60 protein-coding genes and 1 pseudogene (2 of these 61 running past the window's edge) are annotated in these 57,671 nt (G+C 31.9%); 60 read left to right on the plus strand and 1 reads right to left on the minus strand.

The genetic code is table 11. From position 1 onward, the window contains the following. The 22 genes and pseudogenes from JOC47_RS08420 to nhaC all read left to right on the plus strand — a co-directional run. Positions 1-103: the 3' end of a type VI secretion system Vgr family protein gene (locus JOC47_RS08420; RefSeq protein ID WP_204701629.1), read on the plus strand. 1,301 nt of this gene lie to the left of the window's left edge; only the last 103 of its 1,404 coding nucleotides appear in the window; its start codon lies off the left edge, out of view; its stop codon occupies positions 101-103. 210 nt (positions 104-313) lie between these two features. Further along, positions 314-508, plus strand: coding sequence for a nucleotidyltransferase family protein (locus JOC47_RS08425; protein WP_204701630.1), 195 nt, complete (start codon positions 314-316; stop codon positions 506-508). 659 nt (positions 509-1,167) lie between these two features. Further along, a complete protein-coding gene (locus JOC47_RS08430) occupies positions 1,168-1,947 on the plus strand; it encodes an IclR family transcriptional regulator (protein WP_204701631.1) in 780 nt (259 codons plus the stop codon). A gap of 398 nt (positions 1,948-2,345) precedes the next feature. Then, on the plus strand, positions 2,346-3,398 hold the full coding sequence (locus JOC47_RS08435; protein ID WP_204701632.1) for a TRAP transporter substrate-binding protein: 1,053 nt from the start codon (positions 2,346-2,348) through the stop codon (positions 3,396-3,398). A gap of 63 nt (positions 3,399-3,461) precedes the next feature. Continuing rightward, complete coding sequence (locus tag JOC47_RS08440) at positions 3,462-3,959, plus strand: TRAP transporter small permease (RefSeq protein WP_204701633.1); 498 nt, start codon at positions 3,462-3,464, stop codon at positions 3,957-3,959. Positions 3,960-3,976: 17 nt separating this feature from the next. Next, on the plus strand, positions 3,977-5,266 hold the full coding sequence (locus JOC47_RS08445) for a TRAP transporter large permease (RefSeq protein ID WP_204701634.1): 1,290 nt from the start codon (positions 3,977-3,979) through the stop codon (positions 5,264-5,266). Positions 5,267-5,285: 19 nt separating this feature from the next. Beyond that, complete coding sequence (locus JOC47_RS08450; RefSeq protein WP_204701635.1) at positions 5,286-6,182, plus strand: dihydrodipicolinate synthase family protein; 897 nt, start codon at positions 5,286-5,288, stop codon at positions 6,180-6,182. 13 nt (positions 6,183-6,195) lie between these two features. Next, positions 6,196-7,632, plus strand: coding sequence for a ribose 5-phosphate isomerase B (gene rpiB / locus JOC47_RS08455; RefSeq protein WP_204701636.1), 1,437 nt, complete (start codon positions 6,196-6,198; stop codon positions 7,630-7,632). A gap of 61 nt (positions 7,633-7,693) precedes the next feature. Then, positions 7,694-8,644: a PfkB family carbohydrate kinase gene (locus tag JOC47_RS08460; RefSeq protein ID WP_204701637.1), complete on the plus strand. Its 951-nt coding sequence runs from the start codon at positions 7,694-7,696 to the stop codon at positions 8,642-8,644. A 16-nt stretch (positions 8,645-8,660) separates the two neighbouring features. After that, positions 8,661-9,308: a bifunctional 4-hydroxy-2-oxoglutarate aldolase/2-dehydro-3-deoxy-phosphogluconate aldolase gene (locus JOC47_RS08465; protein WP_204701638.1), complete on the plus strand. Its 648-nt coding sequence runs from the start codon at positions 8,661-8,663 to the stop codon at positions 9,306-9,308. 39 nt (positions 9,309-9,347) lie between these two features. Further along, positions 9,348-9,797, plus strand: a complete 450-nt coding sequence (locus JOC47_RS08470; RefSeq protein WP_204701639.1) for a NanQ anomerase/TabA/YiaL family protein — start codon at positions 9,348-9,350, stop codon at positions 9,795-9,797. 26 nt (positions 9,798-9,823) lie between these two features. Then, positions 9,824-10,972 carry a galactonate dehydratase gene (gene dgoD, locus JOC47_RS08475; RefSeq protein ID WP_204701640.1) on the plus strand — a complete coding sequence of 383 codons (1,149 nt, stop codon included), beginning with the start codon at positions 9,824-9,826 and terminating at the stop codon, positions 10,970-10,972. Positions 10,973-10,996: 24 nt separating this feature from the next. After that, complete coding sequence (gene ilvD / locus JOC47_RS08480) at positions 10,997-12,718, plus strand: dihydroxy-acid dehydratase (RefSeq protein ID WP_204701641.1); 1,722 nt, start codon at positions 10,997-10,999, stop codon at positions 12,716-12,718. Positions 12,719-13,093: 375 nt separating this feature from the next. Continuing rightward, positions 13,094-13,357 (plus strand): stage V sporulation protein S, encoded by a 264-nt coding sequence (locus JOC47_RS08485; protein WP_204701642.1) that lies wholly within the window; start codon positions 13,094-13,096, stop codon positions 13,355-13,357. A gap of 203 nt (positions 13,358-13,560) precedes the next feature. Beyond that, positions 13,561-14,157 (plus strand): ATP-binding response regulator, encoded by a 597-nt coding sequence (locus JOC47_RS08490; RefSeq protein WP_338035339.1) that lies wholly within the window; start codon positions 13,561-13,563, stop codon positions 14,155-14,157. A gap of 85 nt (positions 14,158-14,242) precedes the next feature. Then, complete coding sequence (locus JOC47_RS15725; protein ID WP_275579399.1) at positions 14,243-14,368, plus strand: hypothetical protein; 126 nt, start codon at positions 14,243-14,245, stop codon at positions 14,366-14,368. Positions 14,369-15,123: 755 nt separating this feature from the next. Continuing rightward, on the plus strand, positions 15,124-15,756 hold the full coding sequence (locus tag JOC47_RS08495; RefSeq protein WP_204701644.1) for an EAL and HDOD domain-containing protein: 633 nt from the start codon (positions 15,124-15,126) through the stop codon (positions 15,754-15,756). A gap of 15 nt (positions 15,757-15,771) precedes the next feature. Next, a pseudogene (locus JOC47_RS08500) lies at positions 15,772-16,338 on the plus strand (EAL and HDOD domain-containing protein); the annotation flags it as partial. 99 nt (positions 16,339-16,437) lie between these two features. Further along, positions 16,438-16,740 carry a hypothetical protein gene (locus tag JOC47_RS08505; RefSeq protein WP_204701645.1) on the plus strand — a complete coding sequence of 101 codons (303 nt, stop codon included), beginning with the start codon at positions 16,438-16,440 and terminating at the stop codon, positions 16,738-16,740. A gap of 328 nt (positions 16,741-17,068) precedes the next feature. After that, a complete protein-coding gene (locus tag JOC47_RS08510) occupies positions 17,069-17,446 on the plus strand; it encodes a hypothetical protein (protein WP_204701646.1) in 378 nt (125 codons plus the stop codon). Positions 17,447-17,470: 24 nt separating this feature from the next. Beyond that, complete coding sequence (locus JOC47_RS08515; protein WP_204701647.1) at positions 17,471-17,746, plus strand: hypothetical protein; 276 nt, start codon at positions 17,471-17,473, stop codon at positions 17,744-17,746. 242 nt (positions 17,747-17,988) lie between these two features. After that, on the plus strand, positions 17,989-19,368 hold the full coding sequence (nhaC, locus tag JOC47_RS08520) for a Na+/H+ antiporter NhaC (RefSeq protein WP_204701648.1): 1,380 nt from the start codon (positions 17,989-17,991) through the stop codon (positions 19,366-19,368). Between the two features lie 30 nt (positions 19,369-19,398). Here the strand turns inward: nhaC and JOC47_RS08525 are convergent, their stop codons facing one another. Beyond that, positions 19,399-20,739 carry a methyl-accepting chemotaxis protein gene (locus JOC47_RS08525; protein ID WP_204701649.1) on the minus strand — a complete coding sequence of 447 codons (1,341 nt, stop codon included), beginning with the start codon at positions 20,737-20,739 and terminating at the stop codon, positions 19,399-19,401. A gap of 228 nt (positions 20,740-20,967) precedes the next feature. On the opposite strand from JOC47_RS08525, the gene JOC47_RS08530 reads away from it, so the two are divergent. The 38 genes from JOC47_RS08530 to JOC47_RS08715 form a co-directional block, all read left to right on the plus strand. Continuing rightward, positions 20,968-21,132 carry a Spo0E family sporulation regulatory protein-aspartic acid phosphatase gene (locus JOC47_RS08530; RefSeq protein WP_204701650.1) on the plus strand — a complete coding sequence of 55 codons (165 nt, stop codon included), beginning with the start codon at positions 20,968-20,970 and terminating at the stop codon, positions 21,130-21,132. A gap of 198 nt (positions 21,133-21,330) precedes the next feature. Beyond that, entirely contained in the window at positions 21,331-21,894 is a 564-nt protein-coding gene (locus JOC47_RS08535; RefSeq protein WP_204701651.1) for an exonuclease domain-containing protein, read from the plus strand. A 33-nt stretch (positions 21,895-21,927) separates the two neighbouring features. Further along, a complete protein-coding gene (locus JOC47_RS08540) occupies positions 21,928-22,953 on the plus strand; it encodes a BamA/TamA family outer membrane protein (RefSeq protein WP_204701652.1) in 1,026 nt (341 codons plus the stop codon). A gap of 40 nt (positions 22,954-22,993) precedes the next feature. Beyond that, positions 22,994-23,197 carry a uracil-DNA glycosylase gene (locus JOC47_RS08545; protein WP_338035338.1) on the plus strand — a complete coding sequence of 68 codons (204 nt, stop codon included), beginning with the start codon at positions 22,994-22,996 and terminating at the stop codon, positions 23,195-23,197. Between the two features lie 237 nt (positions 23,198-23,434). After that, complete coding sequence (gene gspE / locus JOC47_RS08550) at positions 23,435-25,123, plus strand: type II secretion system ATPase GspE (RefSeq protein WP_204701654.1); 1,689 nt, start codon at positions 23,435-23,437, stop codon at positions 25,121-25,123. Positions 25,124-25,135: 12 nt separating this feature from the next. Further along, entirely contained in the window at positions 25,136-26,182 is a 1,047-nt protein-coding gene (locus JOC47_RS08555) for a type IV pilus twitching motility protein PilT (protein WP_204701655.1), read from the plus strand. Positions 26,183-26,199: 17 nt separating this feature from the next. After that, a complete protein-coding gene (locus JOC47_RS08560; protein WP_204701656.1) occupies positions 26,200-27,411 on the plus strand; it encodes a type II secretion system F family protein in 1,212 nt (403 codons plus the stop codon). Positions 27,412-27,950: 539 nt separating this feature from the next. Next, positions 27,951-28,367 carry a type IV pilin protein gene (locus tag JOC47_RS08565; RefSeq protein ID WP_204701657.1) on the plus strand — a complete coding sequence of 139 codons (417 nt, stop codon included), beginning with the start codon at positions 27,951-27,953 and terminating at the stop codon, positions 28,365-28,367. A gap of 64 nt (positions 28,368-28,431) precedes the next feature. After that, a complete protein-coding gene (locus JOC47_RS08570; RefSeq protein WP_239551004.1) occupies positions 28,432-29,178 on the plus strand; it encodes a prepilin peptidase in 747 nt (248 codons plus the stop codon). A gap of 97 nt (positions 29,179-29,275) precedes the next feature. Continuing rightward, positions 29,276-29,719: a type IV pilus modification PilV family protein gene (locus JOC47_RS08575; RefSeq protein ID WP_204701658.1), complete on the plus strand. Its 444-nt coding sequence runs from the start codon at positions 29,276-29,278 to the stop codon at positions 29,717-29,719. A gap of 4 nt (positions 29,720-29,723) precedes the next feature. Next, positions 29,724-30,278, plus strand: coding sequence for a PilW family protein (locus tag JOC47_RS08580; RefSeq protein WP_204701659.1), 555 nt, complete (start codon positions 29,724-29,726; stop codon positions 30,276-30,278). 17 nt (positions 30,279-30,295) lie between these two features. Further along, positions 30,296-31,429 carry a pilus assembly PilX N-terminal domain-containing protein gene (locus tag JOC47_RS08585; protein ID WP_204701660.1) on the plus strand — a complete coding sequence of 378 codons (1,134 nt, stop codon included), beginning with the start codon at positions 30,296-30,298 and terminating at the stop codon, positions 31,427-31,429. A gap of 23 nt (positions 31,430-31,452) precedes the next feature. Next, a complete protein-coding gene (gene pilM / locus JOC47_RS08590; protein ID WP_204701661.1) occupies positions 31,453-32,511 on the plus strand; it encodes a type IV pilus assembly protein PilM in 1,059 nt (352 codons plus the stop codon). Beyond that, the gene (locus JOC47_RS08595) at positions 32,504-33,073 is read left to right on the plus strand and encodes a PilN domain-containing protein (protein ID WP_204701662.1); all 570 of its coding nucleotides are present in this window, start codon (positions 32,504-32,506) and stop codon (positions 33,071-33,073) included. Before pilM ends, JOC47_RS08595 begins: the two co-directional genes overlap by 8 nt. A gap of 1 nt (position 33,074) precedes the next feature. Continuing rightward, a complete protein-coding gene (locus JOC47_RS08600) occupies positions 33,075-33,644 on the plus strand; it encodes a type IV pilus inner membrane component PilO (RefSeq protein ID WP_204701663.1) in 570 nt (189 codons plus the stop codon). A gap of 1 nt (position 33,645) precedes the next feature. Beyond that, entirely contained in the window at positions 33,646-34,284 is a 639-nt protein-coding gene (locus tag JOC47_RS08605) for a hypothetical protein (RefSeq protein ID WP_204701664.1), read from the plus strand. Further along, positions 34,271-35,887, plus strand: a complete 1,617-nt coding sequence (locus JOC47_RS08610) for a secretin GspD/PilQ domain-containing protein (RefSeq protein ID WP_204701665.1) — start codon at positions 34,271-34,273, stop codon at positions 35,885-35,887. Before JOC47_RS08605 ends, JOC47_RS08610 begins: the two co-directional genes overlap by 14 nt. Positions 35,888-36,028: 141 nt before the next feature. Continuing rightward, complete coding sequence (locus JOC47_RS08615; RefSeq protein WP_204701666.1) at positions 36,029-37,315, plus strand: S8 family peptidase; 1,287 nt, start codon at positions 36,029-36,031, stop codon at positions 37,313-37,315. Beyond that, positions 37,287-37,856 carry a hypothetical protein gene (locus JOC47_RS08620; RefSeq protein ID WP_204701667.1) on the plus strand — a complete coding sequence of 190 codons (570 nt, stop codon included), beginning with the start codon at positions 37,287-37,289 and terminating at the stop codon, positions 37,854-37,856. Before JOC47_RS08615 ends, JOC47_RS08620 begins: the two co-directional genes overlap by 29 nt. A gap of 269 nt (positions 37,857-38,125) precedes the next feature. Continuing rightward, entirely contained in the window at positions 38,126-38,392 is a 267-nt protein-coding gene (locus tag JOC47_RS08625; RefSeq protein ID WP_204701668.1) for a phosphocarrier protein HPr, read from the plus strand. Between the two features lie 17 nt (positions 38,393-38,409). After that, positions 38,410-40,110: a phosphoenolpyruvate--protein phosphotransferase gene (ptsP, locus tag JOC47_RS08630; RefSeq protein WP_204701669.1), complete on the plus strand. Its 1,701-nt coding sequence runs from the start codon at positions 38,410-38,412 to the stop codon at positions 40,108-40,110. Positions 40,111-40,139: 29 nt separating this feature from the next. Continuing rightward, positions 40,140-41,339: a methyl-accepting chemotaxis protein gene (locus JOC47_RS08635; protein WP_204701670.1), complete on the plus strand. Its 1,200-nt coding sequence runs from the start codon at positions 40,140-40,142 to the stop codon at positions 41,337-41,339. Positions 41,340-41,861: 522 nt separating this feature from the next. Then, the gene (locus JOC47_RS08640) at positions 41,862-42,248 is read left to right on the plus strand and encodes a transcriptional regulator GutM (RefSeq protein ID WP_204701671.1); all 387 of its coding nucleotides are present in this window, start codon (positions 41,862-41,864) and stop codon (positions 42,246-42,248) included. Between the two features lie 141 nt (positions 42,249-42,389). Further along, entirely contained in the window at positions 42,390-42,962 is a 573-nt protein-coding gene (srlA, locus tag JOC47_RS08645) for a PTS glucitol/sorbitol transporter subunit IIC (protein ID WP_204701672.1), read from the plus strand. 29 nt (positions 42,963-42,991) lie between these two features. Continuing rightward, positions 42,992-43,999, plus strand: a complete 1,008-nt coding sequence (srlE, locus tag JOC47_RS08650; protein ID WP_204701673.1) for a PTS glucitol/sorbitol transporter subunit IIB — start codon at positions 42,992-42,994, stop codon at positions 43,997-43,999. 159 nt (positions 44,000-44,158) lie between these two features. After that, a complete protein-coding gene (locus tag JOC47_RS08655) occupies positions 44,159-44,527 on the plus strand; it encodes a PTS glucitol/sorbitol transporter subunit IIA (RefSeq protein WP_204701674.1) in 369 nt (122 codons plus the stop codon). Between the two features lie 62 nt (positions 44,528-44,589). Beyond that, on the plus strand, positions 44,590-45,414 hold the full coding sequence (locus JOC47_RS08660; RefSeq protein ID WP_204701675.1) for an SDR family oxidoreductase: 825 nt from the start codon (positions 44,590-44,592) through the stop codon (positions 45,412-45,414). A 141-nt stretch (positions 45,415-45,555) separates the two neighbouring features. Next, positions 45,556-46,521, plus strand: a complete 966-nt coding sequence (locus JOC47_RS08665; RefSeq protein ID WP_204701676.1) for a sugar-binding domain-containing protein — start codon at positions 45,556-45,558, stop codon at positions 46,519-46,521. 40 nt (positions 46,522-46,561) lie between these two features. Beyond that, positions 46,562-47,554 carry a KpsF/GutQ family sugar-phosphate isomerase gene (locus JOC47_RS08670; protein WP_204701677.1) on the plus strand — a complete coding sequence of 331 codons (993 nt, stop codon included), beginning with the start codon at positions 46,562-46,564 and terminating at the stop codon, positions 47,552-47,554. Between the two features lie 21 nt (positions 47,555-47,575). After that, positions 47,576-48,247 carry a transaldolase family protein gene (locus JOC47_RS08675; RefSeq protein WP_204701678.1) on the plus strand — a complete coding sequence of 224 codons (672 nt, stop codon included), beginning with the start codon at positions 47,576-47,578 and terminating at the stop codon, positions 48,245-48,247. Positions 48,248-48,376: 129 nt separating this feature from the next. Continuing rightward, entirely contained in the window at positions 48,377-49,816 is a 1,440-nt protein-coding gene (locus JOC47_RS08680; protein WP_204701679.1) for a glucose-6-phosphate isomerase, read from the plus strand. A gap of 416 nt (positions 49,817-50,232) precedes the next feature. Beyond that, positions 50,233-51,258, plus strand: coding sequence for an N-acetylmuramoyl-L-alanine amidase (locus JOC47_RS08685; protein WP_204701680.1), 1,026 nt, complete (start codon positions 50,233-50,235; stop codon positions 51,256-51,258). An 87-nt stretch (positions 51,259-51,345) separates the two neighbouring features. Continuing rightward, positions 51,346-53,547, plus strand: a complete 2,202-nt coding sequence (locus JOC47_RS08690; protein WP_204701681.1) for an N-acetylmuramoyl-L-alanine amidase — start codon at positions 51,346-51,348, stop codon at positions 53,545-53,547. Beyond that, positions 53,547-54,050 carry a GerMN domain-containing protein gene (locus JOC47_RS08695; protein ID WP_204701682.1) on the plus strand — a complete coding sequence of 168 codons (504 nt, stop codon included), beginning with the start codon at positions 53,547-53,549 and terminating at the stop codon, positions 54,048-54,050. Before JOC47_RS08690 ends, JOC47_RS08695 begins: the two co-directional genes overlap by 1 nt. Before the next feature lie 245 nt (positions 54,051-54,295). Next, a complete protein-coding gene (gene murI / locus JOC47_RS08700) occupies positions 54,296-55,120 on the plus strand; it encodes a glutamate racemase (protein ID WP_204701683.1) in 825 nt (274 codons plus the stop codon). Between the two features lie 143 nt (positions 55,121-55,263). After that, positions 55,264-56,241, plus strand: a complete 978-nt coding sequence (locus tag JOC47_RS08705; protein ID WP_204701684.1) for a TAXI family TRAP transporter solute-binding subunit — start codon at positions 55,264-55,266, stop codon at positions 56,239-56,241. 134 nt (positions 56,242-56,375) lie between these two features. After that, entirely contained in the window at positions 56,376-56,885 is a 510-nt protein-coding gene (locus JOC47_RS08710; RefSeq protein ID WP_204701685.1) for a DUF1850 domain-containing protein, read from the plus strand. Beyond that, positions 56,864-57,671: the 5' portion of a TRAP transporter permease gene (locus JOC47_RS08715; RefSeq protein ID WP_204701686.1), read on the plus strand. 1,136 nt of this gene lie beyond the right edge of the window; the window shows 808 of its 1,944 coding nt (coding positions 1-808); it begins with the start codon at positions 56,864-56,866; its stop codon lies off the right edge, out of view. Before JOC47_RS08710 ends, JOC47_RS08715 begins: the two co-directional genes overlap by 22 nt.

Raw genomic sequence — 57,671 nt, forward strand, 5'->3', positions numbered from 1 at the left:
CAAACTAGATGCTAAAAAAGCAATTGAAATGAAATGCAAAGGCAGTAAAATAAAGTTAGATGGTAAAGTAAATGTGCAGGGTAGTGAAGTGACTATTAATTAGTTTACTTAAAAGGTATTTGAAGAGAGTAAATTTTAGTTGAAGTAAATTAAACTCCATTTGCTATAAAAAAAGTTAAGTTATTATTATTCCAAATAATTTAAGCAAATGGAGTTATCAAAATTTATAATTAAATTTATTTTTTGAATATTGAATTACTTTTAAAATCGAATTAAATAAGATATAATAATTAATATAGAGTGGTGACTAATTATGGATTTGACCACCTATGAAAATGAAATCCAGAAAATTTGTGAGGAAGAAGATGTTTCGGTAATGGGAGTGTTTGGATCAGTAGCAAGAGGAGAAGAAAGAAGAGATAGTGATATTGATATTATTATTGAATACAATCATGATGATAAAAGTTTATTTGACTTAATTAGATTTGGAAGTCAATGCATTTTTTAAACAAATGTAAATTTAAGCTTAATATTAATAAGAATATAGATATTCGTGAATTGGACAAAACAATTAAGGAAGCAATATTAATTTTAGCACCTGTATATATAAAATATATTATTAGTAATGATTACAAATTACTATTGATATTTTTTGTAAACAAAGATATAATGTAAATACAATGATTATAAGAGTATAAAACTATAAGAAAGGGTGATTTGATTATGTTTAAATCTGTATCTAATTTAATTAAAAAAGGTGTTGGAGGAATTATTAAGCTAGCAGATAGTGAAATGAAAGCAAGAAAAAAATCAGATTCTAATCATTTAGTATAAGCAAATAAGAAGATAGTAATATATATTTTTAAATTTAAGAATATACAGAATATAAAAAGGAGGATTCCCTTTAGAATCCTCCTTTTTATATTGTTTAAGATTTAAATTGAATGTCATTATATTTAATTGGGTAAAGATAAAAATAAGTCATTTATAATGTAAATCAAGTAGAGAATTGTTAATGTTATTTTCATTTGATATACTTAGTTATGCATGAATTTATTTTTGGGAGGATCTTTAATTTATTTGCAGGAATTTTAAGAAAAATATTTAATTAATTGAATAACGAAACTTAGTTTTATTATAAAAAACAAAAGTGGAAGGGGAATTATTATGAGAAACAAACCAAACAATTTAGTTAAATCTGTAAATCGGTCAGTTAATATATTAGAAGAGTTGTCAAAATATGAAGATGGATTGGGGGTAACAGAACTAAGTAATAGATTAGATGTTCACAAAAGTTCAGTGCATAGGTTGTTATCAACTTTATTGTATAGGGGTTTGGTTGAACAGAATGAAGAAAATGGCAAGTATGAATTAGGATTAAAAATATTTGAATTAGGAAGTAGAATATTTAATGAGCTAGAAGTTCGAGAATATGCAAAACCATATTTAGAACAGTTAGTTAAAAAAACTAATGAAACAGTTCATTTAGTTACTTTAGACCAAGGAGAAGTTTTATATCTTGATAAGGTGAGTAGTCCAGAAACTATTACTATGGCTTCACAAATTGGTGCTAGAGCTCCAATTCATTCTACAGCAGTTGGTAAAGCAATAGCTGCTCATTTAGAAGAAAAAAGAGTAGAAGAAATAATTAGCAAGAAGGGGATGCCTAAGCGTACTGAAAATACTATTACTGAACTTGAAGAATTCAAAGAAAATTTGGGATTAATTAGGGAAAGAGGATATGCTATAGATGAAATAGAAAATGAAGCAGGAATTAGATGTATAGCAGCGCCAATTTTTGATTATGATGGCAAAGTAGTAGCTGCAGTTAGTATTTCAGGTCCAACTATAAGGGTTACTCAAGACCGAATTTCTAATTTAGCGAATCAAGTTACAGAAACGGGATTACAAATTTCTTATCGATTGGGTTATAATCCTAATCAATAAATTAATAGTTTAACCTTAAATTTAATATTAATTATTTCTGAGATAATTTTATTCAAAGTTTGACACTTAATCTATATTACCTTATAATATAATTACAGTGAATATGAAACGAAGTTTTTTAATAAGAAACAACAAGTTAATTAATTTTATAAGTTCATTATTTAAATTATAACATAGTTTTATAATTTAATATATTTTTCTTCATAAGGAGGTGAGGTGAGTAGCACCTAAAAAATTTTAATTATTTTGCGAAACTAAGTTTTATAATACAAAACTATATAATATAAGCTTATAATTTTACAAGCCTACTATAACCTATATTTTAAATTCTGATATGGGTGAAGTAGGTTTTTATTATTTTAGAAAACTATATTTCACAAACCTAAGGGGGAATCAAAATGTTTAATAAGAAATTTGCATCAATTGCTTTAGTTTTAGTTTTAGTGGCAGGTTCAATTTTAGCTATTACTGGTGAGGCTGAAGCTATATTTGGTATATTTGGTGGCGATGAAAAGAAAGAAAAGACATATACAATTCGAGCTGGTATTGGACTGAATGATAAATCTGCTCAGTATAAGGCATTAGAAAAATGGAAGCAGATGGTTGAAAAAAGAAGTGATGGGCGCATCAAAATGGAATTATATCATTCTAGCCAACTTGGAGATGATCGTGAAATGATGGAAGCTTTACAATTAGGAACTCAAGAGGTAACTTGTCCGTCCACTGCTCCAATTGGTGAATTTGTAGAAGGTTTTAAAGTATTTGATTTACCATTTTTATTCCCAAATAATGAAGCAGCAGATTATGTATTAGATAGTAAGATTGGTCAAAACTTACTTAAAAAACTAGAGGATGAAGGCATGATTGGTTTAGCTTATTGGGAAAATGGGTTCCGTCACTTAACTAATAGTAAAAGACCGGTTAAAACTCCTGAAGATATTAAAGGATTAAAAGTAAGAACTATGGAGAATCCAATGCATTTAGCTGCATGGAGAGAAATGGGAGCTAATCCAACTCCAATGGCTTTTGGTGAGTTATTCTCTGCTATGCAGCAAGGAGTTGTAGATGGTCAGGAAAATCCATGGGGAACAATTTATCTGCAGAACTTTTATGAAGTTCAGGATTATGTAACGAATACTGGTCACGTTTATTCTCCATTTGTACTAATGGTTTCTGAGAAATTTTATGATAAGTTGCCAAGCGATCTACAAACGATGCTTAGAAAAACAGCTAAAGAAGTTAAAGAATATCAAAGAAGAATAAATCGAGAAATGAATGCTGAATATAGAAAGAAATTAAAAGAAAAGATGAATGTAACTATATTATCTTCTGAACAAAAAAGTGCATTTAAAAAGGCAGTACAACCTGTTTATGATGAATATAAAGAAGAAATCGGTGCTGACTTAGTTGATTCAGTATTACAAAAGGTAGAAGAATACCAACAACAATAGTTAATTAAAAAATAAAAAGGAGAGGATTTTTTCCTCTCCTTTTTAATAAAGGAGGTGGAGAAAATGCTTAAAAAAATTTATAAATTATATAAATACTTTGTGATGGCTATTACTGTGGCTGTGATGGTGATTGTTAATATTAATGTATTTTATCGTTATGTTTTAAATCATTCTTTAGGTTGGGCTTCTGAATTATCACGATATATTTTTATTTGGGTAACCTTTTTAGGAGCAGCATTAGCTTATGATAAGAATGAACATGTAGGATTAAGTTTTATAATAAATATGTTACCTGAAAAAATAAGGCCTATAGTTGAATTAATAGGAGATATATTAATTTTAATTGTTTTAGGAGTTTTATTCAAAACAGGAATTACCGTTTTTAATGTCACTAATAATACCTCTCCAGCTTTAGGATTGAGATTAGGTAATGTTTATTCAGTTGTTCCTTTTAGTATGTTAGTAATGATTGCTATAAATTTAGGAAAAATAAAGCAGAGAATTAATAATATATTAAAAAATTTTAGATCTGATAATAAAGATAAAAAAATTAATGGGTGAGAGGAGGCGTATCTACATTGCTATGGTTGTTTTTAGGCACTTTATTTTTCTTCGTGTTTTTAGGTATTCCTGTTGCTTTTAGCTTAGGATTATCTAATTTGATAATTATGTCTGCTATGGATTTTGATTTTATAATTTTAGCTAAAAAAATGATATCTGGAATTAATAATTTTCCCCTATTGGCAATTCCATTTTTTATGTTTGTAGGAAAAGTAATGAACACAGGGGGGATAGCTAAAAGACTAGTAAGGTTTGCAGATTCTTTAGTTGGTTTTATTACTGGGGGATTAGGACACGTTAATATTTTAGCTAGTATGTTCTTTGGTGGTATTTCTGGTTCAGCGATTGCTGATACTGCAGCAATTGGTGGATTGCTAATTCCACCTATGGTAGAAGAAGATTATCCTCCTAAATATTCAGGAGCAATTACTGCTTCTTCAGCTGTAATAGGAATTATTATTCCCCCTAGTATTCCTTTTATTTTGTATGGGATTACAACTAATACTTCAATTGCTGGATTATTTATGGGTGGAATAATTCCAGGAATTATTGTGGGAACTGCTTTAATGTTTACTACTTATGTTACGACTAAGAAGAATAATTATGGTAATGCAGAAGCTACTGCTAATAAAAGTTTTAGTATTGAAGAATTAATTTCTAGCTTCAAAGAAGCAAGTTTAGCTTTATTGTTGCCATTATTAATTGTAGGAGGGATTTTGGGAGGAATATTTACTGCTACAGAAGCAGGAGCAATCGCAGTTGTTTTGGCTTTGATTTTAGCAATGGGAGTTTATAAAGAAATTGAATTTAATGATTTGCCAGATTTGTTATTAGAAACAGCTAAGGTTACAGCAACTGTATTATTTTTATGTGGAATGGCAATGGTAACAGCTTGGTTATTAACAACTGCTAGAGTTCCTTATCAATTAGCTAATTTAATTACTAGTATTGCTAATAATCAAATAGCAATTATGTTAATGATCAATGTATTATTATTAACAGTAGGTTGTGTTATGGATTTAACTCCAGCTTTATTAATTTTAGCTCCGATTCTATTACCTGTAGTAAAGCAACTTGGAATTAGTCCAATTTATTTTGGGGTTATTATGTGTATTAATTTAGGAATTGGTTTGATAACTCCACCAGTAGGGACAGTACTTTATGTTGCATGTGGCGTAGCTGATGTGAAAATGGAAGAACTAGTTAAATCTATATTACCATTTTTAATTACTTTATTAGCTATATTAATTTTATTAATTGTTTTCCCACAATTAGTAATGTTTATTCCTAATTTAGTAATGGGATAAATTGGGAAGGAGGATTATTATGAGAAAATTAGAGGGGGTAATTCCCCCAATGGTCACTTTATTTAATAATAATAAAGAAATTGATTGGACTGCTAATCGTAATTTAGTGAATTATTTAATTAAGAAAGGAATAGATGGAATATTTGTTTTAGGAAGTTTGGGTGAATTTACTCATTTGACTGTAACGGAGCGTAAAAAGTATATAAAGTTTATTGTAGAGGAAGTTAATAATAGAGTTCCTGTTTTAGTAGGGGTGGGCCATACTTCTACTGATATAGCAATTGAGTTAAGTAAAGATGCTCAGAATGTAGGAGCAGATTATTTAGTAGTAGTAACTCCTTATTATTGGGAATTAGATGATGAAGCTATTATAAATCACTATCAAAAAGTTGCTGAAGCAACTGATCTACCAATCATTATTTATAATTATCCAGATTTAACAGGTATAAATATGGGAATAAATGTGATTAAAAAAATTGTTGCAAGAAATGATAATGTAGTGGGAATTAAAGATACTATAGATAGTTTAACTCATATTCATAAATTAATTAATAAAATTAAAACTAGAGAAGATGATTTTAGTGTATTAGTAGGCTTAGATAATTATTTCCTATCTGGTTTAATTGCAGGAGCAGATGGAATGATTGGTGGGAGTGCTAATTTTATCCCTAGGTTAGGAAAAGAAATTTTTGAGAATTTTCAGTCTGGAAAATTAGAAGAGGCAGCTAAAAAACAACAAAAAATTAATATATTAAGTAATATTTATAGTCTAGCTAATCCTCCAATTTCTATAGTAAAAGAAGCTATTAATTTAAAAACTCCTTTAAATGTGTCTAATATAGTTCGAAGCCCAGCACTAAAAAGGGATTTGTTTGCTAAGAATAAATTAGAAGAGTTATTATTAGAAAATAAATGAAGGGTGTAAATTTATGATTGCAATAGGTGCAGACCATGCTGGATTTAAATTAAAGGAATTAATAAAAGATTATTTTGATCGAAAACAAATTGTTTATCAAGATTTTGGTACTTTTGATGATGAAAGGGTGGATAGTGTTGATATTGCCAAAACTGTTTGTGAAAAAATAAGAAATGAAGATTACAATAAAGGGATTTTGATTTGTGGTACAGGGATTGGCATGTCAATTACTGCTAATAAGATTCCTGGTATTCGTGCAGCGTTAGTAGAGAATGTATATTCTGCTAGAACAAGTAAAAGACATAATGATGCTAATGTTATTTGTATTGGAGCTAGGGTTTCTGGTTTTTCTTTAGTAAAAGAAATGATAAATTGCTGGCTGCAGGCAGATTTTGATGCACAAACAAGACGAATTCGCAGAAAGAATAAGATTCAATCTCTTGAACAGGAATATAATAAGGAGGAGTTCATAATGTCTAAATTTAAAGTGATGGTTACGGATTATGAATATGAAACTTTAGAGTATGAAGAAAAAATATTAAAAGAGATTGATGCTGAATTTCTGAAGGCTCAAGCTAGAACTCAAGAAGAAGTTATAGAAGCAGCGCCAAAAGATGTAGATGGTTTATTAGTGCAGTATGCTCAAATTGGAGAAGAAGTATTTAAAGCTTTACCACAGTTAAAAGTTGTAGCTAGATATGGAATAGGGGTAGATACAGTAGATTTAGAAGCAGCAACTGATCATGGAGTAAATGTTGTTAACGTTGCAGAATATTGTCAAGATGAAGTATCTGATCAAGCTCTGTCTTTACTATTAGCTTGTGCTAGAAAAACAGTATTATTGAATAATGACGTTAAGAGTGGGAATTGGGATTTCAGTATTGCAAAGCCAATTTATCGTTTGCGAGATAGAACTTTAGGAATTGTTGGTTTTGGTAAAATCCCACGTAAATTAGCAGATAAGGCTACAGCTTTAGGATTAGAATTATTAGTTCATGACCCTTTTGTAGAAAAAGAAGTAACAGAAAAATATGATGTAGAATTAGTTGAATTAGATAAATTAATGAAAAAGTCAGATTTTATATCAATTCATGTACCTTTAAATGAGAACACAAAACATATGATTAGTACTAAAGAATTTGAGTTAATGAAAGAATCATCCTTTATTATTAATACCGCTAGAGGAGCAGTAATAGATGAGGAGGCATTAATTGCAGCTTTAAAAGATAATGAGTTAGCTGGAGCTGCTTTAGATGTAACAGAGCAAGAGCCAATTACAAAGGATAACCCATTGTTAGAAATGGATAATGTAATTATAACTCCACATGTTGGCTGGTATTCGGAGGATGCACAAATTGAATTACAGACTAGAGCTGCTGAAGGGGTTGCTGACGTGTTGATGGGGAATAAACCTAAATATTTAGTAAATCAAGAGGTATTAGAAAAATAGATTAGTAGAATTACAGAAAAATTATAACTTTAGATAACTAATAAAACCAAGGAGGGATATTGTGTTAGATGTAGTTACTTTTGGTGAAACGATGGTAATGATGAATCCAGTAGAATCTGGAAATCTAAAATATATTTATGATTATAAGAAGCAGTTAGGAGGGGCCGAAAGTAATTTTGCTATTAGTTTATCTAGATTAGGGCACCAAGTAGGTTGGTTTAGTAAGTTGGGCAAAGACCCGCATGGTGAATATATTAAATCTTTTATTCAAGGTGAAGGAGTAGATACCTCTCAAGTTAAATTCACTTCTCAGGCACCAACCGGCTTATTTTTTAAAGAAAGAAAGGAACTGGGCGAAAGCAATGTTTATTATTACAGACATAATTCAGCAGCTAGTAAGATGAAGCCAGAAGATTTATCAGAGGAATATATTAGTCAGGCTAAATATTTACATTTAACAGGAATTACACCAGCATTAAGTGATTCTTGTTATAAAACGATTTTGGAAGCAATTAATATAGCTAAAGAAAATAATGTTAATATTTCTTTCGATCCTAATCTACGTTTAAAACTATGGAGTAAAGAAAAAATGAATGAAGTAATGCTAGATTTATTTGAAAAAGTAGATATTGTATTACCTGGTATCGAAGAAGGAGAAATTTTATTAGGTACAGATAACCCCACTGAAATAGCTGATGAAATTTTAGATTTAGGTGCTGAAATTGTGGTAGTTAAATTAGGAGCAGAAGGGGCTTTAGTTGCTAATAAGAATAATAAAGAGAAAGTAGCAGGCTACAACGTCGAAAAAGTTGTAGATCCAATCGGAGCAGGAGATGGTTTTGCAGCTGGATTTATTTCGGCTCAATTAAGAGGAAAAGATTTAGTAGAATCTACTAAATTAGCAAATGCAGTAGGAGCATTTGCTACTACAGTTATTGGAGACGTAGAGGGTTTGCCTACTAGAGAAGAGGTCGAAATATTTACTGGAAAAAAAGATGTTATTAATAGGTAATAAAAGGGGGGGTAAAATGAGAAAAGAACGGACTTTAAAAAAAATAACTGATAGCGGAGTGGTAGCAGTAATTAGAGGTATGGAAGCTGATAAAGTAGTTAATGTAGTTGATGCATTATTAGAAGGAGGAGTAAAAGCTTTAGAAATAACTTTGAATACAGATGGGGCTATAGATTTAATTGAAGAAATAACAAATAGAGTAGAGGACACAGAAGCTATTGTGGGAGCGGGAACAGTATTAGATGGTGAGACAGCTAGAGCTGCTATTTTAGCTGGAGCTGAATTTGTATTTGCTCCTAATTTAAATCAAGATGTAATCGAAGTTTGTAATCGTTATGGCAAATTAGTTATTCCAGGAGTTATGACGCCAACTGAAATTGTTAATGCTTATGAATCTGGAGCGGATTTAGTAAAAGTATTTCCAGCAGGAGTTATGTCTCCTGAATATATAAAAAGTATTAAAGGTCCTTTAGACCATATTCCTATGATGCCTACAGGAGGGGTTAGTTTAGATAATGCAGAAGACTTTATTAAAGCTGGAGTAGAAGCCCTTGGAGTTGGAGGAGCACTAATGAATGAAGCAGCTATAAAAAATAAAAATTATGAAGTTATAACTGAAAAAGCTAAACAATTAACTAAAGTTGTAGAAGATGCTAGAAAATAATTATCTAAAGAGATATAGATTTAAAAGGAGCGGATTAATATGATTACTGATAGTTTAAGTAATGCTTCATGTTATTACGAGATTAATGAAAGATTGGAAAAAGCATTTGAATTTCTAGAAGAGAATGATTTTTCAAAGTGGAAAGATGGAAAATATGAAATAGATAATGATGATATATTTGCTATAGTAGACTCTTATCAAACTAAACCTCAAGAAGAGGGGGTATGGGAGGCACATCGTGAATATATTGATATTCAATATATTAGCGAGGGAACGGAGTTAATAGGTTATTCTAATATAGATACAATGAATCTTAATGAATATGATAAAAATAATGATTTCTTAACATTTGAAGGTGCTGGAGATTTTTTTAGAGTTAAACCAGGGAATTTTGTAGTTTTCATGCCACAAGATGTCCATATGCCTGCTATTAATATTAATGATAGTCAAAATGTAAAAAAAGTAATTATTAAAGTTAAAATTAATTAGTTAGAAATTTAAAAGTGGTGATAAATATGAAAATTACTAATCTAGAAACTTTTATTCTTCCTCCACGCTGGTTATTTTTAAAGATAGAAACGGATGAAGGTATTAGTGGTTGGGGAGAACCAATAGTTGAGGGAAGAGCTAAAACAGTAGAAACTGCTGTGGAAGAATTAAGTGATTATTTACTTGACCAGGATCCATTGAGAATAGAAGATCATTGGCAGGTTTTATACCGAGGGGGTTTTTATCGTGGCGGGCCAATTTTAATGAGTGCTATTGCGGGAATTGATCAAGCCCTATGGGATATTAAAGGTAAATATTATGATGCTTCTATTCATGAACTGTTGGGTGGAGCTTGTCGAGATTCAATTAAAGTTTATTCTTGGATTGGTGGTAATAGACCGAGTAATGTGGGGGAAGAAGCTAAAAAAAGAGCTGAATCAGGGTTTACTGCTATAAAGATGAATGCAACGCAAGAATTACAATATATTGATTCTAATAAAAAGTTAGAAGCAGTAGTAAATAGAGTTGCTGCAGTGCGAGAGACAGTAGGAAAAGATTTTGGTATTGGAATTGATTTTCATGGGCGAGTTCACAAAGCAATGGCTAAAACATTAGCTAAAGAATTAGAAGCTTATAATCCAATGTTTATTGAAGAACCTGTATTACCTCAAAATAATGATGCCCTAGAGGAAATTTCTAAGCAGAGTAAAATTCCTATTGCTACTGGCGAAAGAATGTTTTCCCGTTGGGATTTTAAAGATCTATTGGCTTCTGGTTATGTAGATGTTATTCAACCAGATCTCTCTCATGCTGGAGGTATTACAGAATGTAAAAAAATAGCTTCTATGGCTGAGGCTTATGATGTTGCAGTAGCTTTTCACTGTCCTTTGGGGCCAATTGCTTTGGCATCTTGTTTACAAGTAGATGCAACAGCACACAATGCTTATATTCAAGAGCAAAGTTTAGGTATACATTATAATCAAGATAGTGATATATTAGATTATTTAGTTGATCCATCTGTATTTGATTATCAAGATGGATATGTAGATATTCCCCAAGGTCCGGGCTTAGGAATTGAAATTGATGAAAAACAGGTACGAAAAAAATCAGAGCAAGGACATAATTGGAAGAATCCAGTTTGGAGACATGATGATGGCACAGTGGCAGAATGGTAACAAGATATAAAAAGGGGTGAAAATATGTTAAAGAGCCAAAAATTGAGAAAAGTAGGAGTTGAAATAGACCCTTTAAGAATGGGAGCAGGTTGGGATAGAGAAGATTTATCTAAACCGCAAATTTTAGTAGATAGCACTTATGGAGAAAGTCATCCAGGTAGTTTTCATCTAGATAGAGTAGTTGATGAAATAGCTCATGGGGTAGAGAATGTAGGTGCTAGACCAGCTCAGTTTACAGTAACTGATATCTGTGATGGAATTGCTCAAGGTCATGATGGAATGAACTATTCTTTAGTTTCTCGAGAAACTATTGCTAATATGGTTGAAATTCATGCGTTAGGTCATCCTTATGATGGAGTTATATTTAGTTCTTCTTGCGATAAAGCTATTCCCGCTCATTTAATGGCGGCAGCGAGAGTAGATATGCCAACTATTCATGTGCCGGGAGGAACAATGAGTCCAGGGGAAGATGGTTTGACTTTAGAACAGATAGGTACTTATGCTGCCAAATTAGAGCGAGGAGAAATTACGGAGGAAGAATTTCAAGAGTACCAGAGGGAAGCTTGTCCAAATTGTGGTTCTTGTCAATTTATGGGGACTGCTAATACTATGCAAGTGGTTTCCGAAGCTTTAGGTTTAGCTTTACCTGGCTCAGCTTTGGCCCCAACAAAAGATGAGGTACTTGATAATTTAGCAAAACGGGCAGGAGAAGGAATTTTGAATTTAGTCGAAGAAGATATTAGACCAAGTGATATTTTAACTAAAAAATCATTTGAGAATGCAATTATGCTTCATGCAGCAATTGCTGGCTCTACAAATGTTTTATTACATATCCCAGCTATAGCTTATGAAGCAGGTATTGAAATTGAAGCAGAATTGTTTGATGAAATTCATAATCGGACTCCTTATTTGGCTAATGTAATACCAAGTGGGGAACATGCTTGTGAGGCTTTATGGTATGCTGGAGGTGTTCCAGCATTGATGGAAGAAATAAAAGACTTATTACATTTAGACCAAATGACAGTAACAGGTAAAACTATAGGAGAAAATTTAGAAGAATTAAGGAAAAAAGGATTTATTGAAAATTGTCGTTCTAAATTTAAAGAGAATTATTCGGTGGAAATAAGAGATGTCTTAAAGAGTAGAGAAAATCCTATTTCTGAGGCAGGTGCAGTAGCAATTTTAAAGGGGAATCTAGCTCCAGAAGGTGCTGTGGTTAAACATTCTGCAGTAGCTCAGGAAATGCATGATCATGTTGGTCCAGCTCGTGTTTTTGATTGTGAAGAAAATGCAAGAGATGCAATTATGAATCAAGATATTGAACCAGGTGATGTTATCTTCATTCGTTATGAAGGGCCAAAAGGAACGGGAATGCCTGAAATGTTTTATACCACAGAGGCAATTGCATCTGACCCTGAGTTAGTGTCTACTACTGCTTTGATTACGGACGGACGTTATTCTGGAGCTACTAGAGGACCAGCAATTGGTCATGTTTCCCCTGAGGCTGCTAATGGTGGACCAATTGCTTTAGTAAAAGAGGGGGATTTAATTAAAATTAATATTCCAGAACGTAAATTAGAAATTGTAGGAATCAATGGAAAGAAGAAATCAGCTGATGAAATTAAAGAAGTATTGGAAACTAGAAAAGAAGAATGGAAGAAGCCAGATGTAGGAGCAGAAAAAGGAGTTTTATCTCAGTATGCTAAGTTAGCTACTTCTCCAATGAAAGGTGGTTACATGAAGTAACTTTAATCCATTCCATTTTTTAACTGCGGCATTTGCCGCAGTTCTTTTTGTGTGCTTTGTAATCTATGCGTATAGTAGGTGTAAGTCCTATCTATTCTGGAAGAATGGATAATATGGTTGAGATATTGGGGCACTTACAGACGAAACTGGTGGGCTTCCCGCCGGTTTTTTTAATTTAATAAAGAAATGGTAGGAGATTGGTTTGTCGTCATCTTTACACTGAGATTGTTGCTTCCTATTTATTTTAGGGGAACTATTTTTTGTAAAATGCTATATTTTCAATATATTAGAAATAGGGCAGGAACTTGTATTAGTATATAGAAGAATAAAATTAGAAGGAAAAGTTTTAAATTACTCAAATGAGGAGGAAAATATATGGAATTATTAAAGGTAGCATCAAAATCAGATCCTAAAGCTGTAGCAGGAGCTTTAGCTGGAGTAATAAGAGAAGAAGGAACAGTAGAATTACAAGCAGTAGGTGCTGGAGCTTTAAATCAAGCTGTAAAAGCAATAGCTATTGCACGAGGTTATGTTGCTCCTAGTGGTGTGGATTTATATTGTATTCCTGGTTTTGCGGATATTGAAATTGAAGGAGAAGAACGGACAGCTATTAAATTAATTATCAAATCAAGAGATTAAAATTGTAGTGATTACTTTAGCAGATGATATTTTAATATTAGATAAGCTAGAATTAATTTATTATCCCTCTGCTGATTGAGGAAAAGAGGTGTTATTATGGGGGAAATAGAAGAGTTGAGAGAAGAAAATAAAAGATTAAAGGAAAAAATAAAATCCTTGCAAGAAGAAAATGATTTAGTAAAGAGAAAGTCATAGATACTGGAATTCCTCCTGAAGAGCAAGAATATGTTTTCGGATCTTTTAATCAGCAATCTAGTACAACTGAGCAGGGGACAGGCTTAGGGTTAGCAATTACTAAGCGATTAACTGAAATGATGAATGGTAAAATTAATTTAGAGAGTGAAGTAGGAGAGGGTAGTATATTTGAAATAGAGTTTAATAGGGTTGAATATGAGCAGAAACGAGAAACAGATTCTAAAGATAAATCAATTGATCAAGAGGTAGAATTTAATTCTGCTCAGATTTTAGTTGTTGATGATATTGCTTCTAATAGAAAATTACTAACCTCTATTTTAAAAGAAGAAAATTTAGAATCAGTAACTGCTTCTAATGGAGCAGAAGCGATAGAGTTGGCTAAAGAGCAGAAGTTTGATTTGATTTTAATGGATTTAAAGATGCCTGAAGTTGATGGATATCAAGCTTTAACCCAAATCAAAGAAGAAGGATTAAATCAATCTACTCCAGTGTTAGTTTTGACTGCTTCAGTAACTAAAGAAGAAATTAAAGAGGTTAATGATGTTGAATTTGATGCCTTTTTATCTAAGCCAATCAAAAGGGAGGTTGAAGCAGTTGCAAAATAATAATGTAAAATTATTCAAATCAAGGTAAAAAACTTTTTAATTTGTTGCCTAAATATAGGGTAACCTATATTTAGGAGGTGATAGAATGAAATATTTTAAAAGCTATAAAAAATCAATCCCAAATATTAAAAAGGAGGGTGGTGAAAATCCTGCTTATAGCAAAGACTATGTATATTCTAGATACAGGAAAAGGTTGTTGGAAATCGCTTAATAATTATAACCTGATAAAAAGAATCAATTTTCAAATAGCTTATATAGGGCAAAGCACCACGTAGAGAAAGGACTTTGCCTAGAATGTAAATTTAGGGACAGGTAACACTTGTATCTTTCTAGCACCTTGATATTTTAGATATTAAGGGCAGTAGTGAAGATTATAATCAAGCGATTATACCTAACACAATCTAATCCTGTATGATTGTGGTCTATGTATATTTTTGCATAGATTTTTATAAGCAGGATTTATTTGAATTATTAAGGAACTATTTATCTACTGAAAGAAGAGAAGAATGACTATTAGATTTACAAATTTTGATATTATTTAAAAATGAAAATTGATTTTAGTTTAAGCCCATTATTAATAATGGGCTTAATTATTTTTTTTGAATATTTTAATTGAATATTTCAATTAAAAGTTAAAAAATAGATAGTTAACTAAATTGAGAAATAAATTAATATATAATATATTTTGACTTAATTTGTAAAAAAATAAAGGAAATTAAGATTTTTTAAGGAAATAATAAAATAGAATCGTTAATCAAATATCAAAAAATACTTAATTATTATGTTGTAGATCATAATGAGCGAATTATGAAGTTGACAAAAAAGTTTTCTGAAAGATTTAATTTATCAGTTAAAGATAAAGGAAGAATATTTAAAAATTTATTTACCCCTAAAGTAGTAAATATGTTTCAAAAAGTTGAAAATAATTAAATAATATTATATTTAATTTTGGTAGGAGGGATAAAATTGGAATCTTATGTAGCAAGACAACCTATTTTCGATCAAAATAAAGAAGTATATGCGTATGAATTATTATATAGAGGTGCAGGTGATAATATTAACAAGGATTTTGATGGTGATGATGCTACTTCTGAAGTTTTAACTAACACTTTCAGCAATATCGGGATTGAAACTATTACCAAAGGAAAAAAAGCTTTTATAAATTTCACGTCTAATTTATTGGAAAAAGAAATACATAGTTTGTTTGATGATGATATTTTAGTAGTAGAAATATTAGAAGATGTAAAAATCACTAAAGAAGTTGTTAAAACTTGTTGTAATATGAAAAAAGAAGATTATATTATAGCGTTAGATGATTTTGTTTTTGATTCTAGTTATAGGCCATTATTAAAAATTGCTGACATTATAAAAGTTGATTTTTTAATCACCTCTAAACAAGAAAGAAAAGATATTGTTGATTTAGCAAATAATTATAATATTAAACTATTAGCAGAAAAAGTAGAAACTAAAAAAGAATTTAAAGAAGCAAAAAAGATGGGGTATAATTATTTTCAAGGTTATTTTTTCGAAAAGCCAGAGATATTAGAAGGAAAAGATTTACCAGTTTATCCGACTAATTATTTTCAAGGTTTAAATTAATTAAATAAAGATACACCTGATTTTGATAAAATAGCTAAAATAATTAAGCAAGATATGTCCCTTTCTTATAAATTATTGAGTATTATAAATTCAGCTGCTTTTAGTTTTAGTCAAGAAATAGAGTCAATTAAACATGCAATAGTACTTTTAGGAATTGAAGAGGTGAAGAAATGGTTTGATTTAGTAGTTGTTAAAGAGTTAGCTGATGATAAACCTAAAGAAATTATTAGACAATCGTTAATTCGAGCTCGGATGTCTGAACTTTTAGGTCAAAAATCAAATTGTGGGCTGGAAAATTCAAAGTTATTTATGATGGGGTTATTTTCTATGATTGATGTTTTGATGGGTAGAAATTTAGAAGAGGTATTAAGTGAATTACCACTTGCTAAAGATATTAAAGATGCTTTATTAGGAAAGAAAGTTGTTTTGAATAACTTCTATCAATTAGTTATTTCTTATGAAGAGGGAGAATGGGAAAAAGTTAATCTTTTTATTGATAAATTAGGTTTAAATAAAGAATTAGTTAGTGATGCCTTTTTAGAGGCAATAGATTGGACAGAAGAAATATTAAAATCCACATAAGAATTGTTATAAATGGCTTAAATATACAAAGACTAATTGACAAATTTAAAATATAGAGTCCCTTTAGATTTTTAAATTTCTTCGGAGGAGGAGATAAAAGTGAATCAGTGTCCCTTATATCCCAAGTGTCCATTATCAGATGAAATATTATCAACAGAAAATATTAAATTGATTAGAGAATATCTTGATATTCCTGGCGTGTTAACAAAAGAGGGGTTAACTAAATCATATAAAGATAAATATTGTGATGGAAATCATTCAAAATGTGCTCGATTTCAAGTTGCAAAAAATTTAGGTTTGGCATCTGTTCCAGATGATTTATTACCTCATCAAAATAATAAAGCTCAAAAAATAATAAAAAGGCAAAGTAAAAAATATTTTTATTGCTTAATGGAAGAATAGAATCTGATATATCACGATTCCAATCTTCTTTCCTATACCATTTTTATATTTTGAACTGGTGGATTTTCCGCCGTTTTTTTTATTTTTTGACTATTTTTTTTATATTGAGAGGGCATCTGAGAATAAATAATTAAAGTAGTTATAATAAAAAAGGGGGCGCAAAACTAATAATTTAATAAAAAGAGGCGAATTTTATGTTTGAAAAAACAGATTTTTTATTTTGGTTTAATTTGTAAAAAAATAAAGGATTATTGTGTTTTTTAGCGAATTTACATAATTAGAATTTAAATTCTGTCTTTATTATTTCATGATTATAGGGGTGATAAATGTGAATGAAGAATATTCCCAGATATTATTTGCAGAGGTGTTTAATGAATTAACTACTCCACTATTGGTTTTAAATGAAGATTTTGAAGTTACAGCATCTAATAGTCAATTTAAAGAGGAATATAAATATGATAGCCAAACTGTAGTTGATTTCACTAATTCAATATCTGCTAAAGATAGAACAAGAGTTCATAATGAGTTAGTACTCTTATTTAATACTCCTAAAAACAAGTCTTATTTGACTGATGTTACGATTAAGAAATTCAATTATAATGTTAGAGTCGATATTGAGATTAAACTATTAACCAAAACAGGCGAAGTATTAGTTATTATTGATGAAGGGATATTAGGAGATAGCAATACTCATATACCTCTATAATTAAAATCATGAGGGGTGATTTTTATGTCCATGTGCCCACTTTATTATAGGTGTCCTTTAGCAGATGAAATATTATTGGCTGATAATGTGGAATTAATAAAAGAGTATCTTAAAACTCCGGGAGTATTAACTAGTGAGGGATTAAGTGAATGCTATGAGAGTAAATATTGTAAATCTAATTATAGAGAATGTGCTCGATTTAATGTAATTAAAGAAGTAGGTTTTGATCACTTACCTGAAGATTTATTGCCTCATCAAGAAATGAGATCCAATGAAATAATCGATGATGTATTAGAGTAAATAGACTAAAAAATACGTAATGTAATATTAATTTTATTTATTAATCATTCAAAATATAAAATTTCAATCTCACCCCTCTTATTTCTTAGAGGGGTGTTTAATGTGAAAAATAAAGGGAATTGATTATTTTTAAAGAATAATTAATTTTGTAATCTTTAGAAAAGGATAATTATATTTTTAAAAGAAAATAATCATAAGTAGGAAAATAAAAAAGATATCATCTAGAAGGAGAGATATTATTAATGGAAAAGTCAACTACAAAAAGAAATCCAACAATTAAAGAAGCGATATTTATATTACTAACTGTTATAGGAGTAATTCTACTGTGTCTTAGTAATGCTCTTGTGTTAGAAACGGCATTAGTTTTAGGGAGTATGACGGCAGCTTTATTTAGTATTTATTTGGGTTATAATTGGTCTGATATAGAGGGAGGATTACTTGGAGGTATTCAGCATGGCTTGGGAGCGTGTATTATTCTTATAATTATTGGAATGGTAATTGCTACTTGGATTTTAGGAGGAACTATCCAAACGATGTTATTTTATGGGCTTAAATTACTAACTCCTCCAATATTTTTACCAGTTAGCTTTTTATTAGGAACAATAGTTTCATTATTAATTGGTAGTTCTTTTGGTACAATTGCAACAATAGGTATAGTACTTATGGGAGTAGCTGAAGGACTTGGGATTCCAGCGCATATTACAGCTGGTGCTATAGTTTCAGGTGCTATTTTTGGTGACAAAATGTCTCCAATGTCAGATTCTACGAATTTAGCTGCAGCGATGAGTGGTACAGGATTATTTGAACATATCCGTTCGATGCTTTATGTTTCTATTCCGACAGTTTCAATTAGTCTAGTTCTTTATGGGGTTATTGGTAAAATGCATCTTGCTAATAATGTTGATTTTGCTACTGTAGAAAAGATACTAAGCAATTTACAAGCTAATTTTAATATTAGTTTATTAACTTTAATTCCACCTGTATTAATGATTATTTTATCTATGCTAAAAGTGCCAGCTATTGTTTCACTATCAGCTAGCTTTGTCACAGCCTCTGCTTTTGCTATGATTACCCAAGGGGCTAGTTTTGCTGAAATACTTGATATAGCGGCTAATGGTTATGTTTCAAATACAGGATATAAAATGATTGATAATCTGTTAACCCAAGGTGGTATTAATAATATGATGAGCACTGTTGCCATTATTATGGCAGGTACTGCTATGGGAGGTATCTTAGAGGAAAATGGTGTTTTAAATGTATTGCTGGAAGCGTTGATGGAATATATAGAGACACCAAGAGATTTAATTATCAGTACTCTTATCTCTGCTTATATAATGTTGTTTGCTACTGGCGAGATGATGGTTTCGATGATAATTCCAGGGCGTACTTTAGAGCCTGCTTATAAGAGAATGAATATCAAGAATAATGTTTTATCTCGAACCTTAGAAACATCAGCAACTTTAGGATGTGCTGTTTTACCTTGGGGAGTAGTTTCGGTTTATATTCAGAATGTGTTAGATGTTAGCCTTAAGTATATACCTTATACTTTTTTAGCTTTTATTGCTCCAGTTATTACTTTGATTTATGCCTATACTGGTTTTGGACTTTTCAAAAGGGAATAGAAAAAAATAAAGCTACCCATTTAGGTAGCTTTATTTTTCACTTAAGTTTTCTAATTTTTGAGCCATTGTAGTTAATTCTTGCGAAGATTGAGCTATATCTTCTGACATGTTTTCAATTGATTCCGAACTATACATTAGTTCACTACTGTTACTATTCACTTTTTGAATTGAAGAAGTAATATCTTGGATTTGATTTAAATTATTGGACATGGCGTTCTTGATTTTTTGAAAGACTTGGCCAGTTTCTTCAATAGTTTGTTGTCCAGTTTCTGTTTTATCTTTTACACTTTTAATAATATTTAATCCTTTTTTAGATTTATTTTTTGTTCTTTCAATCAAGTTATCAATTTTTTCAGTAGCTTGAGCAGTTTGCTCTGCTAATTCTCTAATTTCATTAGCTACAACTGCAAATCCTTTTCCAGCCTCCCCTGCTCTAGCTGCTTCTATACTTGCATTTAAAGATAAAAGATTAGTTTGTTCAGCTATATTATTTATTAGTTCTGTAATTTGTTCAATTTCTTGTGAATTATTGTCTAAGTCATTGATGATCATTACAGCATCTTGAACTTCATCATTAATATTTCTCATGCTTTTAATAGTAGTTTCGATATTATTTTTTCCAGTTTTTATTTCACCAGTTGTATTTTTAGTTGCATTATTAATTTGTTTTGAGTTTTCAGATATTTGATTTATTTGTTGTACTATGCTTTTTAAATTATTATTATTATTTTGGATTGCACTACTACCTTCTTCAGCGTTGGCTGCTAATGTGTTGCTATAGTCTAATAATTCACCTGATAATTGATTGATTTTATCGAATACATTTTGTATTTTATTTGATATTTTTTCAGCCTTTTTCTTTTCTTTAACAGTGTCTTTAAGGTTTTGATTACTCCATTTAGTGCTGTAATATAATATGATTGGTACCCCCATAAACATACTCATTACATGAATGAAATCTGATATATTTCTATGAACTCCTACTATTCTGCTTGGATTGACCCAATAAGCTATAATAATAATTGTATTAAGGATACCAGAATACGATAGCATAAGTTTCTGGTCAAAGTAAAGAGAATTCAGTAATATTGTTAAAACATGGACCAAAAAAATCTCGATCTTACCTTGCATGCTATAACTATAAACTATTCCTGCTATAGAAAAAGTTAAAGGTAATAATATAGACTGATATTCTTTATTTAGTGGCAAGAAAAAAATAATAGTTAAAGCAATTACAGCCGGAATGAGTATTTTCAATAAATTAATTAGATATTCTGTTCCATAAAGAGGTTTTGCTGTTACTAAAAATAAGGAATAAATGATTAAAATTAAATAAAAATTAAATTTTGTGGCTCGAGCTTTTGATTTCATTTTTACACCTTCCTGAAAATAAATTATTTTTGAAGTTAATCCCATATTATTTTTTCTATAAAAAATAATTATTACCTTTAAAAACATTAAAAAACATAATAATATTAAATTTTATAAAATATCCTATTCAAAATATAAAAAAAGAAACTATTTATTTACTTTTTGACAAATAATAGTTATAATATAATCAACATTAATAATTGTTACTATTAGGAAAGGAGAATCATTATGCAAGGGGTAGTAGAGAAGATAGAAGAAGAAAAAGAAAAGCTCAATCAAATATATAAAAATAATAACCATCAATTAGCGGAATCTCATATAGTAGCGCAAAGTAGACGAGTAGATGAATTAATTGTTGATGAATTAAAAAAACAATTAAAGAGAAGAAACTAATAGTAAATAATTAAGAAGGTTTTACATAGCTTTAAATTAATAGTAATTATTTTCAGATTAACAACCCGTAGGGGTTGTTTTTTAATTAGTGAAGGTGATTTATACTTGATATAGAAATTATGATATAAATATAAAAATTGTATCTTAATCAAAAGTAAGTTTAGTAAATAATTGTTAATTTTTAAAAGGAGTGAGTTTATGACAACAATATTTTCTCAAACTAAAGAAGGAGCTGCAGCTTTTATTGATGTAGAAACAACTGGATTAAGTAATCAAGATGAAATAGTAGAATTAGCCATATCTTTATTTCAATTTGATACTGATACGGGACAGATACTAAAAGTCGAAGATAGCTATTCTGGATTGCGTGAGCCTAGTATCAAAATTCCTCCTCAGGTGATTGATATTCACGGGATTACTAATCAAGATGTAAAAAATGAAAAATTAAATAAAGAGCAAATAGCAAAGATGATTGATGAAGCCCAAGTTTTAATAGCTCACAATGCTCAATTTGATAAAAGATTTGTTAGACAACTATTTCCGCAAGTAGATGACAAATTGTGGTTATGTTCAATGAGGGGGATTAATTGGAAAGGAAAAGGATTTGATTCTAAAGGATTGGAATATTTAATTAAAAAACATAATATTTCTAAGATGCAGACGCACCGGGCCCAAGATGATGTTGATGTAGCTATTAAGTTATTAAAGCAAAAAAACAAAAAAGGTCAACCTTATTTTTATGAATTAATCCAAAAGGATTAGAAGGAATAATTAGTTGTGAGGTGAAAAAAGCCAATGATTAAAAAAAGTATATTAATTTTATTAATAGTAATATTAAGTAGTGGTTTAGCAGTAGCTAATGATCCTGAAACAACATTAATACCTATTCCCCTAATCTTTAGTAGTCCTGAAACTGGGTTAGCAGGTGGAGGAATGGGGATGTACTTTAAAGATACTGAATTAAAAAATATCCAAAGCCGATTTGGTGCTTTTTATACTGCGGAAGGTCAGGCTAATCTCTTTTTACAAGCTGAGCAAGAAGTAGATGAATATAAATATAGCGGACAATTTAGTTATCAAGATTGGGTTAATAAATTTTATGGTTTGAATAATGAAGTTGTTTTTAATGATGGCTTAGAATATGATTCGCAAGGTTTTTCTGTGGAAGGTGGAATTAGTAAGCGTTTAGCTCCTAATAGTTTTTTAGGATTGGTTGCAAATTATGAAAGTTATGATTTGAATTTAGAACGGAAGCTAAAGCAAAATATTAGAGGAATTGCTGGAGTTGATCTATGGGGCTTAGGTCTGAAGTATACTTATGATACTAGAGATAGAATGATGGACACAAGGTCAGGTCAATATTTAGAATATCAATCTATAATTCATAGTGAAGATTTTTCTGAATCTGATTTTATAGCTCATGAACTAGATTATAGATTTTTTAAGCAATTAGCTCCTAAACATGTTTTAGGTTGGCAGAGTAAATTAATAATCACTAACGGTGCTCTTCCCTTACAAAAAATGAATTCTTTAGGTAATATGAGAATTTTACGTGGTTATGAGAGTGATAAATTTTTAGCAGCTAATAAAGTAGCTACTCAATTAGAATATAGATATCCTATTTATAAAAAATGGTCAGGCACCTTATTTGCTGGAATAGGTGAAGTTTATCAAGAGTTTGAAGTAGATGATTTAGAAGAAAGTTGGGGACTAGGTTTGAGATATAATTTAGATAAAAAACGAGGTGTCAATTTGCGGATGGATTTTGCCTTTAATTCTCAACAAAGTAATTTTTATTTTAATGTAGGAGAAGCGTTCTAACTTTACATTTAAAGTACTAAGCTAAATGGGAGGTTTGATTGTGACAACATGCAAGTGGTTTGCAGTTTGTCCGATGCGTAGATATTATGAGCAAGGCAAGTTGGATCAAAAGTGGATTGAAAATTATTGTAAAGGAGATAATCAAAATTGCCAGCGTTATCAGATGGAGGAGAATGGAGAACCGCATCCTGATTATATGCTGCCTGATGGTTCCTTGGATGAATCTTTAAAAAAGAATATATAATCACAAATGCAATCCTTAATTGGGTTGCATTTTTATTTTTGAATATTAAATTAAAATTTGGCAAAAAATCTATAAAAAATGCGTTATAAAGAAGGTAATAAAGTAGAAAAAGAGAATATATTAAGTGGAAGTGCAATATTTTGTAGAATAAAGTAGAAAAAAGATGTAAAATGTTTAATAATATGTAAATAAAATAGATCTATTGCTTTTAGTTTTTCAAGGGGAAGGAGTCATAATATGATTAATAAAAAGCGTTTAGGAGATATTTTACTTGATGCGGGATTTATCAGTCAAGATGAATTATTTGAAGCCCTAGATGTGCAAGAAGAAACTGATAAACGTTTAGGACAAGTATTAATTGATATGGGAGTAATTACAGAATTAGATGTAGTAGAAGCCCTTGAATATCAACTTGGTATAACGCAAGTCGACCTTAAAAAATTTGTAATCAAGCCTGAAATCATCAATCTTATTCCCCAAGATTTAGCAGAAAAAAGCCAGGCAATTCCGATTAGAAAAGATGGAGATAGTTTGAAAGTAGCTATGGCTGATCCACTTGATGTTGTAGCGATTGACGATATCCGCCGAGAAACTGGTTATGAAATAGATCCTGTAATTGCTACTCAATCAGAAATTCAACAAGCTCTAGACCAATATTTTGGCAATGAAGAAGAAGTAGACCGAATGATTGAAGAGATTGATTCAGCTGATGGAGAAGAAGCGGAAATGGGATTAGACCAGTTAAAAGAAGCAGTTGATGAAGCTCCAGTTGTAAGATTAGTGAATAATATAATTAATGAGGGGATTAAATTAAGAGCAAGTGATATTCATATTGACCCCCAAGATGAAGAAATTAGAGTTCGCTATCGAGTTGATGGTATTTTGCATACTGAAATGAATATTCCGCGTAATATTCATTCAGCTTTAATATCACGAATTAAGATTATGGCAGATTTAGATATTGCTAAGCGTCGTCTACCCCAAGATGGTAGAATTCAAATGATAGTTGATGATCGAGAAGTTGATTTGCGAATTTCTACTCTACCTACTGTGCGAGGAGAAAAATTAGTAATTAGAGTTTTAGATAAAAATGATTTAATGCTTGATTTAGATAAATTAGGTTTTATACCTGAACATTTAAAAGCATTTCGGGGTATGATTCAACAAGCCCACGGTATGGTTTTAATTACTGGGCCAACTGGGAGCGGGAAGACAACTACTCTTTATTCGGCCTTGAGTTCATTAGATACTGAAACAAGTAATGTTATTACCGTTGAAGATCCAGTCGAATATCGTTTAGAAGGAATTAATCAGGTGCAGATCAGTGAGAAAAAAGGTTTAACTTTTAGTCGGGGTTTACGTTCTATTTTGCGTCAGGATCCTGATATAGTGATGGTAGGAGAGATTAGAGATGAAGAAACTGCTAAGATTGCTATTCATGCTGCTTTAACAGGTCACTTAGTTTTTAGTACTCTGCATACCAATGAGGCGGCAGGGGCAGTTTCCCGCTTAGTAGATATGGGAGTTGAACCATTCTTAGTAGCTTCGGCAGTAAAAGGAGTAGTAGCGCAGCGATTATTAAGAACTCTCTGTCCTGAATGTAAATTAGAAGAAGAACAAGAATTTATGGACCCAGAAATTAAGCGTTATTTAACTCATCAAGATAAAATTAATCTCTATACTAGCGAAGGATGTGCCTATTGTAATGAAACCGGGTATAGAGGGCGAACAGCAATTCATGAAGTTTTAGAGATGACGCCTAAAATACAAAATTTAATTGCTAAAGATACTACTTCAGCGCAAATAAATCAAGCTGCAGCAGAAGAAGGAATGATCAGTATGGAAGAAGTAGGAATTAGAAAAGTTAATCAAGGGATTACTACTTTAGAAGAAGTTATGCGTGTTACTAAAGTCCAGATTACTTAGGAGTGGTGAGTGATGAAGTTAAAGAATATTCTAGAGAAGGCAGTCCGAAGAGAAGCATCTGATATTCATTTAACTGTAGGAGTTGAAGCAACAATTAGAATTAATGGTCGTTTAGAGAAATTGACTAATCAAAAGTTGTCAGTGTCTGATTTGAAGGCAGTGATGACTGAACTATTAGATAAAGATACAAGAGCAGAGTTTGAAGAGGCGGGCGAAGTAGATTTTGCTTATCACTTAGATGATTATCATTTTCGAGTTAATGCTTTTCATCAACAGGGAGACCCGGCCGCAGCTTTACGGATTTTACCTGATCAAATACCACAATTAGCTGACTTAGGTGTACCTAAGGAGTTAAAAGAAGTGGTCAAAAAACCGCGGGGGTTATTTTTAGTAACTGGTCCGACAGGAAGTGGTAAGTCAACTACTCTAGCAGCAATGATTAATCGCGTTAATCAACGTCGAGATAAGCATATTATTACCTTAGAAGATCCAATTGAATATGTACACGAACATCAGAAATCAATTATCAATCAGCGAGAAATAGGTAGAGATACCCAAGGTTTTGCGCCGGGATTACGGGCAGCTTTACGACAGGATCCTGATATTATTTTAGTTGGTGAGATGCGGGATTTAGAGACTATTTCTACAGCTTTAAAGGCGGCTGAAACTGGACATCTTGTTTTGGCTACTCTGCATACTAATGGTGCTTCTGAGACAATAGAACGGATTATTAATGTTTTTCCTCCGCATCAACAGACACAAGTACGGACACAGTTGGCCCTTAGTCTGCAGGGAGTGTTATCACAACAATTATTGCCTACAATAGATGGTCAAGACCGAGTAGTAGCGACAGAAATGTTAGTGATTAATTCAGCAGTGCAGAATCTGATTCGGGAAGGAAAGACACATCAATTAGAGTCAGTGATGCAGACAGGTAAAGATGAAGGAATGCATACTATGGATTATTCCCTTCGTGAATTATATCTACAGGGAGATATTAGACGAAAAGAAGCTATGGCTAAAGCCGATGACGAGAAAATACTAGATAATATGTTATAGATTGAGAGGTGGGAGTGGTGGAAAAGAATTTCCATTATAAAGCCCGAGATCAGCAAGGAGTAGTTTCGGAAGGTACTATTGAAGCAGAAAGTAAAGAGTATGTAGTGCAGAGATTGAAAAAGCAGGGCTATTATATTTCTAATGTGGAAGAAGTAGAAGAAAGATCCGAGATTAGTTTCAGCTTCAACTTCTTTCAAGGAGTAGGGCTAAAGGATTTAGTTTTATTCTCACGGCAATTTGCAACAATGATTAAATCGGGAGTTTCACTAGTGCGGTCTTTGACGATCTTGGCCCGCCAAGTAGGAAATACTACCCTGCAGGAAACCATTGAAAAAGTTCAAGAAGATGTTGAAAGCGGCAGCAGTCTATCAGAGGCAATGGCTGAGCATAGAGATGTTTTTCCGCAGTTATTTATTAGTATGATTGCCGCTGGTGAGACTGGTGGAGTGATGGATGAAGTATTAGAAGAGATGGCAGATCACTTTGAACGTGAAAATGACTTGAAGCAACAAGTTACTTCAGCCATGGCTTATCCAGCAGTGATTACATTAGTTGCTGTATCAGTAGTCTTTTTCTTGATTACAGTAGTGTTACCTAGCTTTGTCGGAATCTTTTCCGGTTTAGATACTAAGTTGCCACTACCAACGAGAGTTTTATTGCAAGTGAGCGATATTATGTCGAACTATTGGTATCTATTGTTTGGTGGAGTAGTGGCTGTGATAGCTAGTATCTACTTTTATTATCAGACAGAAGCTGGTAAGAAACAGATAGATTGGCTACTCTTAAAAACACCCTTGATTGGAGATTTGATTACCAAGATTTCTGTTGCTCGCTTCAGCAGTACCCTAGCGATTTTGTTGACTAGCGGTGTTTCTATCTTAGAAGGATTGGAAGTAGTTAGTAATATTATTTCTAATCAGATTATTTCAGAGAGGATTGCTGAAGCAAAAATAAATGTTAGCGAAGGAAATAGTTTTACTGCTCCCTTAAAACGGGATAATGTTTTTCCACCACTAGTGATTCAAATGATTAAAGTAGGTGAAGAGACTGGTAATTTAGAAGAGATGTTGGATAAAGTATCTGATTTTTATGATCAAGAAGTCGAGTATAAAGTAGAGAGTATGGTCTCCTTGATTGAACCAGCATTGATTTTAGGTTTAGGTCTAGTAGTTGGTAGTATTGTTGCAGCAGTAATGCTGCCGATGTTCAGTATGATGCAGGGTTTTTAGATAGTTTATAGTTGATAGTTAACAATTTACAGTTAAAATTAATTTCAAAATCTTAAAACCTAGCATCCAAAACAAGAACTAAAGAGATAATGCGATTATAATATGTTTATTTTGCAATTGGTGAAATTTGAGATAATTTGGTAATTTTAAAGTGTATCTATAGATTTTAGTATTAAGGTTTTAGGTTTTTGTTGTTAAGGTTTTGATTTTAACTGTCTACTGTAAACTGTCCATTGTGAACTATTAAAAAGGGGGTGCATAGCTGAGCTTTTGCTAAATAGTGGACTTAATTATGTAATATGATCTTAGAATAATGAAAAGAGGATCTGTGGCTTGATTTATAGTTTTTAGATATGCATTTAAAATGGATTATATTGATGTTATTGCTATTTTAAGTTTAATTTTTTAATTCTCCATTGTTAATTATAAATTATCAATTGATGGTGGAAATGCTGAGAAACTATAAATCAAGCTCGGTACGATGGATGTAGTAAGTGATTTAGTAGAGAGTACAAAAAAATAATCAAGAGGTGATCAAAATGTTAAAGAGAATAAGAGAAGGATTCAGTGCAGAAGCTGGTTTTACTTTAATTGAATTGATGTTAGTTGTTGCTGTGTTAGGTATTATTGCTGGAATTGCTGTACCGCAGATTACTGGCGTCCGAAATAGAGCTGCAATGGGTAAGCTAGAATCTACTGCTAATACTATTAGAAATGCTATGGAGCGGGAAAAATCAATGTCAGATACTGGAGTCTATCCTAGTTTAACTGAAGGAGAGCAAACCCTTTCAGATTTAAGCGGTGACCTCACTAATACTGATTTATCTGGTGATGATAGTATTACAGTAACTGTTGATAGTAGTGGTGATGATGCCTACTCAATAACTTTAAGTAGTCCTAATGCTGATAATGATGTTATTGTAGATGATACTGGTATTTCAACTTCAACTAATTAATTTAAATCTCACAGCGGCATGATTATCATGTCGCTCCAATTTCTTTTTAGAAAGGAGTCTACTATTGACAGCAACTTTAGTCTTTATTTTCGGACTGATGATCGGTAGTTTTCTTAATGTAGTCATCTACCGACTACCACAAGAAGAATCAATTGTATTTCCCAGTTCACACTGCCCGGATTGCGGGACTGAACTACAGGCGATTGATTTAATTCCAGTAGTTAGTTTTCTATGGAATAAAGGACACTGCCGTTACTGTGGAAGCAAAATTTCTTATCAATATCCATTAGTGGAGTTATTAACTGCCTTGATATTTATTCTATTATATCATCAATATTATTTGACTATGCAGTTTGTGGTCTATGCTCTTTTAGCCTCTGCTTTAATAGCAGTCAGTATTATTGATTTACAGCACTTAATCATTCCTAATCAAATAACCTATCCTGGGATTATAGTTGCCTTCTTATTGAGTTTTCTCAATCCTGAGATTAGTTATATTAATTCCTTATTAGGAATTCTAGGACCAGCTTTATTGTTGTTTTTAATTGCTGTAGTTAGTAGAGGTGGTTTAGGGATGGGGGATGTAAAATTGATAGCAGTGCTAGGTGGTTTTATAGGTTGGCAGAAGGCTCTTGTAGCTATTTTCATTGGCTCAATCATTGGGTCTATTATTGGATTATATTTGATTGTAGTTAGTGATAAAGGTTTGAAGAGTAAATTACCGTTAGGAGTTTTTCTATCTTTAGGTGGTTTAGTGATGATCTTGTGGGGCCAAGAAATAATTGATTTTTATTGGCAGTTGATCCTTTAATGATTTGGAAACAGTGGATAATTGAGAGTTTACAGTTTTTAGTTGTTAATTATCAATTGTCCATTGTAAATTGATTTATAAAGGAGAGCTGGCGAGTATGAAAAAATGGATTTATAATTGCGAAGCTGGATTTAGCATGATTGAACTGTTAGTAGGAATTTCTATTTTATCGATTGCTCTGGTACCGATTGCTGGTTTTTTTGTTAATAATACTCGGATGGTGAATGATATTGATCAGCAAAGTCAAGCTTTGAACTTGGCTAAGCGGGTCATAGAGGATTTAAAGGGGACTGCTGTTCAAGCTGATAAATTAAATCAGGATTTTACGACGCAGTTAGAAGCGGCTGAAGAGAGTTGGAATCAAAAAACGCCCAAAGATTTGCAGAATGAATTGGATGTGCAAGGACAATATCAAATAGAAGTAACACTTGAAAACCATAGTGGATCTGATTTGAAAGAAGTAACAGTAGAAGTATTTTGGAATTCAAATCAAACAGACCCTCCTAGTGTAAAATTAGAGACCTTATTGGCAAGAAGGTGATAAGATGAAGCAGCAAAATGAGGGTTTTACTTTAATAGAAATTTTAGTTGTACTTAGTATCATGGGGGTTGTAGCTACTGCTGTGACCAACCTCTTTGTGGCGGGATGGAATTCATCACAATATACTCAAGAGCAATTATCATTAAAAACAGAAGAAAGATTTATTCTTAATCGCTTAGAAGACAATATAATGCGTAGTCGAGAAGTTGAAGTTAGAAATAGTGGTTCTGAATTAGTGCTTAAAATAACGACTGATGATGATGCTGAGCCGGAAGAATGTCTGAAATATGCTGTAGAAAAAAACATTTTAAAGATATGGCAGGTAGCTACTACTAACGAAACAAAGAAGATAGGAGAAGATAAATGGCCTGATAATGATCCAGGGAGTAGTTGGGGTTCAGCTGTGAATGTAACACAAAAGATTATAGTTGATACCGAATATAATTATGATTCAGAGATGAATATTCTTGAAATTGATATCGGTTTAACAAAAGATGAAGACTTTACTGAAGCTGACTATAGAGTTAAAGAAATTTTTAATCTGCGGTTATTAGATTAGAGAAAGAGGTGATCACTATGTGGCAGGAAGAAAGGGGGTCAGTCGTAGCTGTTGCCTTAATAGTAATTGCGGCATTTACTACAATTATTGGTGGATTGTCTTCAGTGACTATTAGTGAGATGCGATCAGTTAGATCAGAAATTGAAGAAACCAAAGCTTTTTATGCGGCTGAAGCAGGAATAGAAAAAGCTATTTATGATTTAAAAGAAGATAATTTAGACAGCGGAGACTGGAATAAAGTAGAGAGTAATCACTATGAAATTGCAGATCAAACAATTTCTGCAAGTAGTGGCGTTAATTATAGTGTGACTATTAAAAAGCTAAGTGGAGCAGAAGATGTATATGAAATTTTAGCTACAGGCAACGGAAATGATTTAGAAAAGAAGATAGTAACTCATGTTAAATATAATGATATGTTTACTAAACCTATTACTAGTGGAGGAACTATAAATTCAAGCTTTACTCTTTCAGGTTCTGAAGTTGAAGTTGATGTTTATGATCAGGAAGGTAATAAAACTGATCCTAAAAGTAGAGAAATTTCGGCTGATGAAATTCCTGATTTTAATTTTGATGCTCAGGACCATCAAAATGGTTTAAGTGATAAGTATTTTGCTGATCAAACAGCTTTTGAAAATAGTGATTATTATTCTAGTTCTGGCTGGTGGATATTTAAAAGTGATAAAGTTTCTTTGCCGGCTGGAGAAATGATTTATTTAGATAGTAGTTTATCAATGAGCTATGATGAAATTAGTTCTCCTGACCCTAATAATCCAGCTGTAGTAGTAGTTAATGGTAATTTAGATTTTGGAGAGATTAATAATGATATTGAAAATGTCTATTTTTTAGTTAATGGTAATTATACGGTGGCGGGGGCAGGTTTAGATACTAAGAATACACTTGTTTATACAACGGGCAATATGAACTTTAATTGGGATGTGAATTATAATTATCAGGGAGCCTTAATAAGTAAAGGAGATATGAGTTTGATTGAAAGAAACTTTGCATCTGTAACTTCAACGATCATTTCAGAGTTTCTAGGACTCGACGGATCAAGTATAAGAGCAGAAAAAATTCAGACGGATGTTTTTTCTCATGTTTTAGATAAAAAATCTGGATTAGAACCAGTGATGATTTCATGGGAGGAAAAGTAAGTGAAGTTTAGTGAGGTGAGAAAATGGAAATGATAGAGAGGCTAAAAGAAAAAATAAATAATTTACAGCAAAAAAAAGTAATTGGTCTTGATATTGGTGAACAGAGCATTAAATTAAGCCAAGTAGAAAGAACAGAAGGCTCGATTCAAATAAACAAATTAGCTATTTTGCCCACTCCGCCTGGAATTTTAGACGAAGGGAAATTAATTGGCGTAGAAAAATTAGCTAATCATTTGTCTACTACTTTAGAAGAGAATGAATTTGATGGGACTAAAGTGGTTAGTGCTGTTAGTGGGGAGAATGTAATTACTCGTACAATAGAGATGCCTAATATGCCCAAAGAAGAATTAGATGATACAGTGCAGTGGGAGGCCGAAGAGCAGATTCGTTTATCAGCAGAAGAGGCCTCAATAGATTATGAAATTTTGGATCAGAATCCTGATGGTAGTTATAAATTATTATTGGTGGCAGTTAAAGAAGATTTGATAGAGCAGTATTTAAATTTATTTGAACTTTTAGGTCTTAAAGCATTGGGAATAGAGACTGAGCCTTTAGCTTTAGGACGTTTAAGTACTAATCTGCATATTAATAAAACCTTTTGTATTATTGATATTGGTTTTCAAACTACTGATATTTCAGTATTAAATGAAGGACAATTATTATTTACTCGGACTATTAATATGGGAGGAAAAGATATTACTGAAGATATTGCTGAGGATCGTCATCTGTCCTTTGCTGAAGCTGAAAATTATAAAAAGAATAATAATTTATTTTTGGGTGATCAACCAGCTATAATAATTCGTAATTTAACTACTTCCATTTATCGTTCTTTAGATTATTTTCAAGTAGAATATGAAGAATATGAATTAGAAAAAATATTTTTAACTGGTGGGAGTAGTAAATTATTAGGTTTTTCGGATTATCTAGAAGAGCAAATTGGAGTAGAAGTTGAAGCATTGGAACTAGGTGATCATTTTTACTCTAATTTAGATAATATTAACCAAGACTACTTACAGCAGGTATTCCCTCAGATGTTAGTGAGTATTGGGCTGGCTTTAAGGTGGGAGAAAGCAAATGATTGATTTAATTCCCAAAAAATATTATGAAGAACGAAGCGTTAAATTAGACAAATTGGGTTTAGTAATTGCTGCTTTGATAATTATAGTTTTAATTTCTTTGGCAGGAGTAAATTATTTGAGATTAATGGTAAAACAGAATGCTTTAGCAAAGAAAGTTCAGATTGCTAGAGAGCAATTACAGCAAGTGCGGAATAAAACTACGGAAGTTTTAAAACTTAAACAAGATTCTAAAAAGATAAAATCTCAATTAGAAGAGAAACAGGCAGTGATGGGCAGCAGAGTAAATTGGGGATTGGTATTAGAGGATTTAAGAGAGATATTGCCCGAAACTAGTTGGCTAGTACAGTATCAAATTAACGAAAATAATGAATTTAAATTAAGTGGCTATGCTTTAGAACAGAATGATTTAGAAGTAGTTATTAATCGGCTTAAAAAATCTAAGTATTTTAGTGATATATATGTTGAATTGACTAATCAAACCCAATTTTCTCAATCTGGGTACCCTACACGAGTTGTTCTTCAATATCAGTTAAGTGGACAAGTTGTAGTTAAAGGGGGAGAATGACATGGATTTTTGGCAAAAGCGGACAAAACGGGAAAAAATCATAATGGTTCTAATTGTAACAGTAGTGCTCCCAGTAGCTTTTTATTTTTATTTATATCAACCGTTACAGCAAGATATTCAAGCTAAAGAAGAAAGATTGAGTCAACTTCAATCTGACTTTGAAGTTGAGAAAAATTTAGCAGTCCAAAAGCCACAATTAGAAGCAGAATTTAGAAAAATTCAAAGACAATTAACTAATAATAATCAGTTAGTGACTAGAGAAACTCTATCAGAATTAATAATTAATTTAAATAGATTAGCAGAAACTAATAACTTAAAATTACTAGTTTTTAAACCTCAAGAGAGAAAAGAAGTTAAGTCTTATGTTAAATATCCAGTTACTTTACAGTTAGGAGGTAGTTATCAGAATATGCTAACCTACCTAGAGGATATTTCTCAACTGGATTATTTGATGCGAGTTGAAAAAGTTGCTTTTTCTTCTGCGGCTAAAGAAAAATCAGATAACTCACCTTTAACTATGGGAATTAAAGTCGTTGGATATAATATAACTGAGAGTAGTAAGGGGGATTAAAATGGACTTTAAAAGTATTTTTTCTTCCCGATTAATGCCGCAGCTGTTCCTATATTTAATAATTGGACTAGTAATCATTGCAGGAATAATAGTTCTAACTTATGAAATCATGGATATAGTTAAACTGCAGCAAAGTGTAAGTCAATATGAGCAAAATATAGAGCAGAGAGTTGTGGCACTTAATAAACACTTAGAGTCAGATAATAAAGGTAGCATGGGGCAGGAGGAAGAAGAGTCAGGAACTAAAGATGCAGTAATGAATCTTGCGCAGTTAGAAGAGTCAGGAGCAATTGACCCATTCCAACCACGTTTAGAGAAAGAAAAAAGTAATCAAACTCAAAATAAAGGAAATGATGTTGATAATTCTAAAACTACAGATCAAAATAACCAGGAAAAGATCAGACCTATTGGGATTAAATTAGTAGGTTTGCTAGTAAATCCTAAAGTAAGAATAGCAATTTTGAAAATGAAAGATGGTCACAATGAAATGGTTCATGAAGGAGAGATGATCAATAATTTCGTAGTGAAGAAAATTATGCCTGAGCGGGTGATTATTATGCCGGTTGTTAAAAATAAAACATCTGAAATAGAAAGATTAGCTCAAGAGTTTGTACTTAAGCTGGGGGGTGAAGACAATTAAGCAGCAACAGAAGTTTTCAATTTTAGTAATCATATGTGGATTATTGTTAGGAATATTTGTCACTGGAGTAGTATCTGCTGCAGAGAAAGATTTTAGTCACCAGCAGATTAAGAATGAAATCAAATTTAATGGTGTAGCTTTAAAAGAAGCTCTTCGTTCTTTAGCTGAAATGGCAGAATTGAATGTTATTACTGATGATAGCACTGTTAAAGGTGAAGTTACAGCTCAGTTAAAAAATGTTTCAGTAGTTAAGGCTTTTAAATTATTAGTTAAAAGTCGCGGTTTAGATTATAAAATTATTGAAGATACAATTATTATTGGCACCACAGAAAAATTAGAAGAAGGATTTGGTGAACAAGTTACTAAGGTTTATAAATTAAATAATGCTGACCCTGAAAAAGTAAAGAATAATCTTAGTTTATTAGTAGAGCAAGACAAAATACAGATTAATCAACGCAGTAATCAGCTGATGATTCAGACCTATAAAAGTAAATTACCTGAACTTGAGGCTGCTATAGAACAATTAGATCATCCGCGCAAACAAGTCGTTATTCAGGTGCGCTTAGAAGAAATATCTAAAGGTGATTTAGAAGAGTTAGGAATTGACTGGAGTTTTAGTAATTTGAAGATTGATGCTGACCAAGAGAGCGAAGGAACAGGGACAACTGGCGGAACAGATAATGAAGATGGTGAGGAAAGTACTAGTTCAACTCTTGAAGTTGGTAATGTTAGTTTGGATTATGAAAGTGTTTTAAATTTATTAGCTCAAAATAATCAATCTTCTACTTTAGCTAATCCACGTTTAACAACAGTAGATGGAGAAACAGCAACTATTAATATTGGAGAATCGATTCCGATTGTTAAAGAATCAGATGAGAATACTGAAGTTGAGTTTAAAGATGTAGGAATTAATTTAGAGATCACACCAAGGATCACTAAAGAAGATGAAGTGTATATTGAGGTGAGTCCTGAAGTTAGTGTAGTTAAGGAGTATTTAGAAGCGGGAGATACTAAATATCCAGTGATTGGGACTCGTAAAGCAGAAACTAGTGTGCGCATTAAACATGGTCAGACTATAGCACTTGGAGGATTAATTAAAGAAGAAGATGTAGAAAAAATGTCTAAAGTGCCTTTTTTAGGTGATTTACCAATTCTAGGGGAATTGTTTAAGAGCAAAATGCAAGATACGCAAAAGCAAGAATTAATAATCTTTCTTACTCCTAGGATAATTGATGAGCAAAGACAAACAAGGATTGAAGCGAGAGAGAAAAAAGATGGTATTGTTTTTGCCTCTTATCAGGTTCAGAAAAAGGATACAATCTGGCAGATAAGCCAGTGGTTTAATGTATCGTTTTTTGAAATTATTAGTCATAATGATGAAACAATGATTGAAAATTTAAAACCTGGTGCTAAGTTAAAAATCCCTGTGCCTGTTTCGCATTATTACGAAGTTAAAACAGGGGACACTTTAGAGAAGATAGCTCGAAAGTATAATCTTAGAGTAGAAGTTATTAAAAGAATTAATAATATAAAATCGCTAGAGAATGTAGAAAGTTTAATCTTGCCCACTGCAGTTGATGTTGCAGATCGTATTAAACAATAAAAAAAGAGAGACTGATTATAAAAACAATCCCATAGGGGTTGTTTTTGTTTTTTGCAAATTAATGCAGGTTAATTATTAATAGAATATAAGTATAAATATATGATTCTACAATTTTTAAAATTAAAGGGGGGGGAGAAGAGATTGAAGTATAAAAAAAGTTATTTTATCTTATTGTTGTTGCTGTTAGTGTTATTAATATGCACTTCATTGGCTAATGCTCGCTCTAACTCCCCAGTAACTGTTTTTATTATAGATACTAAAGTAGATTTTGCTTTTGTTGAAAATTTAGCAATGGATGGTCAAATCAATCATGGCAGTGTGGTAGGAAGAATTATTTATCAAGAAGTGCCTGAGGTTAATTTGCGTTCTTATAGTGTAGAAGAGGAGGGGAGCATTAATGAGCAACTTTATTATGATGCTTTAAGAAAAATTGCTAGTTATAATAAAGAATATCCTAATCAAAGAATAATAGTTAATATTAGTTTAGGTTTTTCTAAGGCAGGCGATAAACATAAAACTTTGATTAATGATTTAGTTAATCGAGGAGTAATAGTTATTGCAGCCGGAGGTAATGAAAGTTCTGAGCAAGCAATTTATCCGGCGGGCTTTAAAGGAACAGTTGCTGTAGGAAATGCTACTGCTGATGCTAAAGCAGCTAGTTCTAATTATGGAGACTTTATTGATTTGTGCGCTCCAGGTAGTGTTAAATATATCTCTAGATTATATCTTCCCCAGGGGGTCACAGTTAAAAGTTTTAAAGCAGTAGGGACATCTTTTTCAGCGCCGCGAGTAGTAGCTTTATTGGCTAAGTTATTGACTCTGCAGCCTAATTTGTCAGGCCAGCGTGGTCTGGATTTGATTTTAAATAATACAGATGTGATTGATGATCCGAAATATGAGCAGGGATTATTAGGGACTGGGGTGATTAATGTTGACCGCACTTTGGCCCAGGTAGATCCTTATTATTATTTTAAAGCTTATGGAATCAATGTTTTATGGGGCTTAGTATTTATTATTTTATCAATTTATTGGTTCAATAAATATCAAATTGGGGGATTGTTTTTAACTATATTATTTTTCTTAGTAGTATTTCCTGTAGCTTTTTTATTACAAGAATTACTATTAGTGGATGGGCAAAATTTATGGTATGCTTATAAGCAATTAGAAGTTGTTGATTATCTTTATTTAATGCTAGTTCCAGTAGTGATATTAAAAATTACTAGTTGGCAGTCTAAGTTTGTACTAGTTAACTATTTATTAGGATTATTACTGTTAGCTTTAAACATTGATTTGCCAAATATTTTCTCTTGTTCTACTACAATGTATTTAAGAAGTGGTCTTGGATTAATAACTTTATTATTTTGGGGAGGAGAAAGATTGAGAATTTATCAAGCAAAATATGTTATCATTAATATCTTTATTGTCTAGTTCTTCCCAAAAAACGTTTAATATAGCTAAAAGAAAATTGCAAGCTAATAATTATTCTTTACGAGTATTAATTAGAAAGATGAGGCAAAACGGAATTAGATTCGTTCTTATTAAAAGAGTTGTTTTAGATGTAAATGATGATATGATAGTAGAAAAATTGCTAAATATTTTAAAAGAAGATGATCTCTTAATTGAAGATACAATAATTAATTTACTGAGTGAAATACAAACTGAAAAATTATTAAAGCGAATAAAACCAAAATTAAAAACAGAGAACCCTCGCTTACAAAATGCACTATTAAAATTATTAGAAAAAATCAATTTTGCTGATCAAGAATTAATAGATATTGTAATTAATATTTTATTTTCTACTAATGATATGTGGTTGGGTTATCAATCTTTAGTAACCTTAAAATCTATCTATCCTAATAATAAAAAATTAAAAGAAATCATTAAACCGTTAACTACTGATGATCGTGATTTAGTGCAGTTAGAAGCTAAAAAAATATTAATTGAAGTAAAGTCTAAAAAACCAACTTAATTAATTTTTATTTAAAGGCTATATTATCTAGTAGATAATATGGCTTTTTTTATTTTTTGACAGTAAATTAATTAAATGAAAAGTCCAATATTTTAATTCGCTATTATTTGACAAAATAAAAAAGCTATGTTATATTTTATTGTAACAAATGATAAAAGTTAATCACAATTGTGCGAAAGAAAAAAAGAGTAAAAATAATCAGATGTTATGTAATTGAATTTTCATTATGCAAATTTTATTATACTAAAATAATACCCGAGGTGATACTAATGAAAAAAGATACAGTGGTAATTCCAAATGAAACAGGACTTCATGCACGACCGGCTTCGATGTTAGTAGATGAGGCAAGCAGTTATGAGTCAGAGGTTAAGATTGAATATGAGGGTCAAGAAGTAAATGCAAAAAGTATTATGGGAGTTATGAGTCTAGGAATTAGTCAAGACGCAGAAATTGTTGTCCAAGCTGATGGTCAAGATGAAAAAGAGGCTGTAGCAGCAATTGTAGAATTAGTATCAGAGGGCTTTGGTGAAGAATAAAAAAAGGGGGGGTTGAAATGAGTCAAGAATTAACAGGGGTAGCAGCTTCCCCAGGTGTAGCTAGTGCAGAAGTGTTGGTTTTAGAAGGTGAAGTAGAATATGAAGAGAGAACTATTGAGGATACTGCCGGAGAAAAAAAACGGCTAAAAGATGCAATTGCCAAATCTAAAAAGCAATTAGAAAAGATTAAAGCTAAAGTTAAACGTGAAATCGGAGACCAGAAAGCACAGATTTTTGCGGCACATTTAAAAGCAGTGGAAGATCCGGAATTAATCAAGGCAGTTGAAACGAAGATTGATCAAGAGCAAATCAATGCTGAAGCTGGTGTTGACCAAGCGATTGAAGAATTTGCTTCTAGGCTAGAAGCTCTAGATAATGAATATATGCAAGAGAGAGCAGGCGACTTCCGAGATGTAGGAAGTAGAATTTTAAAAAATTTGCTGGGCTTAAATACAGTTTCATTAGCTGAGTTAGATAAAGAAGTAATCTTGGTTGCGCGAGACTTAGCTCCATCTGATACAGCTCAAATAGATAAAGAATTAGTTCAGGGTTTTGCTACAGCAGTAGGCAGTAGAACCTCTCATACTGCTATTATGGCTCGTTCGATGGAGATCCCAGCTGTAGTAGGAGCAACTGGTATTTTAGATGATATCGAAACTGGCGATCAGATGATAGTTGATGGTCTAGATGGGACTGTAATTGTTAATCCAAGTGATGCAGAACTAGCTGAATATGAAGAAAAGGCAGAAGAATATGCCCAGAGAAAGAAAAGATTAGCTGAGCTAAAAGAATTACCAGCGGAAACTACTGACGGACATCAGGTAGAATTAGTAGCAAATATTGGTACTCCAGCTGATATACCTGGCGCCCAAGATAATGGAGCGGAAGGCATTGGCTTATACCGCAGTGAGTTCTTGTATATGGACCGCGATTCTTTACCGACGGAAGAAGAACAGTTTGAGGCTTACAAAGAAGTAGCGGAAAAGATAGATGGTCCAATCGTGATTAGAACTATGGATATCGGCGGCGATAAGGAACTGCCGTATTTAGATATGCCAGAAGAGATGAATCCCTTTTTAGGTTATCGAGCAATTCGGATGTGTTTGGATAAGCCGGAGATCTTCAAGGTACAATTACGAGCTATTTTAAGAGCAAGTGCTTACGGCCAAGTGAAGATTATGTATCCGATGATTTCTGCAGTTGAACAGTTGCGAGAAGCGAATCAGATTTTAGCAGAAGTAAAAGAAGAACTACGCGAAGAAAACATTGCATTTGATGAAGACCTAGAAGTAGGAATGATGATTGAAGTTCCTGCCGCAGCAATGGTTGCAGATATCTTAGCTAAAGAAGCGGACTTCTTTAGTATTGGTACAAATGACTTAATCCAGTATACTACTGCCACAGATAGAATGAATGAACAGATTGCAGACTTATATCAGCCGTTCCATCCAGCTTTATTGAGAATGATCAAACGGGTAGTAGATGCAGCACATGAAGAAGGCAAATGGGCTGGTATGTGTGGAGAAATGGCAGGAGATAAAAGATTGGCCCCATTCTTATTAGGAGTAGGTTTAGATGAATTTAGTATGAGTGCTGTTTCAATCCCGGAAGTAAAAGATCAAATCAGAAATATGAGTTTAGAGGAAGCAGAAGAGCTAGCTGAAGAAGCTCTAAGCTGTGAAACGGCTCAAGAAGTAAGAGAAGTTTTAAGTAATTAATTTTTGTAAAAAATCAGGGAGGGGATAAATTGTTTGCTAAGATAAAAGATATTTCGCTACAATCTAAGTTAAAAATAGGCTTAACAATTGTGCAGCTAAGTAGTTTTATTATTATTTTACTGTTAAGTAGTATAGTAATCAGCCAGATAACTCCTCAAGCAAGTGAAAGTCTTTTAGTCTGGATAGGTGTTATTTTATTTATAGCTCTGACTATGGTTGAGATCATAGTAATGATAGCACTAGATAAATTAGTATTTAATCCCCTCGCAGAGATTTTAGCAGTAACTGAGCAAATAGCTGATGGTGATTTGAGTAATCAAATTGAAGTTGAGCGTGATGATCAGTTTGGTACTTTGGCTCAAAATATAAATACTATGTTAGCTGGATTTCAAGGTATGATTACAAGTGTTACTCAAACTGGAGAAAGATCAGAAGCTGTTAGCAATGAGTTAAATAATTCTAGCCAAAGAACTGCTAGTGCTTTAGAAGAAATTTCAGCTTCAATTCAAAATTTATTAGATGTAGTAGAACTTGTAGATGATAATTCGCAATCTATGGCGCAAAATGCAGAAGAAGTGAAAAACTTAGCGCAGGATGGCTTAGAACAAATGAAAGATACGCAAACTAAGATGAATCAGATTGCTAAGACTTCTGAAGATTCAATTGAGATAATTTATGAGTTGCAGGATGCTTCTGAAGAAATAGATAAGATTATAAATGTAATCTCTGATATAGCAGAGCAGACCAACCTATTAGCCTTAAATGCTTCTATCGAAGCAGCCAGAGCAAGTGGTGCTAAGGAGGGTTCTGGAAACCGGAGGAGCGAAGCAGGTCATGGTTTTGCAGTAGTGGCTGAAGAAATAAAAGAATTATCAGAAGAGACCCAAAATTCAATTGATAATATAAAAAAGATCATTGATAAATTAACTGTACGGACAGAGAATGCAGTAGAAACTATTCAAAAGAATAAAATTAATATTGATGCGGGAGTAGAAGTAGCAAATCAAACTGAAAATTATTTCCAAGAAATAGTGAGGAGAATTGAAGAAGTAAATGATGAAGTGCAGCAAGTAGCAGAGCATAGTCAAGAATTAGTAGCAGGAAGCCAAGAGATTTCTGAGGCAACTGCAGAACAGAATGAGGCGATGGATAAGATTACAGATTCTAGTCAGAAACTAAATAATATGGCAGAACAATTAAATACTTTAGTTAGTCAATTTCAATCTTAATAAGTAAGTAATTGGATATAAGTAGGTTCCTAAAATTTTTCTCTCCCCCTTAAAGAGAAGTAGTTAGGAATTCTACTTATGATCCAATTGCAGTATAAGTAGAATTCCTTTTTATAATTAAATAATTCATAACTTAATTATGAGCTATTTATGGAATCATACTAATCAAAAAATAAGTAATATTTTGTCGATAAATATTGACAAATTAAATTTTATGTGATATATTTTAAATGTGTGAACAATTGATATATAACTTACACATTTGTGCAAAGGCATTTTAATAATTCTTATAACTAATAATTTGATTTTAAGAAATAAGATAAATCACAACTTGAGATCTATTATAATTATTTATAAGCTACTGACATTTATCAGGGACAAGTTTATAACTTTAATAACATCCATTAATAGATATTTACTTTATAATTCTACTAAATATTATTGATTGAAAATTTTGATTTGCTTAGAAGTAAGTATCTGATGATGGGTGTTTTTTATTAAAATCAGGAGGAGGGGGAACATATGATATTAAAACTACTGTTTGCTGTTGGTGGAGTTTGGATTTTACAATTAGCTTTTGGCTATTTTCAAATAAAGAATTTCAATGAACATTATAAAAGATTAATGCAATTAGGTAGAGTAGTGGTGGGGAGAAAAAAAGGAAGAATTACTCCTGGAGCTGTAGTAATGTTCGCCATAGACGAAGATGATAAAATTATTAAGGGAGAAAAAATGAAGGGGTTTTCAGTTTTAGCTCGCATGAAAACTATAAACTCTGTTAAAGGATTAGATGTGTTTACTTTAGACCAGAGAGAAGTATTTGAAGAGTTTAGTAAAGCAACAAAAAAAGCAATTGAAAATGCGATAGAAAATGGTCAAATGGAGTGCGAAGAACAAACTTGTTCTTGATAAACTAAAGTTAAAAAATTAATTTAAATAAATTGAAGAATCTTCAAATTGAGGAGGTGAGTAAAAAAGGATTTAAAAGTAACTTCAAGTTAAGAAAAGTTTTATGTCAAGGATCGAAATCAAAAAGGGGGGTTATTTCGAATGGATATTTTAGTTAATTTAGCAAATGGCTTTATGGGAATGTTTGAAAAAGGTGGTTCCATTTTTGTTAATTGGGTTTCAGGCTTTGTTCCTACTATTATTGCCCTGTTAGTAGCAATGAATGCTATAATTAAATTTGTAGGGCAAGATAGAGTAGAAAGATTTATGAAGAAGTGTACCTCTAATGTGTTTTCAAGATATATTTTATTACCAGTATTAGGGACTTTCTTCTTTATGAATCCGATGACTTTATCATTAGGTAAATTTTTACCAGAAAAACGTAAACCTGCTTATTATGCAGCAGCTTCATTTTCGTGTCATACGATGAATGGATTGTTCCCACATGTTAATCCAGGTGAATTATTTGTGTTTCTTGGTATAGCTAAAGGAATTCAAGATTTAGGATTAGCTAAGGCTCCTTTTGCTTTAAGATATTTCTTAATTGGTATCTTAATCAACTTCTTAAGAGGAGTAATTACTGAGATGACAACAGCTTATGTTGAAAAGCAGCAGGGTATCAAATTGGCTGAAACATTTAGCGGAGAAAATAAACGAGTAAGTTCTAATGCATAATTGCTATAAAAACAAAGGGGGGATAATAGATGTCAGATTATAATGCAGTTAAGATAAGTGCTGGTTCTGGAGGCTTTGGAGGACCATTAGTAGTTAAACCCACAGAACAAAGAAATAAAGTTGTTAATATTACTGGAGGGCCAATGAGTTCAGTTGCAGAAAAAATTGCTGATTTAACTGGTGCAGAGTTAGTAAATGGTTTTGAAACTAAAGTGCCTGATGAAGAAACAGCTTGTGTAGTAATTGATTGTGGTGGTACACTTAGATGTGGAATATATCCACAAAAGGATATTCCTACAATAAACCTCAAAGATACAGGTCCTAGTGGACCATTATCAGAGCATATTACAGAAGACATTTATGTTTCAGGTGTTAAAGAGAAAAATATAGAGGTTCAAGAAGGAGAAGTATCAGAAGAAACAAGAGCTGGTAGTACTGACAGTAATACTGAACAGCAGCAATCTAAATATGAAAGTGGCAAAAAAGTAAGTGAACAAAGAAGTAATGGAGGAATTTTAACTAAAGTTGGACAAGGAATGGGAGATATAGTTGGTGTTCTTTATCAGTGTGGTCGTGATACAATTGACACTGTGATCAATACTATCTTACCATTTATGGCTTTTGTTACTATGTTAATTGGAATTATTTTAAAGAGTGGATTAGGTGAATGGGTTGGTCATACATTTGCTCCAATTGCAAGTTCAGTGCCAGGTTTATTACTTATATCCGCGATTTGTTCTTTCCCAGTTTTATCACCATTCTTAGGTCCGGGAGCTGTTATTGCCCAAGTTGTAGGGAGTATTATTGGGGTTGAAATTGCAAAGGGTAATATTCCGCCACAATTGGCATTACCAGCAGTATTTGCAATAAACTCTCAAGCAGCATGTGACTTTATTCCAGTCGGATTAGGTCTTGCTGAGGCAGACCCAAAAACTGTAGAGGTCGGAGTTCCAGCAGTTCTTTATTCTCGATTTATAATGGATCCTACAAGTGTATTTTTAGCTTGGCTAGCTAGTTTTGGACTTTATGCAGGGTAAAAAGAAACAGACCTTGGTTAATCCCACAATTAACCAAGGTCCTCCTCATAGAGCTAATCATTTATTAAATTTAATGCTACAACTTAATTATAGCACATCACTATATTATAGTCAATTTGATATGTTATTGTTATCACAAACTAGAGGGGGATTATGAAAATGGAAAAAATTTATGAAACAAACATTACAGATTTAGGTGATAGATACCAAGAGTTTCTAACTAGTCAGGGAATGGTAGTTTTATTTAAAGATAATGCTCCAGATGAATTAAAAGAATATTGCATTTTACATCAAAAAAATAATTTATCTGAAGAGATAGAAACTGGAGATATTTTAAGAATGGGAGGAAAAGAGTATAAAATTACTGCTGTAGGTGATGTAGTTAATGGAAATTTGGATAAATTAGGACATATTACTCTAAAATTTGATGGCAATGATACAGCAGAAATGAAGGGCAGTCTTCATTTAGAAGAAGAAGAAGTACCTAGTGTTAATATCGGAGAAAAAATTGTAGTGTTTAAAGAGTAATTAAATAGTAAATTAATTTACCTTAAAAGAATTACAATAATTTTAATAAGAGGGTGATAATAATGACTGATAATTGGCTTAATTTAGAAGATGAGGTTGTAATTGTAACTGGAGGAGCTTCAGGAATTGGTAAAGAGATAGCTAATAATTTTGCTAAATTAGGAAGTTATATAGTTATTGCTGATATAGATGAAGCAGGGAAAAAAGTAGTTGAACAGTTACCAGGTGATACTGATAAACATGCATATTTTAAAACTAATGTTACTAATAAAGCTCATATTGAAAGTATGGTGGATAAAACAATTGAAAAATATGGACAAATAGATGTTTTAATTAATAATGCAGGTATTAATGTGCCGCGATTATTAGTCGACCCTGATAATCCTAAAGGAAAATATGAATTAGATGAAGAAGAATTTAATAAAATGGTTGCGATTAATCAAAAAGGAGCTGTTTTTGCTGCCCAAGCTGTTGCTAGAGAAATGGTTAAAAATCAAAAGGGAGTTATCGTTAATGTTGATTCTGAATGTGGCTTGGAAGGGTCAGAAGGACAAAGTTGTTATGCATCTACTAAAGCAGCTCTCTATTCTTTTACTAGATCTTGGGCTAAAGAGCTTGGTGAGCATGGTGTTAGAGTAGTAGGATTAGCTCCTGGAATTATGGAAGATACAGGTTTAAGGACATTAGACTATGAAAAGTCTTTGTCCTATACAAGAGATATGACAGTGGATGAACTAAGAGAAGGCTATAAGAATGTTTCAGTGCCCCTAGGTCGGGAAGGAAAGTTAGAAGAAGTAGCAGATCTAGCTTGTTTTTTAGCTTCCGAAAGAGCAAGTTATATTCATGGAACTACTTATAATATTTCTGGAGGTAAATCACGAGGTTAATTTGATTATGATTAAGAATTCAAGTAGGCACTAGATCTAGTGCCTACTTGAATAATTTATTTATTCTTAGTGTAATTTAGCAAGGGAAGGAGGGATAAATTAGCAAAGCTAAATCTTATTATCAATAGAGGAGGGATAATTGTGAGTGAATTAGATGAATCAAGAATTTTAGTCAAAATAGCACAAATGTATTATGAAGATGAAATGAATCAGAGTGAAATTTCTAGAAAATTAGGAGTTCATAGAACTACTGTAAGTCGTCTTCTGAAAAAAGCTAGAGAAGATGGGATTGTTCAAATTAAGATTAATAGTGATCATAATCAATTTATTAAATTAGAAAGAAAATTAGAAGTTAATTTTGGTCTTAAGGAAGCGCGAGTAGTTAGATCAAGTTCTGGAGAAAAAGAAGAAATAATTAAGCAAAGATTAGGAAAAGCAGGTTCTGGTGTACTTAATCGGATTATTAAAAATGATATTACAGTTGGTTTTGCGTGGGGGACTACTTTAGCAGCATTAGCAAATCAATTACTAGATTATGATTGTAAGAGTGCTTCAGCTATTATAACCCCTTTAGTAGGCGCGCCAGGGGATATGAAAAATGAATATCATGTTAATACAATAGTTTCTAAAGTTGCTACAGCTTTTAATGCTAAAAGTCGACAACTTTGTGTGCCAGCTATCACTTCGAAAAAAGAAACTAAAGAAGCTATTGTTAAAGATGATAATATCAAGGAAATATTAGGATTATGGGATGAGCTTGATATAGCAGTAGTGGGAATTGGAGCCCCTATAAAATCTTCTAATATGGTTTGGACAGGTTATTTTGATAATCAAGAAATAGAGTGTTTGGCTAAAAAAGATGCAGTTGGCGATATTGCATCACGATTTTATGATATTAATGGAGAAGTGATTGAGTCATATTTCAGTGAAAGAACAATTGCAATTAAATTAGAAAAATTAAGAAATTTAGATTATTCTATTGGGATTGCAAGTTCTACAGAAAAAGTCCCTTCAATTTTAGGTGCTTTACGTGGTGGGTTTATTAATGTATTAATTACAGATGAAATAACTGCTCGCCAAATCATAGAGAAAGATAACGAAAATTAATAAAATTTTGATTAAGAATATTGATAAGGGGTTTTTTAAAATGGGGAAACAGCAAAAATTAAAATCTAATAAAATAAAAAGTAATGCAAAAGAGGTTTTAGAAATTGAATCTCAAGCCATTAAAAATCTAACTCGTTCAGTTAATGATCAGTTTGTAGCTGTAGTTAAAGAAATATTGAATTGTTCTGGTAGAACTATTATGACGGGGATGGGAAAATCAGGAGTAATTGCTAAAAAATTAGCTGCTACTTTAGCTAGTACTGGTACTCCGGGCTTTTTTCTTCATCCTGCTGAAGCCATTCATGGAGATTTAGGGATGGTAACTGATAGTGATATTGTTATTGCCTTATCAAATAGTGGGGAAAGTGAAGAAATAATTGAGATTCTGCCTTATATTAAGCGGATTGGTGCTAAGATTGTAGCTATGACTGGTAATCAAGAATCTACTTTAGCAGAGAATGCTAACTATGTTTTGAATATTTCTGTAACTCAAGAAGCTTGTCCGCTGGATTTAGCCCCTACTGCTAGTACAACAGCGGCTTTAGCTTTTGGTGATGCTTTAGCAGTGGCTTTATTAGAAGCTCGAAATTTTCAGCCAGAAGATTTTGCTTTATATCATCCAGGCGGTAGTTTAGGGAAAAAATTATTATTGACTGTTGAAGAAATTTTAGATGTGAGAAATCAAAATCCGGTAGTCAATAAAGATAATTCCTTAAAACAAGCCTTATTTAAGATGACTAAAACTAAAATGGGAGCAGTAAATATTGTTAATGATGATGATGTTTTAGTAGGGATTATTACTGATGGGGATATTAGACGAAAATTAGAAAATTGTAATATTGACTTAAAAAATATGACAGCAAAAGCAATTATGACTAAAAATCCAATCACCATTACAATTGATAAATTAGCAGCTGAAGCAGTAAAAATTATGGAAGATAAAGAAATCAATGATCTTCCAGTTGTAGATGGAGATAAGATTCCTTTGGGAATGATTAATTTTCAAGATTTATTACAGGCGGGAGTTATATAAAAAATGTTAGGAGGAAAAGACATGTTATATTTATTAGATACTGCTGAATTATCAGAGATCAAAAGATGTTTAGATTTATATCCTATAGCAGGAGTAACTACTAATCCTTCAATTATTGCTCAAGAAAATAGACCATATTTAGAATTACTAAAAGAAATTAAAGACGTTTTAGGCTCAGAGAAAATGTTATATGTTCAAGTTTTAGCTCAAAAATCTAATAAAATGATTGTAGAAGCTAAACATTTAAAAGAGGAATTAGGTGCAAATACATACATAAAAATACCGGTGATCTCAGAAGGAATTAAAGCAATAAAAACACTTAATAAAATAGGAATAAAAACTACTGCTACAGCTGTATTTACTCCTCAACAAGCGGTTATGGCTGCTAGAGCAGGTGCAGACTTTGTAGCTCCTTATGTTAATCGGATAGATAATATTTCAGCTAAAGGAGTACGAGTGGTTTCAGAAATTGTAAAAAACTTTAGAATTCACAATTTAGATAGCCAAGTGATTTCTGCCAGTTTTAGAAATGTAGAACAAATTAATAATTGTTGTTTAGCAGGGAGTGATGCTATTACAGCTAATCCTGAACTTATAGAAAAATTATTAACTCATCCGATGACTGATGAAGGAGTAAGAAATTTTGTATCTGATTGGGAAGCAGTATATAATAGGAAAGAACTAATAAAGTAATTGTTTAATGTTTTTTGAAAAATAGTGTGATAATTAAGCTAGAGTGTGATATAATTATTTATTGAAGTCTAAAGTGTAAAATTATTCTAATACATAAAATTGTTATTAACAAACAAGGGGGAATTTTAAATGACTAAAAGATATGAAGATGCCGAGTGGAAAGAGTCAATGAGAGTGAAACTTGATGTTAACAATATGTTCGCAGACAAAGTTGGAGAAGAACACGGCTATACTAGAGAAGATGTTGATGCTCTGCAGGATAAGGTTACTGCAGGTCATAAAAACCTTTTAGAAGCTAAAGAAGCTGGTGAATTAGATTGGATGAAATTGCCTGAGACTCATAAAGAAATTGCACAAGAAATTAAAGAATTTGCGGAAGAAAATCGGGACAAGTATGATAACTTTGTTGTTTTAGGAATTGGAGGTTCTGCTTTAGGAAATATTGCAGTGCAGACTGCTCTAAATGACCCGTATTATAATCTAAAAGAAGAAGCTAGGGATGGATGCCCACGATTATTTGTGCCTGATAATGTTGATCCTACTAGATTGAAGTCTTTATTAGACGAATTAGATTTAGAAAGAACTATATTTAATGTGATTTCTAAATCTGGTACAACAGCTGAACCAATGAGTCAATTTTTAACTGCTCGAGAAAAAGTAGCAGAAGAATTAGGTGCAGATTCAGTTAGTGACCATTTTGTTGCTGTGACAAGTAAAGATTCAGGTAAATTAATTGAAATTGCTGAAAGAGAAGGTATTAAAACTTATTATGTACCAGATACTGTTGGAGGTAGATTTTCTGTATTAAGTCCAGTTGGTTTAGTTTCTTCTGCTTTTGTAGGAATTGATATTGAAGAATTATTAGCTGGTGCTGGATATATGGCTGATTTATGTGATACTGATGATTTATGGTCTAACCCAGCTTATTTAAATTCTGTTTTACAGTATTTAGCTGACCAAGATGGTAAGCCAATGTCAGTAATGATGCCTTATGCTCATGTACTAAAAGATGTAGCGGATTGGTATCGCCAGTTATGGGCTGAATCTTTAGGGAAAGAATTTGATAAAGAAGGAAATGTAGTTAATGTAGGTCCAACTCCAATTAAAGCTTTAGGTGCTACTGACCAGCATTCTCAAGCTCAACTGTATATGGAAGGACCTTATGATAAAGTTGTTATTTTCCTTGAAGTTGAAAACTTCAGAGGAAATTTAGAAATTGGAACTGCATATGAAGATATTGATGGAATTTCTTATCTTTGTGGACACAGCTTTGATGAATTAATTACAACTGAAAAGAAAGCTACAGAATTAGCTTTAACTAAAAATAATCGTTTAAACTGTACTGTTAAATTCCCAGAAGTAAATGCCTTTACTTTAGGTCAATTTATCTTCTTATTTGAATTACAAACTGCTATGAGCGGTGAGTTATATAATATTAATGCCTTTAATCAACCAGGTGTAGAGTTAGGTAAAAATTATGCTTATGGTGTTTTAGGTAGAGATGGATATGCTGATATGAAAGAAGAATTTGATTCTCGTCCAGAGAAGGATGAGGACTTAATCCTATAGATTTAGATTTGGCTCACCAATTGTGGTGGGCCTTTTTTATTTTTTGCCTTTGTTATAATTTACAAAGAGGGTTTGCGGTGAAAGTATTTAATAGTATCTATATAAAACTTCACAAAAGTGAAGCTTTATAGTAATGAGTGATGAGAAAAGAGTGATGAGTAGAAAATCAGAAACAAAGTCAAAACCAATTTCAAAAGCTATCATTTCAAGGTTCGTATCTTTTTTGAGATTTTGATTTTATGTTTTTACTCATTACTGCTTACTCTTTACTATTACCTAACAATTTGTTATTTTATTGGTATAATAAAAATAGTTAATATTCTAGCAAGCAAGATGAATAACTCTTAATAGACTTTAAGTCTCTTGACGAGTCTTTCACTTGCTCGTCACTATAAAATAATGAAAGGAGCAATAAAATGCGGAAATTAATCATACTAGTAATCGCAGTAATCATCTTATCTTGCCCTGTAATAGCAGAAGCAGAATCTACTTTTGCTATTAATAATAGAGTAATTACTACTCCTGAGATTATTAAAGGGAGAAGTTTAATTCCAGTACGAACTTTAAAAAGTTTTTTTGGAGAGGATTTAGATTGGCAAAGCCAAGAGAAAAAGTTAATAGTATCTAGTCCAGATTATAATTTACAATTACAAGCCGGCAATAAAGTAGCAGCAATTAATGAGCGACCTTTGCCCTTAGAAATATCGCCTCGTTTGATTGCAGATCAATTATATATCCCGGTACGACTATTAACTGAACTATATGGGGGCCAATTACATTGGGTGGCGAGGGAAAAAATGGTTAATTATAGCTATCAATCTCACTCGAATTTTGCTCCAAATGACCCACGAAAAGATAGTCAAGTTCAAGAATCTAGTTTTCAGTCTCTCTCTAGGATTAAGCCATTAATTGTACTTGATCCTGGGCATGGGGGATTAGACCCAGGAGCAATTGGGGTCACAGGGCTTAAAGAGAAAATAGTTAATTTAGAAATTGCAGTACAATTGCAGAGAATGTTAGAAAAAGCAGGCTACAATACTTTATTAACGAGAAAGAATGATCGCTTCATTCCCTTATTGGAAAGAGCTCAGCTAGCTAATTTTAAAGAAGCAGATTTGTTTATTAGTATACATGCTAATTCTAACCCTCGTTCAACAATCCGAGGTACAGCTACTTATGCTCATTGGTATGCTAGTAAAGATAATTGGGCTTTAGCATGGTATGTGCAAAGTGAAATGATTAAACGCACTTCTTTAGCAGATAATGGTTTAAAAGCTGCTAATTTTTCTGTGTTAAGAGAAACTAAAATGCCATCTTTATTGCTTGAAACAGCTTTTTTATCAAATAGGGTAGAAGAAAGATTATTAAATTCAGTTTCATTTCAATCTAAAATAGCTGCAGGAGTTACAGCTGGTATTAAAAAGTATTTTCTAAATCAATAAAATCAAGAAATAACAAGGTATTTATTAATAAATCTAGAATAACAGAACAATGTAGGACTATATAAGATAAAATGGGAGGCATTTGCGATGCCTAAAAGAATTATATTATTAACATTATTATTAATTTTAATAGTTAATTTTTCTGCGCTGGCTCAGAATAATAGAAATAATATTAAGTTGAAAATTAATGATAGTTTGGTAACTGATGATCTAAAATATAAATTAGCTGAAGATGATATTTTGATTCCATTGCAAATTTTAAGTAATAATTTACCAATTGAGTTGAAATGGTATAGCGCAATTGATACACTTAATTTAGTCTATAAAGATAAGAAGTTGAAATTCCGTTTGGGAGGAAAGAGGTTACAGGTTAATAATAAATTAGTTACTTTTTCTGCTAAGCCTTATAAAGATGATGGGCAGTTTATGGTGCCTCTAAAAGTCTTAGGAGAAGCTTTAGGTCTTGTTATTCAATCTAAACCTAAACAGGGACTAGTTAGTATTTATCAAGATCATGCTCGCATAACTGCTGTAGAAAATTTGCCACAAGATAATGATGGAATTAAAATTACAGTTGATCAACATGTTAATACTACTTCTATGTTTTTAAAGAATCCATATCGGATTGTATTAGATTTGAAAGGGACAGCTTTATATAATAAATTTTCACAGTTTAAGGTTAATAGTCCTTTGATTAAAGAAGTACGGATGGCGCAATTTAATGGTAATACGGTAAGATTAGTATTGGATTTAGCTACTAAGGCTAAATATAAAGTGGAGAAAAGTGCTACAGATAATGGCTATGAATATCGCTTAAAGGTCAGCCCTTTAATTACTGGGGTCAAACTTGAAGGCAATAAAGTTAAATTAAATTCCACTTCTGCTTTAACTAAAACAAGTATCGACTATTTAAAACATCCGCAGCGAGTAATCGTTAATATTGAAAATGCTATTTTAGAAAAGCAAGCCAAAATTAATCCTGAGCATCCAATGTTTAAAGAACTAAGAATTAGTCAGTATAAAACTGAACCTTATATTGTGCGCTTAGTAATTGAATTAAAGGATAAATTACAATTTAAATTGGAATCTGTTGAAGATGGATTATTAGTTAAGCCCATTCAAACTTTATTAAAAGACATAAGTTATAAAGCTGAAAACAAAGTGCTACTGAATTTAAATAAAAAAGTTAAAGCTGAATCTGTATTTTTAAAATCAGGTTCTAGATTATTAATTGATTTGCCTAACACTAGAACAGAGTTAAAATCTAAAACATTTAACTATGATAGTGAACTAATAGAAGAAGTTAGAGTTTCTCAATATAATCAAACAACTACTAGGGTCGTTGTTGAGTTAATCGCTGCAGTACCTCATCAATTAGATTGGAAAGAAAATCAATTACAAGTTAGTTTATTTAATAAGTTAACTGCTGTTGATTTAGTAAATACTAAAGTGGGTACTGAGGCTAAAATAGATTTATTAGTACCTGAAAGTTATCAAATCAGTAGATTAATTAATCCACGTAGGTTAGTAGTTGATATTCCAGATGTAGTAGTTAATAAGAATCAAGTTCAAATACCAAAGCCACAAGGGATTGTAGAAAAAGTTCGGGTTAGCCAATACTCAACTAATCCGCATAAAGTGAGAGTGGTTTTAGAATTAAATAAATCAGCAAATGTGATTAGAGATACTATCGATAATAGTTTACGATTTAAATTATCAGATTTTGATTTAGCTGGCAAAGTGATTACTATTGATCCTGGTCACGGCGGTAAAGACCCTGGAGCAATAGGTTATTCTAATTCATATGAAAAAGTTCCAGCCCTAAAAATTGCTTTAAAATTAGAAAAGTTACTTAAAGATGCCGGGGCTAAAGTGGTTATGACCAGAAGGACAGATACCTTTGTCTCATTAGAAGAGCGGACTATAATTGCTAATAAAATGAATAGTGATATTTTTGTTAGTATTCATTTAAATGGGCACCGTAGTTCAAGTTCTTTTGGGACCGAGACTTTTATAGCTCCTCATAGCAATAGAAATACGAAGTTATTGGCTCAATTCGTGCAAAGCTCTTTAACAGATGAATTAGGCACTTTTGACCGTGGGGTGAGAAAAGAAGAACTATATGTATTAGCACATACTAATATGCCAGCTATATTAGAAGAAGTTGTATTTATCAGTAATCAAGAAGGTGAAGATAAAGTAATGAAAGATGGCTTCCAAGAAAAATCTGCTTTAGCTATCTACAAGGGGATTATTAAATACTTTGAGTTATTAGAGGAGGAAAAGTAATGGCTGATAAAAATAAGTATGTGTTATATATTGTTATTTCAATTTTAGCTCTCATATTATTATCCACTTTAATCTACTCTAAGTTTTTTGCTACTATAGAAAGTAAAGTTTATTTTGCTAACAATCAAGCTTCTTATTTAATAGCTCAAACTAGAGAGGTGAAGAAGAAGAGACTGTATTTTAATTTAATTCAGGAGCTCATTAAAGGACCTAGTTCTGATGACTTAGTAGCAACTATTCCTCCTCAAGCGAAATTATTAGGAGTTGAAGTTAAAAATAAGACTGCCTTAGTGGATTTTAGTAAAGAGTTAAAAACTTCACATTGGGGTGGTACTGCTGGAGAAACAATGACTGTATATTCAGTAGTCAATACTTTAGCTCAATTTAATGAAATTGATAAGGTTAAGATCTTGATTGAAGGTGAGGAAATTGAAACTTTAGCAGGGCATATGGAATTAAGTAAGCCGCTGCCTTTCAATAGTAAAATTATAAAGTCAGAATAAAGCGGGACTTTGTGTCTCGTTTTTGTCATGTTAAAATAATTTGTTGTTGAGTAAATAATTCATGATTAAGTGAGATTTTAAGTAAACTAAAGGTAAAGGATGAGTCTAAGATTAAGCTTGAGTTAAAGAGTAAGTAAAAAGTTATACAAGTAAGTTTTTTTTAGCTTATGGTGAGACTTGATTTTTACTCAAGTTCAGGTTTAAACTTAGCCTTAAACTCAAATTTTGATGATTGGATGGTGACAATGGAAGTAAAAAATGGAATTGCGTTATTTGATTCTGGTGTAGGAGGATTAACAATTGCGCGGGAAATGACTTCTGAATTTCCGGCCGAAGATATTGTTTATTTTGGTGATACAGCACATTTACCTTATGGACCTAGAGAACAAAGCGAAGTACGAGGATTCGTATTTGATATTATAAACTATTTTGTTGAAGGGGGAGCTAAAATTGTAATCATTGCTTGTAATACTGCTACTGCAGCGGGATTGGAGGCAGCTCAAGAAGAGTTTTCTATACCGATTATTGGTCCTATTAATCCTGGTGTAGAAGAAGCATTAGCTCGAACTAAAAATAAAAAAATTGGTGTAATTGCTACTACAGGAACTATTGGCAGTTCTTCTTATCAAGATGCTTTACGCAGCAAGGGAGAAAATATAGAAATCTTTGCCAAAGCTTGTCCAGAATTTGTCCCCTTAGTAGAAGCAGGTGAATTATATAGTGAGCAAGCTAAAGAGGTAGCTGAAGATTATTTAACTCCTTTGAAAGAAAAAGAAATTGATACTTTATTATTGGGGTGTACTCATTTTCCTTATTTAGGTGGGATTATTAAAGAAGTAATGGGTCCTGATGTGAAATTAATCTATCCTGGTCGAGGTATTGCCTTAAAAGCTAGAAAAATTTTGGCTCAAAGGGAATTATTGAAGAATATTGGCACAGGTAAAAGAAAATTTTATGTTAGTGATAAAGATAAATTATCCCAAAGATTTGTTGAGATTGGAACGGAATTTCTTAATTTCTCTGAATTAAATTTTGCAGAATTTAATTTATGGGAGCAACTTGACAAATAATTAATAGAGCTAAAAAAATGCTAGTGTAAATCTCTCTTCCTTGACACCTAGACAGAAAAAGTATATAATTAGAGTTAACATATATTTTACATTGAATTTATAATCTGAGTTATCAGAAATATTTAGAGAAGGGAGTATTTAAGATGAAAGTACTTAATAAGAAAACATTAGTTATATTTTCGTTGTTATTAGTATTTACAGTTGGAATAGTAGGTTGTTCTTCTAATCAAAGTAGTGAAGGGGATAAGACAACATACTTATCAATTGCAACTGGCGGAACATCTGGAACTTATTATCCAATTGGTGGAGCTATGGCCAAAATTATTAGTGAAGAAGTTGCTAATACTAGTGCTTCGGCTCAGTCTACTGGAGCATCAGTGACTAATACTAGATTGGTCAGTAAAAAAGAGGTTGAATTAGCTATTTTGCAAAATGATATTGCTAGTTATGCATTTAATGGAGCTAATAAATTTGAGGATAAGCCCGTTAAAAATATGCGGGGGATTGCAACTTTATATCCTGAAATAATCCAGATTGTAGTAAGAGAAGGTACTGGTATTGAAGATATTAAAGACTTAAAAGGTAAACAAGTAGCCGTTGGTGCTCCAGGAAGTGGAGTAGAAGCTAATGCTAAGCAAATTTTAGCTAATTTCAATTTAACTTATGAGGATCTTGAAGAAGATTATCTATCCTTTAGTGAAGCGGCAAGTCGATTAAAAGATAAACAAATTGATGCTGCATTTTTAACTGCAGGAGTACCGACAGCTGCAGTTATGGATATAGCTGCAACTCAGGATATTAAACTGTTGAATTTCTCACAAGAACAGATTGATAAATTACACAGTGAATATCCATTTTTAACAGGAGTAGAAGTGCCAGCAGGTACTTATAGTGGTCAAGATGAAAAGGTTAAGACAGTAGCTTTGAAAGCAACTTTGGTTGCTTTAGAGAGTTTAGATGAAGAGCTAGTATATAATATAACTAAATCTATTTTCGAGAATAGAGAACAATTGATTGAGCGTCATTCTCGAGCTCAAGATATTAAAGTAGAGACTGCTCAAGATGGAATGACAATTCCACTTCATCCAGGAGCTAAGAAATACTTTGATGAAGTTAAGTAGATATATATGTCAGTAACTAAAAATTCAAGACATAAGGAATAAATTGAGCGGACATTAATTTTATATTAGTGTCCGTTTTAAACTTTATCAACTCTCATTATTACATCAAGTAAGAGGAAGGAAACTGATTTTAGATGAAGCGAAAATTAGTTTATCTACTAATTATACTTACTTTATTAGTTGTAGGCCCTTATTTTATTAGAGATAAGGTGTTAGTTGTAGAAGAAGCAAGGGGAAGAGTTATTTATCAACAGCGAGTTGATAGTGGATTTAAATTTGCAATTAAATATACTCATTCTGTAGAAAATACCCCAGTTTGGGATTATTTTAAAGTATTAGATAGAAATATTTTATTAACTAGTACTAAATATATGTCTTATGGAGCTGGATTGCCTTTTTTAAAGAAAAATAATTATCAGGTTCAAGATGAAAAATTTATAATCAAAGAGATTAATACTCAACTAGAAAAAATCCCGCTGAGAGTTAGTGATTATGCTAAACATAAATTATTAATTGACCAGGAAGTTTATAAATTATATCAATTAACAGCGGCACAAAATTTAGTAATGATTAAAGTAGAAGAAAAGAACTTATATCAATTTTTAGCGTGGGAGGTTTCAAAATGGAGGAAGAAGAAAAATTAGAAGAAGAAGGTAATGAAGAATTATTAAAAGAATTTGATAAGGCAACTAATTATAGAAAATATCGAGGTTTAATGGCTAAGATAATTACCATAATTACTGTTGCTATGTCTTTATTTCACCTATATACAGCTGGTTTTGGTGTTTTATTAGCCTTAAAACAACGTGCTATTCACTTAGGTTTTGCCATAGTTTTAATATTTTTGCTTTATCCATTTAAAAAACGAGTTAAAGAGAATAAACCATTGATGATTTTAGATTTTATAATGGCGGGTCTAGGTCTGGTTGTTACTTCATATATTGTATTTAATTATGAAGCCTTAGTACAGCGAGCTGGATTATATACAACTTTAGACTATGTAATGGCAGTGATAGCAATTGTATTAGTTTTAGAAGCTGCTCGCAGGGTAGTAGGCTGGGAACTGCCGGCTATTTCAGCAGTATTTTTATTCTATGCCTATTTTGGTCAGCAGATGCCCGGGGTTTTGGCCCACCGTGGTTTTTCACTATCTAGAATAGCTAGTCATATGTACTTTACTACTGAAGGAATTTTTGGAATTCCGTTAGGAGTATCAGCAACTTATGTGTTCTTATTCTTGTTATTAGGTTCTTTTGCTAAGAAGACAGGCTTAGGAGATTTATTTATTGATTTATCATTGGCTTTAACTGGTCGGACTAGTGGAGGTCCAGCTAAAGCAGCAGTTGTATCAAGTGGTTTAATGGGTTCTATTTCAGGGAGTTCTGTAGCTAATACAGTGACAACGGGTTCATTTACTATTCCTTTAATGG

The organism is Halanaerobacter jeridensis (assembly GCF_016908315.1).
Classification (GTDB): domain Bacteria; phylum Bacillota; class Halanaerobiia; order Halobacteroidales; family Halobacteroidaceae; genus Halanaerobacter; species Halanaerobacter jeridensis.

Coding starts and splice junctions, on each gene's coding strand:
- JOC47_RS08425 (WP_204701630.1), top strand. CDS start 314: ATGGATTTGACCACCTATGAAAATGAAATCCAGAAAATTTGTGAGGAA.
- JOC47_RS08430 (WP_204701631.1), top strand. CDS start 1,168: ATGAGAAACAAACCAAACAATTTAGTTAAATCTGTAAATCGGTCAGTT.
- JOC47_RS08435 (WP_204701632.1), top strand. CDS start 2,346: ATGTTTAATAAGAAATTTGCATCAATTGCTTTAGTTTTAGTTTTAGTG.
- JOC47_RS08440 (WP_204701633.1), top strand. CDS start 3,462: ATGCTTAAAAAAATTTATAAATTATATAAATACTTTGTGATGGCTATT.
- JOC47_RS08450 (WP_204701635.1), top strand. CDS start 5,286: ATGAGAAAATTAGAGGGGGTAATTCCCCCAATGGTCACTTTATTTAAT.
- rpiB (WP_204701636.1), top strand. CDS start 6,196: ATGATTGCAATAGGTGCAGACCATGCTGGATTTAAATTAAAGGAATTA.
- JOC47_RS08465 (WP_204701638.1), top strand. CDS start 8,661: ATGAGAAAAGAACGGACTTTAAAAAAAATAACTGATAGCGGAGTGGTA.
- JOC47_RS08470 (WP_204701639.1), top strand. CDS start 9,348: ATGATTACTGATAGTTTAAGTAATGCTTCATGTTATTACGAGATTAAT.
- dgoD (WP_204701640.1), top strand. CDS start 9,824: ATGAAAATTACTAATCTAGAAACTTTTATTCTTCCTCCACGCTGGTTA.
- ilvD (WP_204701641.1), top strand. CDS start 10,997: ATGTTAAAGAGCCAAAAATTGAGAAAAGTAGGAGTTGAAATAGACCCT.
- JOC47_RS08485 (WP_204701642.1), top strand. CDS start 13,094: ATGGAATTATTAAAGGTAGCATCAAAATCAGATCCTAAAGCTGTAGCA.
- JOC47_RS15725 (WP_275579399.1), top strand. CDS start 14,243: ATGAAATATTTTAAAAGCTATAAAAAATCAATCCCAAATATTAAAAAG.
- JOC47_RS08515 (WP_204701647.1), top strand. CDS start 17,471: ATGTCCATGTGCCCACTTTATTATAGGTGTCCTTTAGCAGATGAAATA.
- nhaC (WP_204701648.1), top strand. CDS start 17,989: ATGGAAAAGTCAACTACAAAAAGAAATCCAACAATTAAAGAAGCGATA.
- JOC47_RS08525 (WP_204701649.1), bottom strand. CDS start 20,739: ATGAAATCAAAAGCTCGAGCCACAAAATTTAATTTTTATTTAATTTTA.
- JOC47_RS08530 (WP_204701650.1), top strand. CDS start 20,968: ATGCAAGGGGTAGTAGAGAAGATAGAAGAAGAAAAAGAAAAGCTCAAT.
- JOC47_RS08535 (WP_204701651.1), top strand. CDS start 21,331: ATGACAACAATATTTTCTCAAACTAAAGAAGGAGCTGCAGCTTTTATT.
- JOC47_RS08540 (WP_204701652.1), top strand. CDS start 21,928: ATGATTAAAAAAAGTATATTAATTTTATTAATAGTAATATTAAGTAGT.
- gspE (WP_204701654.1), top strand. CDS start 23,435: ATGATTAATAAAAAGCGTTTAGGAGATATTTTACTTGATGCGGGATTT.
- JOC47_RS08555 (WP_204701655.1), top strand. CDS start 25,136: ATGAAGTTAAAGAATATTCTAGAGAAGGCAGTCCGAAGAGAAGCATCT.
- JOC47_RS08565 (WP_204701657.1), top strand. CDS start 27,951: ATGTTAAAGAGAATAAGAGAAGGATTCAGTGCAGAAGCTGGTTTTACT.
- JOC47_RS08575 (WP_204701658.1), top strand. CDS start 29,276: ATGAAAAAATGGATTTATAATTGCGAAGCTGGATTTAGCATGATTGAA.
- JOC47_RS08580 (WP_204701659.1), top strand. CDS start 29,724: ATGAAGCAGCAAAATGAGGGTTTTACTTTAATAGAAATTTTAGTTGTA.
- JOC47_RS08585 (WP_204701660.1), top strand. CDS start 30,296: ATGTGGCAGGAAGAAAGGGGGTCAGTCGTAGCTGTTGCCTTAATAGTA.
- pilM (WP_204701661.1), top strand. CDS start 31,453: ATGGAAATGATAGAGAGGCTAAAAGAAAAAATAAATAATTTACAGCAA.
- JOC47_RS08595 (WP_204701662.1), top strand. CDS start 32,504: ATGATTGATTTAATTCCCAAAAAATATTATGAAGAACGAAGCGTTAAA.
- JOC47_RS08600 (WP_204701663.1), top strand. CDS start 33,075: ATGGATTTTTGGCAAAAGCGGACAAAACGGGAAAAAATCATAATGGTT.
- JOC47_RS08605 (WP_204701664.1), top strand. CDS start 33,646: ATGGACTTTAAAAGTATTTTTTCTTCCCGATTAATGCCGCAGCTGTTC.
- JOC47_RS08620 (WP_204701667.1), top strand. CDS start 37,287: ATGTTATCATTAATATCTTTATTGTCTAGTTCTTCCCAAAAAACGTTT.
- JOC47_RS08625 (WP_204701668.1), top strand. CDS start 38,126: ATGAAAAAAGATACAGTGGTAATTCCAAATGAAACAGGACTTCATGCA.
- ptsP (WP_204701669.1), top strand. CDS start 38,410: ATGAGTCAAGAATTAACAGGGGTAGCAGCTTCCCCAGGTGTAGCTAGT.
- JOC47_RS08640 (WP_204701671.1), top strand. CDS start 41,862: ATGATATTAAAACTACTGTTTGCTGTTGGTGGAGTTTGGATTTTACAA.
- srlA (WP_204701672.1), top strand. CDS start 42,390: ATGGATATTTTAGTTAATTTAGCAAATGGCTTTATGGGAATGTTTGAA.
- srlE (WP_204701673.1), top strand. CDS start 42,992: ATGTCAGATTATAATGCAGTTAAGATAAGTGCTGGTTCTGGAGGCTTT.
- JOC47_RS08655 (WP_204701674.1), top strand. CDS start 44,159: ATGGAAAAAATTTATGAAACAAACATTACAGATTTAGGTGATAGATAC.
- JOC47_RS08660 (WP_204701675.1), top strand. CDS start 44,590: ATGACTGATAATTGGCTTAATTTAGAAGATGAGGTTGTAATTGTAACT.
- JOC47_RS08670 (WP_204701677.1), top strand. CDS start 46,562: ATGGGGAAACAGCAAAAATTAAAATCTAATAAAATAAAAAGTAATGCA.
- JOC47_RS08675 (WP_204701678.1), top strand. CDS start 47,576: ATGTTATATTTATTAGATACTGCTGAATTATCAGAGATCAAAAGATGT.
- JOC47_RS08680 (WP_204701679.1), top strand. CDS start 48,377: ATGACTAAAAGATATGAAGATGCCGAGTGGAAAGAGTCAATGAGAGTG.
- JOC47_RS08685 (WP_204701680.1), top strand. CDS start 50,233: ATGCGGAAATTAATCATACTAGTAATCGCAGTAATCATCTTATCTTGC.
- JOC47_RS08690 (WP_204701681.1), top strand. CDS start 51,346: ATGCCTAAAAGAATTATATTATTAACATTATTATTAATTTTAATAGTT.
- JOC47_RS08695 (WP_204701682.1), top strand. CDS start 53,547: ATGGCTGATAAAAATAAGTATGTGTTATATATTGTTATTTCAATTTTA.
- murI (WP_204701683.1), top strand. CDS start 54,296: ATGGAAGTAAAAAATGGAATTGCGTTATTTGATTCTGGTGTAGGAGGA.
- JOC47_RS08705 (WP_204701684.1), top strand. CDS start 55,264: ATGAAAGTACTTAATAAGAAAACATTAGTTATATTTTCGTTGTTATTA.
- JOC47_RS08710 (WP_204701685.1), top strand. CDS start 56,376: ATGAAGCGAAAATTAGTTTATCTACTAATTATACTTACTTTATTAGTT.